Source organism: Streptomyces sp. NPDC052910 (genome assembly GCF_055585605.1).
In genome coordinates this window covers 57672-113287 of the sequence record NZ_JBVJJR010000013.1, presented here as the reverse complement: position 1 = coordinate 113287, position 55616 = coordinate 57672, and the positions used below count along the sequence as shown (strand labels likewise).

General features: G+C 73.6%; 49 protein-coding genes and 1 pseudogene (1 of these 50 only partly in view). 21 read left to right on the top strand and 29 right to left on the bottom strand.

Annotated elements, in window-relative coordinates; genetic code table 11:
* Positions 1–291 precede the first annotated feature (291 nt).
* The 4 genes from ACZ6X9_RS31350 (at position 292) to ACZ6X9_RS31335 (ending at position 4441) form a co-directional block, all read left to right on the top strand.
* Positions 292–1251 carry a serine/threonine-protein kinase gene (locus ACZ6X9_RS31350; RefSeq protein ID WP_469781435.1) on the top strand — a complete coding sequence of 320 codons (960 nt, stop codon included), beginning with the start codon at positions 292–294 and terminating at the stop codon, positions 1249–1251.
* A gap of 173 nt (positions 1252–1424) precedes the next feature.
* The gene (locus tag ACZ6X9_RS31345) at positions 1425–2876 is read left to right on the top strand and encodes an amino acid permease (RefSeq protein ID WP_469781434.1); all 1452 of its coding nucleotides are present in this window, start codon (positions 1425–1427) and stop codon (positions 2874–2876) included.
* A gap of 106 nt (positions 2877–2982) precedes the next feature.
* Positions 2983–3843 (top strand): GNAT family N-acetyltransferase, encoded by an 861-nt coding sequence (locus ACZ6X9_RS31340; protein ID WP_469781405.1) that lies wholly within the window; start codon positions 2983–2985, stop codon positions 3841–3843.
* Between the two features lie 133 nt (positions 3844–3976).
* Entirely contained in the window at positions 3977–4441 is a 465-nt protein-coding gene (locus tag ACZ6X9_RS31335; RefSeq protein WP_469781404.1) for a MazG-like family protein, read from the top strand.
* Here ACZ6X9_RS31335 and ACZ6X9_RS31330 read toward each other — a convergent pair.
* From ACZ6X9_RS31330 to ACZ6X9_RS31300, 7 genes are all read right to left on the bottom strand, one after another.
* On the bottom strand, positions 4395–4682 hold the full coding sequence (locus ACZ6X9_RS31330; RefSeq protein ID WP_469781403.1) for a hypothetical protein: 288 nt from the start codon (positions 4680–4682) through the stop codon (positions 4395–4397). The genes ACZ6X9_RS31335 and ACZ6X9_RS31330 overlap by 47 nt on opposite strands.
* Before the next feature lie 76 nt (positions 4683–4758).
* Entirely contained in the window at positions 4759–5904 is a 1146-nt protein-coding gene (locus tag ACZ6X9_RS31325; protein ID WP_469781402.1) for an RNA polymerase sigma factor, read from the bottom strand.
* 7 nt (positions 5905–5911) lie between these two features.
* Positions 5912–6319, bottom strand: coding sequence for a YciI family protein (locus tag ACZ6X9_RS31320; protein ID WP_469781401.1), 408 nt, complete (start codon positions 6317–6319; stop codon positions 5912–5914).
* A 210-nt stretch (positions 6320–6529) separates the two neighbouring features.
* A complete protein-coding gene (locus ACZ6X9_RS31315; RefSeq protein ID WP_469781400.1) occupies positions 6530–8824 on the bottom strand; it encodes an ATP-binding cassette domain-containing protein in 2295 nt (764 codons plus the stop codon).
* 168 nt (positions 8825–8992) lie between these two features.
* On the bottom strand, positions 8993–9937 hold the full coding sequence (locus tag ACZ6X9_RS31310; RefSeq protein ID WP_469781399.1) for a Gfo/Idh/MocA family protein: 945 nt from the start codon (positions 9935–9937) through the stop codon (positions 8993–8995).
* An 86-nt stretch (positions 9938–10023) separates the two neighbouring features.
* Positions 10024–10854, bottom strand: a complete 831-nt coding sequence (locus ACZ6X9_RS31305) for a VOC family protein (RefSeq protein WP_469781398.1) — start codon at positions 10852–10854, stop codon at positions 10024–10026.
* Positions 10855–10995: 141 nt separating this feature from the next.
* Positions 10996–12504 (bottom strand): MFS transporter, encoded by a 1509-nt coding sequence (locus ACZ6X9_RS31300; RefSeq protein WP_469781397.1) that lies wholly within the window; start codon positions 12502–12504, stop codon positions 10996–10998.
* A gap of 61 nt (positions 12505–12565) precedes the next feature.
* Here ACZ6X9_RS31300 and ACZ6X9_RS31295 point away from each other — a divergent pair, with 61 nt between their 5' ends.
* Complete coding sequence (locus ACZ6X9_RS31295) at positions 12566–13576, top strand: helix-turn-helix transcriptional regulator (protein WP_469781396.1); 1011 nt, start codon at positions 12566–12568, stop codon at positions 13574–13576.
* A 23-nt stretch (positions 13577–13599) separates the two neighbouring features.
* Here the strand turns inward: ACZ6X9_RS31295 and ACZ6X9_RS31290 are convergent, their stop codons facing one another.
* Complete coding sequence (locus ACZ6X9_RS31290) at positions 13600–14904, bottom strand: alpha/beta hydrolase family protein (protein WP_469781395.1); 1305 nt, start codon at positions 14902–14904, stop codon at positions 13600–13602.
* Between the two features lie 176 nt (positions 14905–15080).
* Between ACZ6X9_RS31290 and ACZ6X9_RS31285 the strand changes: the two genes are divergently transcribed.
* Positions 15081–15785, top strand: coding sequence for an HAD family hydrolase (locus tag ACZ6X9_RS31285; protein ID WP_469781394.1), 705 nt, complete (start codon positions 15081–15083; stop codon positions 15783–15785).
* A 132-nt stretch (positions 15786–15917) separates the two neighbouring features.
* On the opposite strand, the gene ACZ6X9_RS31280 is transcribed toward ACZ6X9_RS31285, so the two are convergent.
* Positions 15918–16484 (bottom strand): glycoside hydrolase family 25 protein, encoded by a 567-nt coding sequence (locus ACZ6X9_RS31280; protein ID WP_469781393.1) that lies wholly within the window; start codon positions 16482–16484, stop codon positions 15918–15920.
* A gap of 146 nt (positions 16485–16630) precedes the next feature.
* Positions 16631–18100 (bottom strand): rifampin monooxygenase, encoded by a 1470-nt coding sequence (gene rox / locus ACZ6X9_RS31275; RefSeq protein ID WP_469781392.1) that lies wholly within the window; start codon positions 18098–18100, stop codon positions 16631–16633.
* A gap of 540 nt (positions 18101–18640) precedes the next feature.
* Here rox and ACZ6X9_RS31270 point away from each other — a divergent pair.
* On the top strand, positions 18641–18889 hold the full coding sequence (locus ACZ6X9_RS31270) for a DUF397 domain-containing protein (RefSeq protein WP_469781391.1): 249 nt from the start codon (positions 18641–18643) through the stop codon (positions 18887–18889).
* A gap of 7 nt (positions 18890–18896) precedes the next feature.
* Here ACZ6X9_RS31270 and ACZ6X9_RS31265 read toward each other — a convergent pair whose 3' ends face one another.
* Positions 18897–19613: an NAD(P)H-dependent oxidoreductase gene (locus tag ACZ6X9_RS31265; RefSeq protein ID WP_469781390.1), complete on the bottom strand. Its 717-nt coding sequence runs from the start codon at positions 19611–19613 to the stop codon at positions 18897–18899.
* Positions 19614–19675: 62 nt separating this feature from the next.
* The gene (locus ACZ6X9_RS31260; protein WP_469781433.1) at positions 19676–19975 is read right to left on the bottom strand and encodes an ArsR/SmtB family transcription factor; all 300 of its coding nucleotides are present in this window, start codon (positions 19973–19975) and stop codon (positions 19676–19678) included.
* A 226-nt stretch (positions 19976–20201) separates the two neighbouring features.
* Here ACZ6X9_RS31260 and ACZ6X9_RS31255 point away from each other — a divergent pair, with 226 nt between their 5' ends.
* Positions 20202–20516, top strand: coding sequence for a TetR-like C-terminal domain-containing protein (locus ACZ6X9_RS31255; RefSeq protein ID WP_469781389.1), 315 nt, complete (start codon positions 20202–20204; stop codon positions 20514–20516).
* On the opposite strand, the gene meaB is transcribed toward ACZ6X9_RS31255, so the two are convergent.
* From meaB to ACZ6X9_RS31230, 5 genes are all read right to left on the bottom strand, one after another.
* Positions 20476–21504: a methylmalonyl Co-A mutase-associated GTPase MeaB gene (gene meaB / locus ACZ6X9_RS31250; RefSeq protein WP_469781388.1), complete on the bottom strand. Its 1029-nt coding sequence runs from the start codon at positions 21502–21504 to the stop codon at positions 20476–20478. The genes ACZ6X9_RS31255 and meaB overlap by 41 nt on opposite strands.
* A gap of 16 nt (positions 21505–21520) precedes the next feature.
* Positions 21521–23713, bottom strand: a complete 2193-nt coding sequence (gene scpA / locus ACZ6X9_RS31245) for a methylmalonyl-CoA mutase (protein WP_469781387.1) — start codon at positions 23711–23713, stop codon at positions 21521–21523.
* Positions 23710–25581, bottom strand: a complete 1872-nt coding sequence (gene mutA / locus ACZ6X9_RS31240; protein ID WP_469781386.1) for a methylmalonyl-CoA mutase small subunit — start codon at positions 25579–25581, stop codon at positions 23710–23712. Before mutA ends, scpA begins: the two co-directional genes overlap by 4 nt.
* Before the next feature lie 379 nt (positions 25582–25960).
* Complete coding sequence (locus tag ACZ6X9_RS31235; RefSeq protein ID WP_469781385.1) at positions 25961–26677, bottom strand: TetR/AcrR family transcriptional regulator; 717 nt, start codon at positions 26675–26677, stop codon at positions 25961–25963.
* 9 nt (positions 26678–26686) lie between these two features.
* Positions 26687–28828, bottom strand: coding sequence for a SpoIIE family protein phosphatase (locus ACZ6X9_RS31230; RefSeq protein ID WP_469781384.1), 2142 nt, complete (start codon positions 28826–28828; stop codon positions 26687–26689).
* An 88-nt stretch (positions 28829–28916) separates the two neighbouring features.
* On the opposite strand from ACZ6X9_RS31230, the gene ACZ6X9_RS31225 reads away from it, so the two are divergent.
* Positions 28917–30347, top strand: coding sequence for a lipase maturation factor family protein (locus ACZ6X9_RS31225; RefSeq protein ID WP_469781432.1), 1431 nt, complete (start codon positions 28917–28919; stop codon positions 30345–30347).
* Between the two features lie 29 nt (positions 30348–30376).
* A complete protein-coding gene (locus ACZ6X9_RS31220; protein ID WP_469781383.1) occupies positions 30377–31387 on the top strand; it encodes a PHP domain-containing protein in 1011 nt (336 codons plus the stop codon).
* A 187-nt stretch (positions 31388–31574) separates the two neighbouring features.
* On the opposite strand, the gene ligD is transcribed toward ACZ6X9_RS31220, so the two are convergent.
* The 3 genes from ligD to ACZ6X9_RS31205 form a co-directional block, all read right to left on the bottom strand.
* Positions 31575–32480, bottom strand: a complete 906-nt coding sequence (gene ligD / locus ACZ6X9_RS31215) for a non-homologous end-joining DNA ligase (RefSeq protein WP_469781382.1) — start codon at positions 32478–32480, stop codon at positions 31575–31577.
* A gap of 16 nt (positions 32481–32496) precedes the next feature.
* On the bottom strand, positions 32497–33666 hold the full coding sequence (gene ku, locus ACZ6X9_RS31210; RefSeq protein WP_469781381.1) for a non-homologous end joining protein Ku: 1170 nt from the start codon (positions 33664–33666) through the stop codon (positions 32497–32499).
* A 212-nt stretch (positions 33667–33878) separates the two neighbouring features.
* Positions 33879–36566: an ATP-binding protein gene (locus ACZ6X9_RS31205; protein WP_469781380.1), complete on the bottom strand. Its 2688-nt coding sequence runs from the start codon at positions 36564–36566 to the stop codon at positions 33879–33881.
* A 484-nt stretch (positions 36567–37050) separates the two neighbouring features.
* Between ACZ6X9_RS31205 and ACZ6X9_RS31200 the strand changes: the two genes are divergently transcribed.
* The 5 genes from ACZ6X9_RS31200 to ACZ6X9_RS31180 are packed head-to-tail and all read left to right on the top strand — an operon-like array spanning position 37051 to position 41424.
* Positions 37051–38538 carry a sensor histidine kinase gene (locus ACZ6X9_RS31200; RefSeq protein ID WP_469781379.1) on the top strand — a complete coding sequence of 496 codons (1488 nt, stop codon included), beginning with the start codon at positions 37051–37053 and terminating at the stop codon, positions 38536–38538.
* Between the two features lie 4 nt (positions 38539–38542).
* Positions 38543–38950: a roadblock/LC7 domain-containing protein gene (locus ACZ6X9_RS31195; protein ID WP_004954301.1), complete on the top strand. Its 408-nt coding sequence runs from the start codon at positions 38543–38545 to the stop codon at positions 38948–38950.
* Complete coding sequence (locus tag ACZ6X9_RS31190; protein WP_223769043.1) at positions 38947–39309, top strand: DUF742 domain-containing protein; 363 nt, start codon at positions 38947–38949, stop codon at positions 39307–39309. The genes ACZ6X9_RS31195 and ACZ6X9_RS31190 overlap by 4 nt, the downstream gene beginning before the upstream one ends.
* Positions 39290–39913, top strand: a complete 624-nt coding sequence (locus ACZ6X9_RS31185; RefSeq protein ID WP_469781378.1) for a GTP-binding protein — start codon at positions 39290–39292, stop codon at positions 39911–39913. Before ACZ6X9_RS31190 ends, ACZ6X9_RS31185 begins: the two co-directional genes overlap by 20 nt.
* A complete protein-coding gene (locus ACZ6X9_RS31180) occupies positions 39910–41424 on the top strand; it encodes a cytochrome P450 (protein WP_469781377.1) in 1515 nt (504 codons plus the stop codon). Before ACZ6X9_RS31185 ends, ACZ6X9_RS31180 begins: the two co-directional genes overlap by 4 nt.
* 293 nt (positions 41425–41717) lie before the next feature.
* On the opposite strand, the pseudogene ACZ6X9_RS31175 reads toward ACZ6X9_RS31180, so the two are convergent.
* Positions 41718–42338: pseudogene (locus tag ACZ6X9_RS31175) on the bottom strand (terpene synthase family protein); the annotation flags it as partial.
* A gap of 212 nt (positions 42339–42550) precedes the next feature.
* Positions 42551–43462 carry a class I SAM-dependent methyltransferase gene (locus ACZ6X9_RS31170; RefSeq protein WP_469781376.1) on the bottom strand — a complete coding sequence of 304 codons (912 nt, stop codon included), beginning with the start codon at positions 43460–43462 and terminating at the stop codon, positions 42551–42553.
* 562 nt (positions 43463–44024) lie between these two features.
* On the opposite strand from ACZ6X9_RS31170, the gene lnt reads away from it, so the two are divergent.
* Entirely contained in the window at positions 44025–45614 is a 1590-nt protein-coding gene (gene lnt, locus ACZ6X9_RS31165) for an apolipoprotein N-acyltransferase (RefSeq protein ID WP_469781375.1), read from the top strand.
* Here the strand turns inward: lnt and ACZ6X9_RS31160 are convergent.
* Entirely contained in the window at positions 45586–46491 is a 906-nt protein-coding gene (locus tag ACZ6X9_RS31160) for a Gfo/Idh/MocA family protein (RefSeq protein ID WP_469781374.1), read from the bottom strand. The two genes, lnt and ACZ6X9_RS31160, sit on opposite strands and share 29 nt — an antisense overlap.
* A 129-nt stretch (positions 46492–46620) precedes the next feature.
* Here ACZ6X9_RS31160 and ACZ6X9_RS31155 point away from each other — a divergent pair, with 129 nt between their 5' ends.
* Both ACZ6X9_RS31155 and ACZ6X9_RS31150 read left to right on the top strand, forming a co-directional pair.
* Positions 46621–47136 (top strand): DinB family protein, encoded by a 516-nt coding sequence (locus tag ACZ6X9_RS31155; RefSeq protein WP_469781373.1) that lies wholly within the window; start codon positions 46621–46623, stop codon positions 47134–47136.
* A gap of 92 nt (positions 47137–47228) precedes the next feature.
* Positions 47229–48059, top strand: coding sequence for a hypothetical protein (locus tag ACZ6X9_RS31150; protein WP_469781372.1), 831 nt, complete (start codon positions 47229–47231; stop codon positions 48057–48059).
* A 552-nt stretch (positions 48060–48611) separates the two neighbouring features.
* Here ACZ6X9_RS31150 and ACZ6X9_RS31145 read toward each other — a convergent pair.
* Positions 48612–49583 (bottom strand): helix-turn-helix transcriptional regulator, encoded by a 972-nt coding sequence (locus ACZ6X9_RS31145; RefSeq protein WP_469781371.1) that lies wholly within the window; start codon positions 49581–49583, stop codon positions 48612–48614.
* A 117-nt stretch (positions 49584–49700) separates the two neighbouring features.
* On the opposite strand from ACZ6X9_RS31145, the gene ACZ6X9_RS31140 reads away from it, so the two are divergent.
* Positions 49701–50108, top strand: a complete 408-nt coding sequence (locus ACZ6X9_RS31140; RefSeq protein WP_469781370.1) for a DUF3224 domain-containing protein — start codon at positions 49701–49703, stop codon at positions 50106–50108.
* 145 nt (positions 50109–50253) lie between these two features.
* Here the strand turns inward: ACZ6X9_RS31140 and ACZ6X9_RS31135 are convergent, their stop codons facing one another.
* The 5 genes from ACZ6X9_RS31135 to ACZ6X9_RS31115 form a co-directional block, all read right to left on the bottom strand.
* Positions 50254–50940 (bottom strand): uracil-DNA glycosylase, encoded by a 687-nt coding sequence (locus tag ACZ6X9_RS31135; RefSeq protein ID WP_469781369.1) that lies wholly within the window; start codon positions 50938–50940, stop codon positions 50254–50256.
* A gap of 240 nt (positions 50941–51180) precedes the next feature.
* Positions 51181–51948: an SDR family oxidoreductase gene (locus tag ACZ6X9_RS31130; protein ID WP_469781368.1), complete on the bottom strand. Its 768-nt coding sequence runs from the start codon at positions 51946–51948 to the stop codon at positions 51181–51183.
* Positions 51949–51964: 16 nt separating this feature from the next.
* Positions 51965–52726, bottom strand: a complete 762-nt coding sequence (fabG, locus tag ACZ6X9_RS31125; protein WP_469781367.1) for a 3-oxoacyl-ACP reductase FabG — start codon at positions 52724–52726, stop codon at positions 51965–51967.
* A gap of 156 nt (positions 52727–52882) precedes the next feature.
* Positions 52883–53275 carry a DUF3037 domain-containing protein gene (locus ACZ6X9_RS31120; protein WP_469781431.1) on the bottom strand — a complete coding sequence of 131 codons (393 nt, stop codon included), beginning with the start codon at positions 53273–53275 and terminating at the stop codon, positions 52883–52885.
* Between the two features lie 8 nt (positions 53276–53283).
* Entirely contained in the window at positions 53284–54114 is an 831-nt protein-coding gene (locus ACZ6X9_RS31115) for a HipA family kinase (RefSeq protein WP_469781366.1), read from the bottom strand.
* Between the two features lie 811 nt (positions 54115–54925).
* Between ACZ6X9_RS31115 and ACZ6X9_RS31110 the strand changes: the two genes are divergently transcribed.
* Positions 54926–55144: an MbtH family protein gene (locus ACZ6X9_RS31110; RefSeq protein WP_469781365.1), complete on the top strand. Its 219-nt coding sequence runs from the start codon at positions 54926–54928 to the stop codon at positions 55142–55144.
* A gap of 122 nt (positions 55145–55266) precedes the next feature.
* Positions 55267–55616, top strand: partial view of a lysine N(6)-hydroxylase/L-ornithine N(5)-oxygenase family protein gene (locus tag ACZ6X9_RS31105; protein ID WP_469781364.1) — the 5' end (the start) only. Its footprint extends 943 nt past the window's final position; 350 of the gene's 1293 nt are visible here — the first part of the coding sequence; it begins with the start codon at positions 55267–55269; its stop codon lies beyond the right edge, outside the window.

Here is a 55616-nt window from a genome sequence, read left to right as displayed (position 1 = left end):
TCGCCGGGGGTGATTCGTGCATCGGACCAACGTAAAGTCTTACGGAAGGTTTCGTTCCGGTCACCCTCGGCCAGGGGGGCGAGGTGACGAAAATCGAAAGTATGCGGGATTAGATCGTCCGGATGGCTCTCGGGACGCGGTGATCCTGAGTAGGGTGGGGTTCACGGCCGGTGAGCGTCCGACCACGCGCGGATCCGGACGCCGCCCGGCACGGGCGAGTTGCGCGATTCCGATGTGGCGTGCCCCGGACGGGGCGGTTCCCGATGTGTTGCGACAGGGTGGCAGGTGAGCATGGTCGCTGGCTCGTTCGAAGGTCGGTACGTGTGGCATCCGGCCGCCGACGACCACGAGTTGGCCCAGGCCTGCGTCGAGGTGCAGGCGGGCCGCTACCACAGCGCGCACGCGATCCTGCACGACGTGCGGGACGACTTCGCCACCCGGGCCCACCGGTCCCTCGTCCTCGCCTCGATGGCGGCCGACTCGGACCTCGCGGAGCGCTGGCTGGCCGAGGAACCCGGCCCGGACGCCGCCCTGTTGTGGGCGCGGGTCGCGATGTTACGGGCGCTGCGGATGGCGGACAGCCGGGACCGCAGGACCGCGTCCCTGCTCCGCATCGCCGAGGCCGCCTGCGACCAGGCCGCGCAGATGGCGCCCAAGGACCCCACCCCCTGGGTGGCCCGGCTGGCGCTGGCCCGGACCGGGCGGGTCCGCGACCCCGCTCCCCCGGGAATGCTCACCGCGCCGTCCGGCCCGTGGTCGCTGTTCTCCCGGGCGCTGACGCTGGACCCGTGGAACCGGGAGGCCCACCACCGCTTCCTGTCCTTCTACTTCGCCCGGCACGGCGGTTCGGCGAGCGCCCGCTGGGACGTGGCCGAGTTCCTGGCCAACCGCGCCCCCGCCAACTCGCCGCTGCGGCTGCTGCCGCTGGTGACGCTGGTGGAGGACTACGACCCCCGCGCCGACCCCTTCGCGGACCGCGCCTGGGGCCAGCGGCGCTGGCGGACGCTCGCGCTGGAGGTCTACGCGCGGTGGCTCCCCGAGGTGCCCGGGTACCGGTTCACTCCGGTCCTGGACCTCGCCTACCTGGCGCACGCGCTCTACATGGCCGGCTGCCTCGACGAGGCCCGTACGGTCTTCACCACCATGGGGCCCTACGCGTCCCGCATGCCGTGGAGCACCTTCGGCAGCCCGGAGGAACAGCTCAGCAAGGCCCGCCGGCGGTGTGGACTGCCGGCACCCGGCTCGCCCTGACGGCCGCCGGGCCGCACCACCGGACGCCGCGTGAGCCCGCCCGGCGTCCGGCCCGTCCCCTGTCCCCTCGCAGAAAGCCGCTGTCCGTGTCGGAGTCCTTCTCCCCCGCTCACGCCCGAGCCCACCGGCAGGCCGCCCACGTCGCGATGGACGACGACGCGACGCTGCACGCCATGGGCTATCCGCGCAAACTCACGCGCAGATTCCGGGCGTTCGACAACTTCGCCATCTCCTTCACCATCATCAACATCCTGTCCGGGATCTTCTCCTCCTTCGGCTTCGGCATGAACGCCGGCGGCCCCCGGATCCTGATCTTCGGCTGGATCGGCGTCTCGGTCATGGTGCTGTTCGTCGGCGCCTCGATGGCCGAGATCGCGTCCGCCTACCCGACCAGCGGTGCGCTCTACTTCTCCGCGGGCAAGCTCGCCAAGCGGCATCAGGGCGCCTGGTCCTGGTACACCGGCTGGCTCAACTTCATCGGGCAGGTGGGCGGCACGGCCGCCACCGACTACGCCGCCGCGACCTTCATCCAGTCGTTCGTCGCCCTGCAGTGGCCGTCGTACGAACCGACGGCCCAGCAGACCGTCGGCATCACCGCCGTCATCCTGCTGATCCAGGCCCTGGCCAACACCTACACCGTCCGGCTGGTCGCCATCGTCAACCGGATCTCGGTGTGGTGGCTGCTGATCGGCCTGGTGGTCATCGTCACCTGTCTGATCACCGTGCCCTCCGAGCACCAGTCCGCCTCCTTCGCCACCCACTTCGTCAACAACACGGGCTTCTCGAACGCGGTCTACGCGGGCATGCTCGGCCTGCTGGTGACGAGCTGGACGTTCACGGGCTTCGACGGCAGCTTCCACATGTCGGAGGAGACCGTCCGGGCCACGGTGAACGCGCCCCGCGGCATCATCCGGGCCATCGGCTGCTCCGCCCTCACCGGCCTGGTCCTGATGCTCGCCCTCGTCTACGCGATCCGCGACTACGCCGCCGAGGCCGCCGCCTCCGCCCCGCCGGTGCAGATCCTCATCGACGCGCTCGGGCTGACCACGGCCAAGCTGCTCCTGCTGCTCGTCATCGGCGCGATGCTGTTCTGCGGGCTGGCCAACATGACCAGCAACACCCGGCAGATCTTCGCCTTCTCGCGCGACGGCGCCATGCCCGGCTCGCGGCTGTGGCACTCGGTCTCCGAGCGCACCCGCACCCCCGTCAAGGCCGTGTGGCTGGCGGCGGCCTGCGCCCTGGTGCTCGTCATCCCCGGCTGGTGGTCGCACGTCGCGTTCACGGCCGTCGTCAGCGTCAACGTCGTCGGCCTCTTCCTCGCCTACGGCGTGCCCATCTTCCTGCGGCTGCGGCTGAAGGACTTCGAGCCCGGGCCGTGGAACCTCGGCCGGTTCGGGCGGCCGGTGGCCTTCGTCGCCGTCGCCTGGATCGTCATCAGCAACCTGCTGTTCATGCTCCCGCAGGCGTCCCCGATCACCGCCGAGTCCTTCAACTACGCGCCGATCGCCCTGGGCGCGGTCCTGCTGATCGCCACGGTGTGGTGGTTCGCGTCCGCGCGGCGGCGCTTCAAGGGGCCGGTCAGCTACGGCAGTCCGGACGAGGTCGCGGCCATGGACCTCATCTGACAATGGACCTCATCTGACACCCGAGCCCCCCTGCCTGGGCCCCCTTCGGGCAGCCCCTCTCCTTCGGCACCACCCGACGTACACACCGGAAGGAACCTTCAGCACCATGCACCACATCGACGTAGCCGACCTCGCCGTCACCACCGCCTCGGTCGAGGACTGGCGGCAGGTCGTGGCGTGGGCCACCGAGGAGGGCTGGAACCCAGGCCGCGGTGACGCGGACCGCTTCCTCCCCACCGACCCGGACGGCTTCTTCACCGGCCGGTTCGACGGGCGGATCGCCACCGCGATATCGGTCGTCAACCACGGGCCGGAATACGCCTTCCTGGGCTACTACCTGGTCGCCCCGGGCCTGCGCGGACACGGCCTCGGCCTGGCCACCTGGCGCGCGGCCTTCCCGCACGCCGGCACCCGGACGGTCGGCCTGGACGCCGTCCCTGAGCAGGAGGAGACGTACAAGCGCTCCGGCTTCGTCCCGGCGCACCACACCCTGCGCTGGACCGGCCGCCCGCTCCGCTCCGGCGGCACACCGGCCGGCGTCCACCCCCTGACCGCGGACCGCCTGGACGCCGTCGCCGCCTACGACCGCAGGTGCTTCCCCGCCGAGCGCCGCGCCTTCCTCACCCGCTGGCTCGACGGCCCGGAGCGCACCGCCCGGGTGCTGGTGCGGGACGGGCGCGTCGCCGGTTACGGCCTGATCCGCCCCGCGCACGAGGGCCACCGCGTCGGCCCGCTCTTCGCCGACACCCGCGAGGGCGCCGAGGCCCTGTTCGACGCCCTCACCGCGCACCTCGGCCCCGACGAGCAGGTCTCCCTGGACATGCCCGAGCCCAACGCGGCGGCCTCCGCCCTCGCCGAGGGCCGCGGCCTGACATCGGACTGGCACTCCGTCCGGATGTACGCGGGCCCGGTTCCGGAGACGTCGGCGGAGCGGGTGTTCGCGGTGACGAGTCTCGAGCTGGGGTGACGCTTCAGGGCCGGCGGCCCTACGGTTCCGTCCGAGGCTCCGCTGCGGGAAAATCCACTCGGCGAGCGCGCCGGGCCGGACCGGTCCCGGTGGGGCGCCCGCAGTCGTCCCGACGAACCGAGAGGGGCCGCCCGTGCCGTCCGGCCACGACAGCGAATCCGCCCTGTGGGCCACGGCCCGCCGCTCCGCCGACGCGCTGGACGCCGTCAACGGCACCAGCGCCCACGAGACCGCGCTGCGGCTGCTGAAGCTCGGCGAGGAGGCCGGCGAAGTCATGCGGGCGTACATCGGCATGACGGGCCAGAACCCGCGCAAGGGCGTCACCCACGGCCCGTCGGACGTGGCCGCGGAGCTCTGCGACGTCATCCTCACCGCCGCCACCGCCCTCCACCTCTTCACCGACGACCCACCCGCCACCCTGACCGCACACGCTCTGCGGGTGGGGCGACGGGTGGAACGGTGGCCGGGGGCGGCGGCGCAGCCGGCCCCTCCTCAGGATGAGGTCCCTCCTCAGGATGAGGTCCCGCCTCCGGAACGGGAACGGGAACGGCCTATTTCGCCGGCCGCCCGGAATCCTCCACCAGCTCCGCCACCGTGAACCGGGCGCCGTGGGACTGCCACGACCCGTCGACGACCGTCAAAAAGCCGTCACCCGTACGGAAAAAGCGACGACGCTTGTGGTTGAGCGGGTGTTCCGGCCGAAAATCCCGCGCGATCTTCTCGAACCGGGCCAGTGCGTCCGCCCGTTCGCCCCTCACCTGCGCCAGTACACGGGTCTCGAGGTGCTTGCGCTCCCCCATGCCCACGGTCGATTCGACGATCAGTCCCCATATCGCCATGCCCCGCCCCTCCCGTCGTCAACGGGACCTTACTCGCGGCGGCCCGGGCCGTGCCGCCCGCTCCGGGCCGCCCGGCTCACCGGCCCCGGCGGGCGTTGAGCCGGGCGGACTGGCGGGTCAGGTGGGCGCGTTCGGCGAGGTTGAGGGCCTTGTGGGCCGCCTCGGTGTACAGGCGTGCGGCCGTCGGCAGGTCGCCGGCGCGTTCGTGGAGGTAGGCGGCCGCGGCGGTGTGGCGGGGCAGGGAGGGGTCCAGCGCGGCGAGGGCCGCCAGGCCCGCGCCGGGTCCGTCGGCCTCGCCGACGGCCACCGCGCGGTTGAGCCGGACGACCGGGCTGTCGGTCAGCCGCGTGAGTTCGTCGTACCACTCGACGATCTGCACCCAGTCGGTCTCCTCGGTGGTCGGCGCGTCGGCGTGCAGGGCCGCGATGGCGGCCTGGGCCTGGAATTCGCCCAGTCGGTCGCGGGCCAGGGCCGCCTGGAGGATCGCGACGCCCTCCGCGATCAGGCGGGTGTCCCACCGGCTCCGGTCCTGTTCGGCGAGGGGGACCAGGCTGCCGTCGGCCGCGGTCCGGGCGGCGCGCCGGGCGTGGTGCAGCAGCATGAGGGCGAGCAGCCCCGCCGCTTCCGGGTGGTCGACCCGGGGCGCGAGCTGCCGGGTGAGCCGGATGGCCTCGGCGGCGAGGTCGACGTCGCCGGAGTAGCCCTCGTTGAAGACCAGGTAGAGGACGCGGAGCACGGTGGCGACGTCGCCGGGCCGGTCGAACCGCACGTCGGACACGGTGCGTTTGGCCCGGCTGATGCGCTGCGCCATCGTCGCCTCGGGGACCAGGTACGCCTGGGCGATCTGGCGGGTCGTCAGTCCGCCGACCGCGCGCAGGGTGAGCGCGACGGCGGAGGACGGCGTCAGCGACGGGTGTGCGCACAGGAAGTAGAGCTGGAGGGTGTCGTCCACCGCGGGCGCGGGCCCGGGCGGCGGCTCCTCCTCGAAGCGGTCCTCCCGCCGGCGGCGGGAGGCGTCCGCCCGTGTCGCGTCGAGGAACTTGCGCCAGGCCACGGTGACGAGCCAGCCCTTCGGGTCCCGCGGCATGTCGGCGGGCCAGACGCGGACCGCCTCGACCAGAGCCTCCTGCACGGCGTCCTCGGCCGCCGCGAAGTCGGCTCCGCGGCGGACGAGGATGCCCAGCACCCCGGGTGTGAGGCTGCGGAGCAGGGCCTCGTCCATGGCGGGGTCAGTCCGTGACGGTGGGCGACTCGGTCAGGAGCGGTCGCAGCTCCAGCCACTCGTGGATCGGCTTGCCGCCCGCCCCCGGCGCGGCCGACAGCTCTCCGGCCAGTTGGACGGCGCGCTCCTGGCTGTCGACGTCGATCAGCATCCAGCCGGCGATGAGGTCCTTGGTCTCGGCGAAGGGGCCGTCGGTGACCGGCGGGCGCCCTTCGCCGTCGTAGCGGACCCACATCCCCTCGGGGGCGAGCGCGGTGCCGTCGACGAACTCGCCGGTCTCCCGCAGCCGGTCCGCGAAGTCGTGCATGAACCGCACGTGCGCCGTGACCTCCTCCGGCGTCCACTGGTCCATGGGCGCGTCGTTCACCGGAGCCGGAGCGCCGCGGTAGTGCTTCAGCAACAGGTACTTGGCCATCGTTGATCTCCTCGGTGCCGGTCGCGACCCATTGTGGTCGCGTTCACTGCGGGGACGGACCCGGTTGCCGGTTCTCGACATCGCCGTCCGGATTTTTTTCCGCCCTGTCGCGGTCGTGGACGGGCGCACGGGTTCCGGCCTCGCCGTCCCATGGTCCGTCGCGACGGGTCCCCGCCCCCGGAGCCGCGGGCCGTGGCGCGGGGCGGGGTCTCAGGCCGCGGGGCCGGCGAGGTCGTCCCGGAGGGCCCGGGCGGTGTGGGAGGCGGGGTGGTCGAGGAGCCGGGCGGGGGTGCCGGTGAAGAGGAGCCGGCCGCCGTGGCGTCCGCCGTCGGGGCCCAGGTCGACGACGTGGTCGGCGTGCTCGATGACGTCCAGGTCGTGCTCGATCACCAGCAGGGTGTTGCCGGCGTCCACCAAACGGTCCATGAGGTCCAGCAGTGCCCGGGTGTCGGACATGTGCAGGCCGGTGGTGGGCTCGTCCAGGATGAGGATCCCGCCGGTCTTGTGGAGTTCGCCGGCGAGCTTGAGGCGCTGCCGTTCCCCGCCGGAGAGGGTGGACAGCGGCTGCCCGAGGGTGAGGTAGCCCAGGCCGACGTCCTTCAGGAGGCCGATCTTGCGGATGACGGCGCGCTCGGTGAAGAAGGCCACCGCCTCCTCGGCGGTCAGGGCCAGGACCTGCACGATGTTCTTGCCGTCCACGGTGTGCCGGAGGACCTCGGGGGCGTAGCGGGTGCCGGCGCAGGTTTCGCAGGTGGTGGTGACGGGGTCCATGTAGGCCATGTCCGCCGTGGTCTCGCCGCGGCCGTTGCAGGCGGGGCAGGCTCCGGTGGAGTTGAAGCTGAACAGTCCGGGGTGGACGCCGTTGGCGTCGGCGAAGATCTTGCGGAGGGTGTCCATGACGCCGAGGTGGCCGGCCGGGGTGGAGCGGGCGGAGGCGGCGATGCCGGCCTGGCCGACCACGATCGCTTCGGGGTACCGGCGGGTGAGGACGTCGGTGACGAGGGTGGATTTGCCGGAGCCGGCGACGCCGGTGAAGACCGTCAGCACGCCGGTGGGTATGCGGAGGCTGAGGTTCTTCAGGTTGTTCGCGTGCGCGTCGGTGAGGGTCAGGTGGCCGGTGGGCGTGCGGACGGAGTCCTTCAGGGCGGGCCGGCGGCGCAGGGCGCGGCCGGTGGTGGTGTCGGCCCGGCGCAGCCCTTCGGGCGTGCCCTGGTAGACGACCCGCCCGCCGTGGGCGCCCGCGCCGGGGCCGAGGTCGACGACGTGGTCGGCGGCGGCGATGACGTCGCGGTCGTGTTCGACCACCAGGACGGTGTTGCCGCGGTCGCGCAGCCGGCGCAGCAGGGTGATCATGCGGCCGACGTCACGGGGGTGGAGGCCGGTGGAGGGCTCGTCGAAGATGTACGTCATGCCGGTCAGGGCGGAGCCGAGGAAGCGCACCATTTTCAGGCGCTGGCTCTCGCCGCCCGAGAGGGTGGAGGTTTCCCGGCCGAGGCTGAGGTAGCCCAGGCCGATGTCGTCCAGGCGGCGCAGGCCGGCGACGGCCTGCCGGGCCAGGGGCGTGCCGAGGGGGTGGTCGATCCCGCCGAGGACGTCGATCAGCTCGGTGACCTCCATCGCCATGTGGTCGGTGATGGTGCGGCCGTCCACCTCGGTCTTCAGCGCCTCCCGGTTGAGCCGTGCGCCGTGGCAGGCGGGGCAGACGCCCTGGGTGGTGAACTCCTCCACGGCCGTGCGGGTGCGGGCCGACAGGCCGGAGAGGTCACGCCCGAGGTAGAGCCGTTCGAACCGGGGGATCAGCCCTTCGTCCCCGGCCGCCGACGCACCCGGCTCGCCGTGCAGCAGCCGGTCCCACTCGGCGTCGCCGTAGTCCTTCAGCGGTTTGTCGAGGTCGAAGCGGCCGGTGCGGGTGAACAGGTTCCACTGCACACCGCCCACGCTGAACATCGGGAACAGCAGCGCCCCCTCGTTCAGCGACCGGGAGGTGTCGAAGAAGCGGTCCAGGTCGGGCCGGACGGTGCGGCCGAGCCCGGCACACGTCGGGCAGGCCCCCTCGGGGGTGTTGAACGAGTACGCCGTCGCCATCCCGGCCGAGGGCTCTCCGCAGCGGGAGAACAGCAGCCGGATGACCGGCGCGATGTCGGTGGCGGTGCCGACGGTGGAACGGGCGTTGGCCCCGATCGGCCGCTGGTCGACGACCACCGCGGTCGACAGGTGGTCGATCACGTCGGCGTCCGGTCGCTGGTGCCGTGGCAGCCGGTTGCGCACGAAGGCGGGGAACGTCTCGTTCAACTGGCGCTGCGCCTCGACCGCGAGGGTCGCGAAGGCCAGGGAGGACTTGCCTGACCCCGACACCCCGGTGAACACGGTGATCCGGTTCTTGGGGATGCGCAGCGAGACGTCGCGCAGGTTGTGCTCGCGCGCGCCCTTGATGACGATCTCCTCGCTCGCGCTTGCGCTCGCGCCCGCGGTCGGAGGCGCGGTCGCGGTGGTGCCGGTGGTCATCGTGCTCCTTCGGGGGTGGGGACGTCGGGCGCGGGCGGCCGGGGTGGTGGGCGCGTGGGGTGGGTCGGGGGCGGCCCGGCGGGACCCGCAACGGGCGGCCGAGGGTTTCCCGTACGAGCGGGTGGGCCGGCCGGGCCGCCGTTCGTTCCCCCGCCGGGGCCTGCGGGGTCAGCGCGGGCCGTTGACCTGCCGGTCGAGGTCGAGGGTGAGCCGCAGGGCGTCCAGCACGCCGTCCGGGGCGATCCGGTTCTCGGCCTCGCCGCGCAGGACGTCCATGACGTGGCCGATCATGGCGGTGTACTGGTCGGCGGGCGGCAGGTCGAGCTCGAAGGCGCCGTCGGCGGTGTAGGCGGTGACGGTGCCGGTCGGCTTGCCGTCGAAGCCCATCGTGGAGGAGGCGTCCAGCACGCCGTGTTCGAAGATGGCGGTGTAGCCGCCGCGGGCTCCCCACGCCTTGGGCAGCAGGGAGGAGACCGAACTGCGGGCCGTCGCGCCGTCGAAGCGGAAGCCGGCGTCGACGGCCCCGGAGTCCTCGTCGCGGGCCACGGCCGTCACGGACGTCTCCCGCGGCAGACCGAGCGTGCGCGTGATGATGTCCATGTCGCTGTGCATCGCATCCAGCGGCAGCGTCTTCAGCCCGAGGGAGGCACCCGGCCAGAGGTGCGCGGTCAGGTTCCACAGCGTGAGTTGCTCCAGCCGCCCGTGAGTGCCCTCGCGGACGGCGTCGAACAGGACCTGGTTGCCCGGGATGAACCGCTCGAACATGTTCACGAACGCGTGCTTGTCGCTGCGCGCGGCGGCCGCGACGACCCGCTCGGCGTCGTCCAGGCTGTCCGCCAGCGGGAGTTCGACCAGGACGTGCTTGTCGGCCTCCAGGGCCCGCAGCACGTACGCGGCGTGCAGCGGGGTCGGCAGGCAGACGTCCACCAGGTCGAACGACGCGTCCTCGAACGCGGCGTCCGTGTCGGTGGAGGAAGCGAAACCGAACCGGCCGGCCACCTTGGCGGTCTTCTCCGCGTCGCGGCCGAACATCACCACCTCCACGTCGCCGCGAGCGGCGTAGACGGCGGCGTGGGCCTGCCCGAAACCGGTTCCCAGCAGTGCGATCTTCATGGCTTCTCCTCGGATGTGTGACGAGTGACGTGTATCGAGTGACGGCGTCGGTGTTTCGGCAGGGCTCCGCCTCCACCGCCTCGGGTTCAGCCGCCCGCCGGCCCGGCGGGCGGGCAGAAGAGGCCGAACCGGTTGCCGCGGGGGTCCGTCAGGCGGACGCTCACCGTGCCGTCCGGGTGGGACTCGGGGCCGTGTTCCACCCGGGCGCCCAGCCTCCGCGCCGCGGTGGTGGTGGCCGCCACGTCGGTGACCAGGAAGCAGGGCATCACGTAGTCGGCCTTCTCCGCGCCGCCCTCGCTGTGCTCCACCAGGCCGCCGGACGGCCACCGCGCGCCGGGGCCGAACACGTCGACGTACGGCTTGCCGCCCGCGGTGTCGCCCTTCTCGAACCGCCAGCCGAAGGCGGCGGCGTAGAAGTCCGTCGTCGCCTTGGTGTCGGTGGTGCCGATCTCGAACCGGCCCATCGACCCGGGCTTCGGGGTGAAGGCCGTCTGCCGCAGGTACTCCTCCGTCCCGGTCATCCGCTCCTCGAACCGCTGCGAGGTGGACTGGGAGAAGAGGGAGAACACGTTGCCGAGCGGGTCGGCCAGGCGGGCGAAGACGGTCACGTCCGCCACCTGCGTGGCCGGTACCACGACCGTGGCACCGAGTCCGGTGAGCTTCTCCACGTCCGCGTGGACGTCGGCGGACAGGATCGACAGGTTGATCACCTCGCCGGTGTCGCCCTGCTGGACCGCGCCCATCGGCCACGGCGCCCCGGGCGCGATGACCCGGGTGTAGGTGCGGCCGTCGACGGACGAGTCGGGGTCGACCTCGAAGGACCAGCCCAGCAGCGGGCCGTAGAAGCCGGTGACGGCGTCGGGATCGGTGGTGCCGATCTCGAACCAGACGACCTGGCCGGGAGACATGAGACTCATCAGAAGTCCTTCCTTTCCAAGGGATGGGGTGGGTGGCTTTCGGTGGCTTTCGGTGGCTTCGAGCCGGGCGGGGGCCGGTGGCCCGGGCGGGGGCCGGTGGCCCGGCCGCGCGCCCGGGGCCGGCCGTCCGGACGCGGCCGGTCAGGCCGCCGCGACCGGTTCCCGCTGCCGCTCGGCTTCTCGACGCGCTCCGGCGGCCGGCTTCTTGCCCGCGGCGCGGGGCAGGGCGAACAGCAGGACGAAGGCCGCGGCGAACACGGCGGCGACGTACCAGAGGGAGCCGGCGAAGGCGTGCGGCATCCGCTGCGTTTGGTCGGCGGGGCTGCCGTGGCCCAGGCGGTCGAAGAAGACCACCGAGGACAGTGCGACGCCGACGGCCTGGCCGAGCTGGGCGGTGGTGTTGGTGAACCCCGAGGCGGAGCCCGCGTGCTCGTGGGGGACCTCGGAGAGGATCAGGTCGGTCAGCGGGGCGACGATCAGTCCCATGCCCAGGCCCATCGGGACCAGCGGCACGATCGCCTGCCACTGCGCGATGTCCGCGCCGTGGTGCCGGGCCCAGTACAGGAACAGCAGCATGCCCGCGGTGGCCAGCACCGCGCCGGCCTGGAGCACGACACGGCCGAAGCGGGGCACCAGCACCTGCATCGACAGCCCGGCGCCCGCCATCATCGCCGCGGACAGCGGCAGTCCCGACATTCCGGCCTTCAGCGGTGACCAGCCCAGTCCCAGTTGGAGGTAGAGGGTCCAGGCCAGGAAGAACACCCCGGAAGCGAGGCCGAACATCAGTTGCACGCCCTGGCCGGCGGCAAAGCTGCGCCGGGAGAACAGCGAGGGCACCACCAGCGGCGAACCGCCCCGCCGCGCCAGACGCCGCTCCCAGAGGGCGAAGACGGCCAGCAAGGGCACGGAGGCGGCCATCGAGACGTACGTCCACACCGGCCACCCCAGCTCACGGCCCTGGGTGAGCGGCAGCACGAGCGCCAGCAGCCCGGCCGTCGCCAGTACCACGCCCACGACGTCGAGCCGTGCGGCGCGCTCCGCCTTCGATTCCACGATCACCAGCGCGCCGGCGATCAGCCCGGCGATGCCCAGGGGGAGGTTGACCAGGAAGATCGGCCGCCAGCCCCAGCCCGCGACGTCGCTCTCGACCAGCAGCGCGCCGATCAGCGGGCCCGTGACGGTGCCCAGTGCCATGACGCCGCCGTAGACGCCGAAGACCTTGCCGCGCTCCCGCTCGGGAAAGGTGACGTGGATGATGGCGAGCACCTGCGGCACCATCAGCGCCGCCATCGCGCCCTGCGCCACCCGCCCCCCGAGCAGCAGTTCGGGACTGCCGGAGACGCCGCAGACCAGCGAGGTGACGGTGAACCCCGCCACGCCCAGCAGGAAGGTCCGCTTGCGGCCGAACAGGTCGCCCAGGCGCCCGCCGGTGATCAGTCCGAGCGCGAAGGCCAGCGCGTACCCGCCGGTGATCCACTGCAACTGCGACGTCGAGGCGCCGACGTCCCCTTCGACGCTGGGCAGGGCCATGTTCACGACGGTGACGTCGACCGCGTCCATGAAGGAGGCGATCAGCACCACGGCCAGCGCCGCCCACCGGCGCGGGTCCGCCGCGTTCAGGGGGTTTCGAGGGGTTTTGTTCTCGGACATGCCTCCACGTTAGGGTCCTTTTAGGACACACCTTGTCCGTAAAGCACGGCAATCTGGAGGTATGACCAGCGACCTTCCCGCCCGGATGCTCCGTCTGCTGTCGCTGTTGCAGACGCGGCGTGAATGGTCCGGCACCGAGCTCGCCGAACGCCTCGGCGTCACCACCCGCACCGTCCGCCGCGACATCGACCGCCTCCGCGAGCTGGGCTACCCCGTCGAAGGCACCACCGGTCACGCCGGCGGCTACCGCCTGGCCTCCGGCACCGCCATGCCGCCCCTCCTCCTCGACGACGAGGAGGCCACCGCCACCGCCGTCGCCCTGCGCACCGCCGCCGGTCAGCTCACCGGCATGGAGGAGACCTCACTGCGGGCCCTGGCCAAACTGGAACAGGTCCTCCCCGGCCGGCTGCGCGCCCGGGTCGCCGCCTTGCAGCAGACGACGGCCGCCATCGACTGGGAGAGCCGTGCTCCGCGCGTCGACGCCGAGCTGCTCGCCACCCTCGCCGTCGCCTGCCGCGACCACGAGACCGTCACCTTCGACTACACCACCCGCCAGGGCGCCGCGGCCCCCCGCCGCGTCGAACCCCACCACCTCGTCTCCTCGGGCGGCCTCTGGTACCTGCTCGCCCACGACACCGGCAAGGACGCCTGGCGCATCTACCGCCTCGACCGCATCGGCCGCCCCTCCCCCACCCGCCATCGCTTCACTCCCCGCCCCGTCCCCGGCGACGACCCGGCCGCCTACGTCGCCACCAAGATCGCCACCGCACCCGCCCGCCACCGCGCCGTCGTCACCGTGCACGCCCCCGCCGAGACCGTCCGCCGCCGCACCGGAGCCCTGCCCGACCGCGTCCGGCCCCTCGACGCGCACTCCTGCACCGTCGACTGCTCCGACGACTACCTGCCCGGCATCGCGCGGACCCTCGCCGCGCTCGACGCGGACTACACCCTGGACGCCGACCCGCGGGTCATGACCTACCTCCGTCACGCCGCCGAGCGGCTCCACCGCGCGGTCACACCGCGGGCGGACCAGGAGACGACAACGCCCCCGCCGCTTCACCGGGACCCCTGACGAGGGGCGGCCCACCCCCGCTGTCAGCCCGTCCGCGCCCGGAACGGCGAGCACCCGTCCGCCGCCGGCCCGCCGTGCGTCGCGAGGAAGGCGAGGACGTCGCAGAACGACCGGCCCAGGACATCGTCGTGTCCGCTCCCGGGATAGGTCCGCTCGGTGACCGAGGGCGAACCGAGGGCGCGGAGGTTGCGGGCCACCTGGGCCGTCCAGGCGGGCGGTACGTCCTGGTCGGCGCCGCCCTGGACGATCAGCACGGGAGCGTGGACGGCGGCCCGGTCGGGGTTGCCGTACGCGGCCATCTCGCCGCCGAGGGACGCCAGCCGGGCGCGGTCGAGGGGCAGGGCCTGTTCGGTCGTGGTGTTCCGGAGGGCCGGGTGGGGGGCGGTCAGGCACTCCTCGAAGACCTGGCGCGCGGTCCGGGTGGCCGCCGGGCCGAGCAGCCGGGGCAGGTCGACGGAGGGGTCGGTGGCGCTCAGTCCGGCCAGCGAGTAAAGGGCGAAGGTCAGGCTGCCGGGCTGGTGGGCGGCGATGACGCCGGGCAGCATCGCGTCCAGGTGGCTGGCGGGAGCCACGGCGACGGCGCCCCCGAACCGCGTCCCGGGCGCCCGGCCGGCCGCCCGGGCGGCGAAGAGGGCGGCCTGGCCGCCCTGCGAGTGACCGACGGTGAACCAGTCGGGCGCGAGGTCCGGGAGCAGCCGGTGCGCGGCGGTGACGCTGTCGACGACGGCGTTGCCCTCGTCCGGGCCGACCAGGTAGGTGTGCGTGCCGGGGGTGCCGAGGCCGGGGTAGTCGGTGGCCGCCACCACGTAACCGGCCCGCAGGAAGGCGCCCGTCTCCTGGGCGTACACGGCGTAGCCGAGGTCCGGCGCCCGCGACGGCGCGCACGCGTCCGCGATGCCGGTGGTGCCGTGCGCCCAGGCGAGTACGGGCCGGCCGCCCGGCGGCGGGGCGCCTTCGGGGACGAGGACGGTGGTGCTCACCGCGATGTCCTTGCCGTGGGCGTCGGCGGAGTGGTGGAGGACGGTCCAGCGCTCCGCGGCTCCGGTCCGGGGGTCGGGGCCGTGCCGGGTGGCGGCGATCGGGGTGCCGGGCGGGGCCGGGGGCAGGGGCCGCGGCACCCGGTAGGTCTGCCCGTCGAGCCGGACCGCGGTCAGGGTCTTGCCGGCGCCTCCGCCGGTGTCCGCGCCGTGCGGCGAATCCGCGGCGCCGGCCGAGCAGGCCGCGGCGGCGAGCGCGGCGGCGGCCGCCGCCGCCAGCGGCCAGGAGGGCCGGCGCCGCCGCGTACGGCCGCCGCGACCAGATATGTGCCCGGGGCTGGTTGTCCTCACGGCGCGCGTTCCCTTCGCCTGGGCGACGACCCCGGTGCCCAGCGTCCCATCCGCCCCGGCGCCCCGCAGGGGGCGTCGTCCGGACGGGTGACGGGCCGGAATCCGTGCGCTCGCCCGGGGCGCACGGTGCGAATCCGGGGTTCCGGGACCACCGTCCGCCTGGCAGGCTGCCGTTTATGACAGTGACGGGTGTGCTGTTCGACTTCTCGGGAACCCTCTTCCGCATCGAGTCCCCCACGGCCTGGTTACGTCACGCGGCGGACCGCCGCGGGCTGGCGCTGGGCGACGGCGAACTCACCGCGCTGGCCGCCGCCCTGGCCGCGGCCGGCGCCCAGCCCGGCGGTCCGCGGCCGCGGGCCGTTCCGCCGCGCCTGGCCGGCGCGTGGGCCCACCGCGACCGCTCCGCCGCCGAGCACCGCGCCGCCTACCTGGGCCTCGCCCGGGAAGTGCCGGTGCCGGACGAGGGGTTGTACGAGGCGCTGTACGCGCGCCATATGGAGCCCGGCGCGTGGCTGCCGTACCCCGACGCGGCCGGCGTCCTCACCGGCCTGCGGGAGCGCGGTATCCCGGTCGCGGTGGTGAGCAACATCGGCTGGGACCCGCGTCCGGTGTTCCGGGCGCACGGCCTGGACGCGCTGGTGGACGCGTACGTCCTCTCCTACGAGCACGGCGTGCAGAAGCCGGACGCGCGCCTCTTCCGCGCCGCCTGCCGGGCGATCGGGCGCCGGCCCGAGGACGTCCTGATGGTCGGGGACAGCGCCGCGGCCGACGGCGGCGCGGCGGCGATCGGCTGTACGGTACGGCTCGTCGAGGCCCGGCCGGTGGCCGAACGCCCGGACGCCCTGCGGCGGGCGCTGGACCAGGCGTGGGCCGTGACCTGACTGACGGCCCGTGGTCCGTGACCTGACGGCCCGCGGTGTGCGGCCGTCCTCGGCGCACGGCCGCACACGCCGCACAGCGCGAGCCCCCCGGCACACGACCGCCTGCGGCACACGGCCCGTCAGGCCCCGCGCTCAGGGAGTGTCCGGCTCCTCCCGCCGGGCCCAGGCCCGCAGCTCCGCGCGGTCGGCGAACCGGCCGACGTTGCGGTCCAGCCCGCCGGACGTGCCGTACTGGTGGAACGTCCACGGGTACTGCACGGCGGGCCGGCCCGCCGAGTGGTCCGGGTCGGCGATCCACAGCCCGTCCCCGGCGCCGCTGGTGGTGTCGCGGTGGAACCAGAAGTCCCGGTTGCAGTAGAGGACGACCCGGTGCCCGGGCGCCTTCGCGCCCACCCGGGCCAGCCAGCGGTCCTTGTCGCCGCAGGAGACGCCGGTCTCCTCCCAGTCGAGGGCGAGGACGTCCCCCGCTCTCAGCGCGATCTTCCCCAGGAACCGGTCCGCCTGCGCGGACATCGATCCCGGCGTGACGTAGTGGTAGTAGCCCACCACGAGCCCGGCCTTGCGGGCCCGCTCGCGCTGCGCCACCCACTTGGGGTTGGTGTACGACATGCCTTCGGTGACCTTGACGAAGGCGAAGTCCTGTCCGGCGACGGAGTAGTTCTCGCTCTGGTAGCTGCTGACGTCGACACCATGGATCATGACGGGCTCCTAGCGGCGTGACACGTACACGCCACGTGCATGCCCGGTCACGGGCCGTGTCAACAGCACGGACCGGCCACGAACCGATACCGATTGCGCCGCTGCGGAACCGCCGGACCGTCCCTGCGGTTCCGCGGCGGCCGGTCTCAGCCCGTGACGGCCGGGGCGGCGCCGGTGTCGGCAGTGGAGTCGCCGAACCACCGGGCCAGCCGGCCGGCCAGCTCCCGCTGGTCGTCCCCGACCCAGACGACGTGCCCGTCGGGGCGCAGCAGCACCGCCGGCACGTCCGAGTCCGCCAGGTCCTCGCTGACGTCGACGACGTGGTCGACGCGGTCCGCCCAGCCCTCCACCGAGAGCCGGCCGGTCTGGTCGAGGAGCAGCCCGCGGCCGGCGCGCATCAGTTCGTAGAGGCGGCCGTTCTCCTTCAGGGGGACGTCACGCAGCCGCCGGCCGAGCAGGTCGTGCCCCTCCCCGAGGTCGTAGCGGACCTCCACCGCGGTGATCATCCCGGTGATGTACCGGTTGACCTCCTCGAAGTTCATCAGTTCCGAGAACAGCTCCCGCAGCGCGGTCGCTCCCGCGCCGGTCCCGAGCAGGGTGATCTGGGCGCGGGTGTTGGCCACGACGCGGGCGCCGACCGGGTGCCGTTCGCTGTGGTAACTGTCCAGGAGGCCCTCCGGCGCCCAGCCCTTGACCTCGGCGGCCAGCTTCCAGCCGAGGTTGAACGCGTCCTGCACCCCGAGGTTGAGTCCCTGGCCGCCGGTCGGCGGGTGGATGTGCGCGGCGTCGCCGGCGAGCAGCACCCGGCCGGCCCGGTAGCGCTCGGCCTGCCGGGTGGCGTCGCCGAAACGGGAGAGCCAGCGCGGCGAGTGCACGCCGAAGTCGGTCCCCGCGACCTCCCGCAGCCGCGCCTTGAACTCGTCCAGCGTCGGCGGCTTGATCCGCTCCTCCGACACGTCGGCGGCGGGCACGATGACGCGGAACGTCCCGTCGCCGTTGGGGACGGTCCCGAACCGCAACTGCCTCTTCTGGACCTCCGCGACGACGGCGGCGACCGCCTCGGGGTCGTCGGCGATCTCCATGTCGCCCAGCAGCGTCTCGACCGTCGCGGGCTCGCCCGGGAAGCCGATGCCGGCCAGCTTGCGCACCGCGCTCCGGCCGCCGTCGCAGCCGACCACGTACCGCGAGCGCAGGCGGGTGCCGTCGGCGAGTTCGACGGTCACGCCGTCGTCGTCCTGGTCCAGCCCGACGACCTCGTGGCCGCGCCGGATGTCGGTGCCCAGTTCGAGCGCGTGCTCCTCCAGGAGCCGCTCGGTGACCGGCTGCAGGGTGGAGAGGCCGTACGGGTGGCCCGTGTCCAGGTGCTTCGGCCAAGGCTTGGCGATGCCGCCGAAGAGGCCACCGACCTGGAACTTCTCGCTGACCGCGAGAAAACGGTCCAGCAGCCCGCGCTGGTCCATCAGCTCGACGCTGCGCGTGTGCAGACCGCGTCCGCGCGACTCCTTGGTCGGCTCGGCCAGCCGCTCCAGCACGACCACGTCCACGCCGTGCAGCCGCAGCTCGCCGGCCAGCATCAGGCCGGTCGGTCCGCTGCCCACCACGATTACGTCGAACATCCCCACGCCCATTCCCACGAGATTGCCGTACACCCGGCCGCGTCACGCGGCCCGGCGGCCCCGGCCGCGGAACGGCGTGGATCGCCGTTTCCGCAGCTCAGTGGCTTAGGCCGCAGATTGTGCAGCATGACCGGGCCCTTGCCGCAAGGCCCCCCGTGCGCTATAAGTTGAGAGTGGCGAGGAGGGCGACTCCTCGCCTTCGTCGTTCCGTGGCCGGGTTCGTGGCCCCTGCGTGGCCTGAGCCGGAGGGGCGAACGGCTGGAGAACGTTCGCCAGGGCCTCCTCACCGGCCGGCGGCGGGACGGGCGTCCCCGGAGCACGCCGTCCCGGGTCGCGGATCGGCTGTGAATCGCCGCGGACCGACCCCGGGCCGGCCGGACGGTGACACGTAGCGTGTCATGTCGGCTGCTCCGGCGGCCGTGGCCCGGCGACGGAACTCCCGGCGGGCTCCCCGCGGGCGGCCTACCCATCGCACGCCTTCTCGGGGACGCTGACGACGGCGCGCACCGAGGCGTCACCGCCGGGCGAAGGAGAGCCACCGTGACCCGCACGTCCCCACTCGCACACGACTCAGCCGCCTGGCGCCGGTCCAGTCACAGCGGCCCCGGCCGGGGCGAGCGCGTCGAGGCGTCCGACCGGTTCGCCGACAGGGTGCTCATCCGGGACAGCAAGAACCCCGGCCGGGCGATCCTGATCTTCCCGCTGGCCGCGTGGCGCGCCTTCACCACGGCCCTGTCCCGGCCGGAACGCCTCCGTGACGCGGCCTTCCCGCCGGTCGAAGGCGGTTGACGGCCGCTCAGACGGCCGCGGGCGCGGCGGATGCCACCGGCCGGACACCGTCGGCAAACGAACGGCCGTCGTCGAAGGCCGCGAAGGCCTCCCGCACCGCGTCCAGCGCGGCCGAGCGTCCGGCGTCCGTCAGGTGGGCCGGCCCGTGGGTGACGACGGGCGGCAGCACCTCGTAGCCGACGAACTCCAGCATGCCGCGGCGGATGTGGTACAGGAAGTCGTCCATCGCCCCGAACGAGCCGCCCCGGGCGAACGATTCGGCGGTGCCGCCGGTGGTCAGGAGGAGCATGGCGCGCTTGCCGCGCAGGGCGCCCCGGTCGAAGACGCCGTGGTCGCCGCCGAAGACCGCGCCCATGGCGAAGACCCGGTCGACCCACCCCTTGAGGATCGCCGGCACCGAGAACCACCACAGCGGGAACGACAGCACCAGCAGGTCGGCGTCGAGCACGGCGTCCAGATGAGCACGCACCTCGGCGGGCAGGGTGCCCTCCTTCACGGCCTTCCGCTGCTCGGCCTGCGGCTTGAAGTGCCCTTCGACCGGCCCGAATTCATGCCGGTCGAGGACCGGCGCCCACCCGTCGGCGTAGAGGTCCACGATGCGCACGGAGTGGCCGGAGCGCCGCAACTCCTCGGCGGCGACGCGCATCTGGGACGTGCTGAACGCGCCCGGCTCGGGGTGGGCGTGGACGATGAGGGCGGACTTGCTCGGTGTCGTCGCATCCATGCCACGATCGTATCGCAATATTTCGATGTGTCGATAGGTCGCCGGATGCCGCCCGAGCCCTCTCAGAGCTGCTCGCCGATCGCCTCCGACAACCGCCGCAACCGCCCCTCGTCCCGCCGGTAGTGCGTCCACTTCCCCACCCGCGTGGACCGGACCAGCCCGGCCCGCTCCAGGGCGGCCATGTACGACGAGACGGTGGACTGGGCCAGCCCGCTCTTGGCCTGGATGTGGCTGACGCACACCCCGACGACCTGCCGGTCCGCGATCGGCTCGTACTCCGCGAACTCCCGCTCCGGATCCCTCAGCCACCGCATGATCTGCAACCGCACCGGATTGGCCAGCGCCTTGAACGCCTCCACCATCTCCTCGGACCGCACCGCCGTCCCGTCACCCACGGGCACCCTTCCTTCCTTCGGCCTTCTCCCCCCGCTCCCGCACACCACGCTATCCCGGCGCCCTCCCCCGGCATCGCGTCCGGTGGGGGTGGGCCGGCCGTCCTGGTGGTGGGACACTCGTTCGCCGGCAGGGCCGCCGTGATCGGCGCGACCGGGGAGCCCATGCTCGGCGGACCAGGCGATCCGCGCGCCGATGCTCGCCTGGCGGGACCGGGCGCTGCGCCGCCCGCACCGGTACGCGGTGCTCGTACAGCGCCCCGAGCCCCGGACGGCCGAGGCCGGGGAGCGCCTGCCGGGCAGCGTGTTCGCCGCGCTCCGCGCCTACGGCATGGCGGAGCCGGCGGCCGTGCACGTGACCCGCTGCCTGCGGGCCGCGCTCCACGGTTTCGCCGTACTGGAGGCCGAGGGCGCGTTCGGGCTCCCCGAGCGACTGGAGGAGAGCTTCGACCTGCTGGTCCACATGGCGATCAGCGGGTTGCGGGCTCCTCGCCGGCACCCGGGCCGTTGACGCCCGAGCCCCGGAAGGCCCCCAGGATCCGCTCCGCCGCCAGCGTCGCCGTCAACGTGCCGTCCCGCAGCCCCCGTTCGACGTCCGGAGTCACCGCGCGCACCCCCGGGTGGGCGTGCAGTTCGCCCAGGAGCTGGTCGCGGACCATGCCCCACGCCCATTCCACCTGCTGGTCGCTGCGCCGCCGGGCGAGTTCGCCCGTCGCCTCCAGGACGCGGCGGTGCTGTTCCAGGCGGTCCCACAACTCGTCCAGGCCGGTGTTCTCGCGGGCGCTGCACGTCAGGACGGGAGGGTTCCAGGCGGCGTCGGCGGAGCGCAACAGCCGGAGGGCGCCCGCCAGTTCGCGGGCGGCGGACTTGGCGTCGCGCTCGTGCGGGCCGTCGGCCTTGTTGACGGCGACGAGGTCGGCGAGTTCGAGGACGCCCTTTTTGATGCCCTGGAGCTGGTCGCCGGTGCGGGCGAGGGTGAGCATCAGGAAGGTGTCGACCATGCCGGCGACGGCCGTCTCGGACTGGCCGACGCCGACGGTCTCCACGAGCACCACGTCGTAACCGGCCGCCTCCATCACCACGATCGTCTCGCGGGTCGCCTTGGCGACGCCGCCGAGCGTGCCCGCCGTCGGGGACGGGCGGACGAACGCGGCCGGGTCGACGGCCAGCCGTTCCATGCGCGTCTTGTCGCCGAGGATGCTGCCGCCGGTGCGGGTGGAGGACGGGTCGACGGCGAGCACGGCGACCCGGTGGCCCATTCCCGTGAGCATCGTGCCCAGTGCGTCGATGAACGTCGACTTGCCGACGCCGGGCACGCCCGTGACGCCGATCCGCCGGGCCGCGCCCGCGTGCGGGAGCAACTGCACCAGCATCCGCTGGGCGAGCTCCCGGTGGTCGGCGCGGGTGGACTCGACGAGGGTGACGGCCCGGGCGACGGCCGCCCGCTTCCCGTCGAGCACGCCCTTGACGACCGCGTCCAGATCGATCGCGCGCGCCATCAGCGGGCCGCCCGGCTCACAGCTCGTGGCCGAGGGCCCCGGCGAGGGTCCTCAGCAGGTCGTGGGCGGCGTCGGGGATCACCGTGCCGGGCGGGAAGACGGCGGTGGCGCCCATCTCCAGCAGCGTCGGCACGTCCTGCGGGGGGATCACCCCGCCGACGACGATCATGATGTCGTCGCGTCCCTCCTCGGCCAGGCACTCGCGCAGCGCCGGCACCAGCGTCAGGTGCCCGGCGGCCAGCGACGAGACGCCGACGACGTGCACGTCCGCCTCGACCGCCTGCCGGGCGACCTCCGCCGGGGTCTGGAAGAGCGGGCCGACGTCCACGTCGAAGCCCAGGTCGGCGAAGGCGGTCGCGATCACCTTCTGGCCGCGGTCGTGCCCGTCCTGGCCCATCTTGGCGACCAGGATGCGGGGCCGGCGGCCCTCCTCCCGCTCGAACGCCTCGACGAGCGCGCGGGTGCGCTCCACGCCGGACGACGGTCCGGCCTCCTGCCTGTACACACCGGAGATGGTACGGATGCGGCCGGCGTGGCGTCCGTACACCTTCTCCAGGGCGTCGGAGATCTCACCGACGGTGGCCTTGGCGCGGGCCGCGTCCACGGCGAGCTCCAGCAGGTTGCCGTCGCCGCCGGCGGCCCGGGTGAGGGCGTCCAGCGCGTCCCGGCAGGCGCGTTCGTCGCGTTCCTCCCGCAGTCGCCGCAGCTTCTCGATCTGCTGAGTGCGGACGGAGGAGTTGTCGACCTTGAGGACGTCGATCTGCTCGTCGCTGTCCACCCGGTACTTGTTGACGCCGATGACCGGCTGCCGCCCGGAGTCGATGCGGGCCTGGGTGCGGGCCGCCGCCTCCTCGACGCGCAGCTTGGGGATGCCGGCGTCGATGGCCTGGGCCATGCCGCCGGCCGCCTCGACCTCCTGGATGTGCTGCCAGGCGCGGCGCGCGAGGTCGTGCGTCAGCCGTTCGACGTACGCGCTGCCGCCCCACGGGTCGATCACCCGGCAGGTGCCGGATTCCTGTTGCAGCAGGAGCTGGGTGTTGCGGGCGATGCGCGCGGAGAAGTCCGTCGGCAGGGCGAGGGCCTCGTCCAGGGCGTTGGTGTGCAGCGACTGCGTGTGTCCCTGGGTGGCGGCCATCGCCTCGACGCAGGTGCGGGTGACGTTGTTGAAGACGTCCTGCGCGGTCAGCGACCAGCCGGAGGTCTGCGAATGGGTGCGCAGCGAGAGGGACTTGGGGCTCTTGGGGTCGAACTGCTTCACCAGCTTCGCCCAGAGCAGCCGCGCCGCCCGCATCTTGGCGATCTCCATGAAGAAGTTCATGCCGATCGCCCAGAAGAACGACAGCCGGGGCGCGAACGCGTCCACGTCCAGCCCGGCGCCCATCCCGGCCCGCAGGTACTCGACGCCGTCGGCGAGGGTGTAGGCGAGCTCCAGGTCGGCGGTGGCCCCGGCCTCCTGGATGTGGTAGCCGGAGATGGAGATGGAGTTGTAGCGCGGCATCCGCCGCGAGGTGTACGCGAAGATGTCGGAGATGATCCGCATCGACGGCTTCGGCGGATAGATGTAGGTGTTCCGGACCATGAACTCCTTGAGGATGTCGTTCTGGATGGTCCCGGCCAGCTTCTCGGGCGGTACGCCCTGTTCCTCCGCGGCGACGATGTAGAGCGCGAGGACGGGCAGCACCGCGCCGTTCATCGTCATCGACACGCTCATCTTGTCCAGCGGGATGCCGTCGAACAACTGCCGCATGTCGTAGATGGAGTCGATGGCGACGCCCGCCATGCCGACGTCACCGGTGACGCGCGGGTGGTCGCTGTCGTAGCCGCGGTGGGTGGGCAGGTCGAAGGCGACGGACAGCCCCTTCTGCCCGGCCGCGAGGTTGCGGCGGTAGAAGGCGTTGGACTCCTCGGCGGTGGAGAAGCCCGCGTACTGCCGGATCGTCCACGGCTGGTTGACGTACATCGTCGGGTACGGGCCGCGCAGGTAGGGCGCGATGCCCGGGTACGTGCCGAGGAAGTCGAGTCCGTGCAGGTCCTCGGCGGTGTAGAGGGGTTTGACGCCGATGCCCTCCGGGGTCTCCCAGAGCAGGTCGTCGGCGCTCCGGCCGGTGCTCTCCTTCAGGGCCGCCCGCCACTGCCCGGTGTCGGCGGGGGTCTGCGCCCCCGGTCCGGCCGGGTCGAGGTCGATGCGGGAGAAGTCGGGGATGCTCATCGCGCCACTCCGAGGTGGTCGAGGACGGAGGAGAGGAGGGCGACCGCGTCGTCGCCGGCGGAGACGAAGGCGTCGACGCCCGCGCGCTGCCAGTCGTCGCGCCGGTCCCCCGGGCGCCCGGCGAGGAACACCCGCGTCGCACCGGCGGACTTGAGGGCGCGGGCGACGTCCTCCGCCCGCTCGGCGTAGAGCGCGTCGGAGGAGCAGAGGCAGGCGACGGTGGCGCCGCTGCGGCGGAACGCGTCGGCGGCGGTGTCCGCGTCGACGGTGACGGGGTCGTGGACGGGCTCGATGCCGCCCGCCTGGAAGAGGTTGGCGGCGAAGCCGGCCCGCGCGGTGTGCGCGGCGGCCGGGCCGAGGGCGGCGAGGAAGACGCGGGGACGGGCGCCGGTGGTGGCGGCGTGGGCGTCGGACCGGGCGCGCAGCGCCTCGAACGCCTCGTCGCGGCGGACGCGCGGGAGGCCGCCGGCGGGCGCGGCGGGGGCGGGCCGCCGCTCGACGGGCCGCTCGCCCAGGTGCGGGAACTCGCTGACGCCGGTGACCGGTTCGCGCCGGGTGGCGAGGCGGCGGGAGCGGTCCGCCCAGGTGGCGGCGAGCCGTTCGCCGATCATCCCGGAGCGCAGGGCGGCCTCCTGGCCACCCGCCCGCTCGATCTCCTGGAACCAGGCCCAGGCGGCGTGCGCGAGCTCGTCGGTCAGCCGCTCGACGTACCAGGAGCCGCCCGCCGGGTCGACGACCCGGGCCAGGTGCGACTCCTCCAGCAGGATCGACGAGGTGTTGCGGGCGATCCGGCGGGCGAACGCGTCGGGCAGGCCGAGGGCGCTGTCGAACGGCAGGACGGTGACGGCGTCCGCGCCGCCGACGCCCGCGCCGAGGCAGGCGACGGTGGTGCGCAGCATGTTCACCCACGGGTCGCGACGGGTCATCATCACCGGCGAGGTGACGGCGTGCTGGCGCTGCGCGCGGGCGGCCGGGGACGCGCCGCAGACCTCGGCGACGCGGGCCCAGAGCCGGCGGGCGGCGCGCAGGGCGGCGATGGTGAGGAACTGGTCGGCGGTGGCGGAGAGGCGGAACTCCAGTTGCCCACAGGCCGCGTCCGCGTCCAGGCCGGCGTCGGTGAGGGTACGGAGGTGGGCGACGCCGGTGGCGAGGGCGCAGCCGAGTTCCTGGGCGGTGGAGGCGCCGGCCTCGTGGTACGGCAGGGCGTCGACGACGAGGGCGCGCAGGCCCGGGAACTCCCGTGCGCAGCGCACCGCGAGGTCCGTGCCGGGGTCGGCGGGGACGCCGCCGGTGCGGGCGAGGGTGCCCAGCGGGTCGATGCCGAGGTTGGCGGGGACCGTGCCGGGCCGGACGCCTCGCTCCTCGTACAGCCGCAGCAGGGCGCGGCCCGCGTCCGCCGCGTCGGCGCCGGCGTCCAGGACGACGGGCGCGAGGTCGAGGTAGACGCCGTCCAGGGCGGCGGCGAGGCCGTCGACGGGGATGCCGGTGGGGCCGACGGTGAGCCAGAGGGAGGTGACGCCGTTCTCCAGGTCGGCCAGGACGGCCTCGTTGGCGCGGCGGGGGTCGGGGTCGGCGTGGAGCTGGCGTACGTCCCAGCCGGAGACCGCCGTTCCCTCGGGCCGCCCGCCGCGGACGAAGGGCGGGAAGCCGGGGAGGCCGGGATCGGCGGGCGCGTCGTCGGCGGTGTACAGGGGCCGGGTGCGCAGGCCGTCCTGGAGCGCGGTGGCGAGCGCGTCCTCCGCCGCCGTCCCGCCGGCTTCCGTGCCCGTCTTGCGCAGGACGCCCTCGACGAGGCGCTGCCACTGCTCGCGGGTCGCGGGCGGGAACTCGGCGGCCAGGGAGAAGCCTTCTTCGGGCAGGACCGTCATGGGGGGAAGGCTAGGGGGTCGGGCGCGCTGCGCAGCAGAGGACAAGGCTGTGACCTTGACCTCTTCAGGGCGCGGAAGGCCGGGGATGTTCCGGTCGTACACGGGTGCGTTCTGGGACGCGGGACGGGCCGAGGGGCGGAGGGGGACGGCGGAGGGCCCGGCTCCGCCCTCGGTACGCCCCCCCCGCTCGGCGAACGGGCCACGGCGTCGTCCGCGGTCGTCGCGCCCGCGGTCCCGGGCCGGCCATGACGGGGGGGGCGGAGGGCGGCGGACGGCATCGCGGCAGGCGGCCTCCGGCGGCCGCTCGGTGCCGGCCGGCGCCGTCCCGCCGCCGTCTTCCGGCGGACGGAGCGGGCGGATCAGTCCCCGGCCGGGACGGTCACGGCCGGGGGTCGTCCTCGCCCGTCGGAACGGTCAGCCCGACGCCCTCCGCCGCCACCGCGACGGCGTAGTCGAAGAACGCCGCCTGGTCGTGGACGCTGTCGTGGGTGCGGCTGAAGACCTGGAAGGACAGGAGGCCGATCAGACCGCTCCAGAGCACGATCCCGCGTTCGATCAGGTCCGCGAACGGCTCGCCGGGGGCCTCGCCGAACAGCGCCACCGCCTCCGGCCGGATCAGGGGCGGCCCGGGCACGGCCCGCCGGGGCGGGGTCAGTTCCCCGGCCTCCAGCGCGGCCCGCAGGACGCCGGCCAGCACCGCGGGGGTGCGCGCGGCGGGCGGGACGGTCTCCGGCGGGGCGTGGTAGCCGGGTACGGGCGAACCGTAGAGGAGGGCGAACTCGGCCGGGTGCGCGAGGGACCAGGCCCGCGCCGCACGGGCGACGGCCAGCAGCCGCGCACCGGCCGGCGCACCGTCCTCGCGAGCCCGCGCGTCCGCTTCCTCCATGGCGGCGGCGGAGTCGTCGTAGGCGTCGATCAGCAGGGTGGTCAGCAGGTCGTCCCGGTGCGGGAAGACGCGCGTGACCTCGGCGGCGGGCAGACCGCTCACGTGGGCCACGGCGTCGGGCGTGAGCCCTGGCGCCCCTGTCTCCGCGAGCAGTTGACGCGCCGTCGGCAGGACGGCCGATCGTAGGGTGTCTCCACCGGAAGTGTTCATGGCGGCACGCTACCCGCCGGCCGTGGACCCGGTTCCGGGGCCCTGCGGACTCCGCCGCCCCGGCGCCTCGGACGCGTCGGATTCCTCCCGCGCCGGTCCCAGGCCGAACTCGCACCACACCGATTTGCCGCTCCCCCGCGACTCCACGCCCCACACGTCCGCGAGCCGGTCGACGAGGAGCAGGCCGCGCCCGGACACGCCCGACTCGCCCGGTTCGCGGCGGCGGGGCAGGGCGCTGGAGCGGTCCTCGACCTCGACGCGCAGCCGGCGTTCGGCGCCGGGGACCATGCGGATGGTCACCACGGCCGCGCCGTCCGTGTGCAGCAGGGCGTTGGTCGCCAACTCGTCGGCGGCCAGCTCGATGTCGTCGGCCCGGTCCCGGATGCCCCAGGCGCGGACCGCCGTGCGGATCATGTGGCGGGCGGCGGAGAGCGCCTCGGGGTCGGCGGGCGCGATGTGCTGCTGGAGCCGCCCGCCCGGGCGGGCCACGCTCCCCTGCCGGCGCAGCAGCAGGATGGCCATGTCGTCCTCGCCCACGCGCTCCTCGACCACGTCGCACAGCCGGTCGGCGAGGTCGTGCAGGTCCTCGGGGCCCTCCTCGACGAGGCCGGCGAGCAGCCGGATGCCCTCGTCGAGGTCGGAGCCCGGCTGTTCCACCAGGCCGTCGGTGAACATCATCAGCGTCTCGCCGGGTTCGAGCTCCACCGTGGTCACCGGGTAGTCGAGCCGGCCGAACTCGGCGGACAGGCCCAGCGGCAGGCCGCCGGCGACGGGCAGCCGGCGGGAGGTGCCGTCGGCGTGCCGGAGCAGCGGGTCTATGTGCCCGGCGCGGACCAGTTGCAGCGTGCCGGTGGCCAGGTCGGCCTCGGCGTAGGCGCAGGTGGCGAAGCGGTCGGTGTCCAGCTCGTGGAGGAAGGCGGAGGCGCGGGCCATGACCGTGCCCGGGGAGTGGCCCTCGGCCGCGTAGGCGCGCAGCACGATGCGGAGCTGGCCCATGACGGCGGAGGCGTGGGTGTCGTGGCCCTGGACGTCGCCGATGACGGCGCCGACCCGGCCCCCGGGGAGTGGGATCACGTCGTACCAGTCGCCGCCGATGTCACGGCCCATCCGGGCCGAGCGGTAGCGGACGGCGATCTGGGCGCCGGGGACCTCGGGGATGCGACGCGGCAGCATGGCCTGCTGGAGGCCCTCGGCCAGGTCGTGTTCCTGGTCGAAGAGCATGGCCCGGGCGATGCTCTGGGCGAGGCTGCTGCTCAGGGCGATGAAGAGGTTGCGTTCCTCGCGGGTGAAGCCGCGGGCCTCGCGGTAGAGGAGGCCGAGCGCGCCGATGGGCCGGGCCTGGGCGATCAACGGCAGGTAGGCGGCGGAGGAGATGCCGATGTCCTTGATCCGCTCCCACAGCCAGGGGTAGCAGCGGGCCCATTCCTCGCGGGACTCGATGAAGCGCGGGGTCAGGGTGCGGATGACCTCGCTCATCGGGAAGTCGTCGTCGATCCGCGTGTAGCGGGTGCCGGGGATGAAGTGCTCGGACGGGCCCTCGGCGACGAGGTGGACGCGCCCGGACTCGACCAGCCCGAGGACGAGGAGGTCGGAGCCGAGGTGTTCGACGGCGCGGGTGTCCTTGAAGAAGTCGATGACGTCCTGGACGGTCCGGGCGTGGGCGAGGGCCGCGGTGATGGTCTCGACGACGGTGGTCGTGTGGCGGCGGTCGCCGTTCTGCTCGCCGGGCCGGTCGGCGAGGCGCAGCTCCTCGTCGGCCTCCCGGAGGATGCCGAGGATCCGGCGGGGCCGGCCTGCCGCGTCGCGCCGGATACGGCCCTGGGTGTAGGCCCAGCGGAGCCCGTCGGGGCAGCGCACCCGGTGGTACGCGCCGTAGCTCTCGCTGCCGTCCTTCAGGGCCCGGGCCACCAGGGCGTCGAGCCGGGCGCCGTCCGCCCGCGGCACCCGGGCGGCGAGGTCGCCGATGTTCCCGTGGAACGCGCCGGGCGGCATGCCGAGGATGTCGAGGGCGACGGGGTCGAGGTGGAGCCGTCCGCTGAGCAGGTCCCAGTCGAAGGTGCCGACGTGGTTGAGGGCGAGGCAGCACTCCGGGCGGGCGGGCCAGTCGTCCGGCAGCGCTCCGGAGGCAGGCGTCGCTCCCCGATCAACCATGGATTCACTCTGCCATCTTTTGTCCGTTTCTTCGATTTCTTCGGTGCGACTGCGCGGCCGGTGGGGGCGGGCGGGGTACTCGGACGGCATGGAGTGGTTCACGGCCTCCGGGTACGGGTGGAGCCGGCTGGTGTTCCAGCGTGGGCTGGCCGTCCTGTACGTGGTCGCCTTCGCCTCGGCGGCGTCGCAGTTCCGGGCGCTGATCGGGGAGCGCGGCATGCTGCCCGTCCCCCGGTTCCTGGCGTACGTCCCCGCGCGCCGGGTCCCCACCCTGTTCCGGTTCCACTACTCGGACCGCTTCTTCGCGGGCTGCGCCTGGGGCGGGGCGCTGCTGGCCGCGGCGGTGGCGGTGGGGGCGGCCGATGCGGTGCCGCTGTGGGCGGCGATGCCGATGTGGCTGGTGCTGTGGGGGCTGTATCTGTCGATCGTCAACGTCGGCCAGACGTGGTACGGCTTCGGGTGGGAGTCACTGCTGCTGGAGACCGGGTTCCTGGCGGTGTTCCTGGGCAACGCGCGGACGGATCCACCGGTGCCGGTGCTGTTCCTGCTGCGCTGGCTCCTCTTCCGCGTGGAGTTCGACGCCGGGCTGATCAAGCTGCGCGGCGACCGCTGCTGGCGCGATCTGACCTGCCTGTACTACCACCACGAGACCCAGCCGATGCCCGGGCCGCTGAGCTGGTTCTTCCACCGGCTCCCCCGGCCGCTGCACCGGGTGGAGACGGCCGCCAACCACGTCGCGCAGTTGGTGGTGCCCTTCGGCCTCTTCGCGCCGCAGCCGGTGGCGAGCGTCGCGGCGGGGCTGGTGATCGTCACCCAACTGTGGCTGGTCGCCTCGGGCAACTTCGCCTGGCTCAACTGGCTGACCATCGTGCTGGCCTTCCCGGCGGTGGACGGCGACGCGATGGCGGACCTGTTCGGCCTGCCCACCCGCCTCCCCGCCTCTCCGGCGCCGGTCTGGTACGAGGTCCTGGTCGTGGCGGTGACCGTGCTCGTCGCCGTGCTGAGCTGGTGGCCGGTGCGCAACCTGCTCTCACGGGGGCAGCGCATGAACATGTCCTTCAACGCCTACCACCTGGTCAACACGTACGGCGCGTTCGGCAGCGTCAACCGGAGCCGGTACGAGGTGGTGGTCGAGGGCACCGCGGACGCCGCCCTGAGGCCGGAGACCGAGTGGCGGGAGTACGGCTTCAAGGGCAAGCCGGGCGACCCGCGCCGGCTGCCCCGGCAGTTCGCGCCCTGGCACCTGCGGCTGGACTGGCTGATGTGGTTCGCGGGCATCTCCCCGGCCTACACCCGGGACTGGTTCGCACCCTTCATCGAACGACTGCTCGAAAACGACCGGGACACGCTACGGCTGCTCCGCCACAACCCGTTCCCCGACACCCCGCCCGCTCACGTCCGCGCCCGGCTCTACCTCTACCGCTTCACCACCTGGCGCGAGCTGCGCGCCACCGGCGCGTGGTGGCACCGCGAGCTGGTACGCGAGTTCCTGCCGCCGGCCGCTCTGCGCCGGCCGTGAGCCGGCTCCCGAGACAGGAGTGACCCCGTATGGACCCCGTGGAGGCACTGGAACGCATCGCCTTCCTGCTGGAGCGCGACGGGGCCCCGACCTACCGGGTCCAGGCGTTCCGCACGGCGGCCGGCGTCGTCGCCGCGATGCCCGCCGAGGAGGTGCGCCGCCGGTCGGAGGCCGGATCGCTCACCGACCGCAAGGGCATCGGCCCCAAGACGGCGGCCGTCGTCGCCGAGGCGCTGCGCGGTGAGGTGCCCGCCTACCTGGCCCGACTGGAGCAGGACGCGGACCGGCCGCTCACGGAGGGCGGCGCGGCACTGCGGGCCGCCCTGCGCGGCGACTGCCACCTGCACTCCGACTGGTCCGACGGCGGCAGCCCGATCGACGTCATGGCCCGCGCGGCCCGCGACCTCGGCCACGAGTGGGCCGTGCTCACCGACCACTCCCCCCGCCTGACCATCGCCCGCGGTCTCTCCGCCGACCGCCTCCGGCAGCAGCTCGACGTCGTCGCCGAGGTCAACGAGCGCCTCGGGGACGGCTTCCGGCTGCTCACCGGCATCGAGTGCGACATCCTCCCCGACGGCTCCCTCGACCAGGAGGACGAGCTCCTCGACCGGCTCGACATCGTCGTCGCCTCCGTCCACTCCAAGCTGCGCATGGACGCCGAGAGCATGACCCGCCGCCTCGTCGCCGCCGTCGCCAACCCCCTCGTCGACGTCCTCGGCCACTGCACCGGCCGGCTCGTCGGCGGCAAGCGGCCCGAGTCCGTCTTCGACGCCGAGCTCGTCTTCACCGCCTGTGCCCGGTTCGGCACCGCCGTCGAGATCAACAGCCGGCCGGACCGGCTGGACCCGCCGCGGCGGCTCATCCGGCTGGCACTGGAGACGGGGGTGCTGTTCTCGATCGACAGCGACGCGCATGCGCCGGGGCAACTGGACTGGCAAGTGCTGGGGTGCGCTCGGGCGGAGGAGTGCGGGGTGCCGGCGGAACGGGTGATCACGGCTTGGGGACGGGAGGAGTTGCTGGAGTGGGCGCGGGAGAAGTGAGCCCCGGTCCCTCCCCCAGCGGGGGCACCCCTTACTCACCGTTTCTTCAGGGGCTACGCCCCCCGTACCACCAGGACGGGCTGGTTCAGCCCGTCCGGCGCTTGAGGACAAGCGGCGGAGCCGCGAAAAGGGGGGGCTGGGGCGCAGCCCCGGGAAACGGCGAAAGGGAGGGACCGGGGCACACACCTCACGGCAAGGAACCCCGCACCGCGTCCCCCGCCACCGGCCCCAGCAGATCCCCGAACCGCCCCACCCGTTCCACCACCCCCTCCAGCCCGAACGCCACATCACCGGGCTCCCGACAGGAGCCCACCTCATCCCACGTCACCGGCGCCGCCACCCCGGCCCGTTCCCCCCGCACCCGCACCGTGTACGGCGCGGCCGTCGTCTTCGCGCTCGCGTTCTGGGACCAGTCGATGAGCACCTTCCCCCGGCGCTCCAGCTTGGCCATGGAGACGACGACCAGCCCGGGGTGCTCGTTCATCAGCCGGGTGGCGAGCCCCTTCGCGTAGGCACTGACGGCGCGGCCGGGGGCGGGGTGGATGGGGGCGTACAGGTGCAGCCCCTTGGAGCCGGAGACGACCGGGAAGGCCGTGAGGCCGTCCTCGTCGAGGAGCTGGCGCAGCCGTTCGGCGACGCGGCAGCAGACGACGAGGTCGGTGCCGGGGCCGGGGTCCAGGTCGAGGACGACGCGGTCGTGGGCGTCGCGCCCGGCCGCGGCCGTCCACTGGGGGACGTGGACCTCGTACGCGCCGAGGTTGACCATGGCGACCAGTGCGGCGACCGAGTCGATCACCACCTGCCGGCTGGTGCCGTCCCGGTGCCGGACCGTGGCCCGGGGGACCCAGTCCGGCGCGCCGGGCGGCGGGTTCTTGGCGACCCAGCTCTCGCCCGCCGCGCCCTCCGGGGCCCGGACGAAGGACGCGGGGCGCCCGCTGATGTGCGGCAGCATCGCCGGGGCGATGTGCGCGTAGTAGTGCAGGACGTGGGCCTTGGTGTGGCCGGTGGCGGGGAAAAGGACGCGTTCGAGGTGCGAGAGGGAGAGCCGGTGGCCCTCGATCTCCACCATCTGACGGCCGGGGGCGGCGGGCACGGGGAGGCCCGTCCTCTCAGGACGCCCGCTTCTTGCGCCGGCCGCCGCCGGACGACTCCGCCGCGTGTGCCGCCAGTGCCTTCACCAGCTCCTCGCGGCTCATCGTGGAGCGGCCGGGGATGCCGGCGTCGGTCGCCCGCTGGTAGAGCTCCGACTTGCTCAGCTCCTCCAGCCCGGCGGCGGCGGGCTGCCCGGCCGTCTTGCCCGTGGTCGCCTTGCCCGCGGTCGCCTTGCCGCCGGCCGTCCCGCCTCCGGACGCCTTGCCGCCTTCGGCCCGCCCGCCCGCCGCCCGGCCGCCCGCTTCCCCGGCCGCCCGCCGGGTGCGCCGCTTCTCCGCCGCGTCCTTCAGCCGGACGGGTGGCGCGAGCTCGGCGGCCTCTCCCGCCGGCTCCTCCGCAGCATCCCCGCCGGTCTTCGCCTTCTCGATGCTCGCCTGAAGCGCGCCCATGAGGTCGATGACATTGGTCGAGCGCGGCGCCGGCTCGCTCTTCTCCACCGTGCCGCCGGCCCGTTTCGCCTGGACGAGTTCCAGCACCTTCTCCTGGAAGGTGTCGTGGTACGTCTCCGGGTCCCAGTCCACGCTCAGCGCCTCCACCAACTGGACGGCGGTGGCGAGTTCGCGTTCGGCGACCTTCTCCCGCTCGGGGAGGGCGCCGATCTCGGTGCGCGGGTCGCGGATCTCGTCGGCCCAGTGGAGGGTGTGCAGGGTGAGGATGTCACCCTCGGCCTTCACCGCCACCAGGTACTCGCGGTTGCGCATCACGAACGTGGCGATCCCGGCCCGGTGCGACCGGCTCAGCGCCTCGTGGAGCAGGGCGTAGACCTTCGCGTACTCCTTGCTCTTGGGGCCCAGGTAGTACGTCTTGTCGAAGTAGATGGGGTCGATGGCGTCGAGGTCCACGAAGCCGCTGATCTCCAGGGACTTGGAGCGGCCGGGGGCGATCTCCTCCAGCTCGCCGGGTTCGACGACGACGTAGTCGTCCCCCATGTCGTAGCCCTTGACGATCTCGGTGAGGGGGACCTCCTCGCCGGTGCGCTCGTTGACCCGCTTGTTGCGGACGCGGTCGGAGGTGCCGCGCTGGAGCTGGTTGAAGCGGATGGTGTGGCTTTCGGTGGCCGAGAACATCTGGACCGGGAGGGCCACCAGTCCGAAGGTGAGGGCTCCGCTCCAGACCGCATGCGCCATGACGTCCTCCGCCTTGAGGGTTTCCTCCATGGCAGCGCGGGGCGGCGGTGATCGCATCCTGGCGGACGGGTGGCGGCCCGCCGATTCCGCCGTACGGGCTGGGGGGTCAGCCCGTACGGCGTCGAGGACAACCGCGCGGAGCGCGGTTTCCGGGGGGTATGGGCCCCGCGGGAAACGGCGAAAGGGCGCGGAGGGGACTCAGCGGACGGGGCTCAGCCGACGCGACTCCCCGCGAGCTCCGCGAGAGCCGTCGCCGCCACCCCCTCCGCGCCGCACTCCTCCGCCAGGGCGAGCCCCTCCCGGAGCGGCTTCGCCGCCTCCTCCCCGCGCCCGGCGCCGCGCAGGGCCGTGCCCAGCTCCACCAGCGCGCAGGCCCGCTCGTAGCGGCACGGGGACTCACTCAGATGCCGGACCGCCTGCTCCAGACGGGGCACGGCCTCCTCCGGGCCGACGAGCCGCGCCGTCCGGCGCAGCGCCTCCCCGATGGCCGTCTCGGTGCCGAACCGGTTGGCGTACTTCAGGGAGCGTTCCGCGAGCTCCCGCGCCCGCTCGGGCTGTTCCGCGGCGACCGCCGTGGCGAGGTCGAGCGACCAGGGGGCCCAGAGGACGTTGTTCCTGCCGCGCTCCTCCAGGCGGCGGCCCGCCGTCTCCAGCTCGATGACGGCCTCCGAGGAACGGCCGAGGGCGAGCAGCAGCCTGCCGAGGACGCAGGCGGCGTCGGGCATGACCATGGCGGGCGGGTAGGGCGGGCCGAAGGAGTACTTCTCGGCCACGGCCTGGGCCTCCGCCACATCGCCCTTGGCGAGCAGGGTGTCGATCAGCAGGCAGCTACCGTCCCACTGGATGGAGACGCCGGGGCCCAGCCGGTCGGCGAGGCGCAGCCAGTCGCGGAGGAAGCTCTCGGCCTTCCGCAGGTCGCCGCGCCGGCGGTGGACGAGGCCCAGGAATTCGTGGGCGAAGGCGAGGTGGCCGCCGCGCCAGCCGGAGATCTCGAACTCCCGGACGGCTTCGGTGAAGAGTTCCTCGGCCTTGTCGAGCCGGTCGCAGAAGGCGTAGGTGATGCCGATGATGCTGGGGAGTTCGAAGCCCCACTCGGTGTTGGTCCAGCCCATGCCGTCGGCGAGCCGCCCGTCGACCAGGGCGCGGTCGGCGAGTTCGACGACCTGGAGCACGTCCTCGCCCTGGATCATGGCGTCGAAGGCCCGCAGGGCGAGCAGGGCCCGTTCGGCGTTGTCCCGGCCGCTGAGCCGGTCGGTGAGGCCGGCGATCTCCCGGGACCGGGCGTGGGCGTCCTCTTCCTCCAGTTGGATGCCCTTCCAGAGGTAGTGGGCGGCCTGGAGGCGCATCCTGCCGGGGCCGTCGGGCGTCCGGCCGGCGTGCTCGGCGACCACTTCGGCGGCCTCGGCGAGCTGGCTGTTGTGGGCGTAGGCCTGGGAGAGCCGGTAGGTGGCGTCGACGCGCAGGTCCTTGGGCAGCCCGGACAGGGCGAGGGCCGAGCGGAGGTGGTTGATGGTGGTGGGCGGCGAGGTCAGCAGGGCGGAGCAGCCCAGTTCGTACAGGACCTCGGCGCGGTCCTCCTCCGGCGGCGGCTCGGCCAGGGCGCGTTCCAGACAGCGCTGGGCCGCCTCGGGGGCGCCGACGGCCAGGTGTTCGCGGGCGGCCTCGCGCAGTTGCCGGACGAGGTCGGGGTCGCCGTCGGGGTGCACTTCCAGCAGGTGCCGGGAGGCGGCGGCCGGGCCGTGGCCCGCGTTGGTGACCGCCCAGGCGGCGAGGCCGTGCATGGCCGTGCGGGCGGCGGGCGGGATGGCCCGGTAGACGGCGGTGGCGATCAGCGGGTGGACGAACTCCAGCTCCGACGCGCCGGTGAGGATGCGGGCCTCGCGCAGCCGGTCGGCGCAGACGGCGCCCTCGGCGGGGCTCATGCCGGCCAGCATGGCCGCCACCCGTACGGGGATCTCGGTGCCGAGCACCGAGGCGCCCCAGGCGAACCGGGTGGTCGCGTTGCCCAGCCGCTCGAGCCGGGCGACCAGGCCGCTGCCGCGGGCGGCGGCGCCGAGTTCGCGCAGCAGGGCGGCGGACTCCTCCATGGGCCGCAGGTTGCGGTCCCGTGCCTTGGCGACGAGTTCGACGGCCTCGTAGGGGTTGCCGCCGGTGACGGCCCAGACCTCGCGGCAGAACGGATCGTCGGCCTCCCGGCCCATGGCGGTGCGCACCAGCTCGGCGACCGCGCCCGGGGTGAGCGGGTGCAGGGTGACCGGCCGGTTGCCCCGGCCGTGCACCAGGTCGGTGAAGGCCGGTGAGTGGGTGGGGAGTTCGTCCGGGCGGTAGGCGACGGCCAGCAGGATGGGCAGCTCCGTCAGCCGGACGGTGAAGGACGTCAGCCAGGCGAGCGACGCCGCGTCCGCCCAGTGCGCGTCGTCGACGATGAGGACGAGCCGTTCCTTGGCGTACGCGAACTGCGTGACGAGCCAGTCGAGTCCGTCGCGCACGCCCTGGGGGTCGGCTTGCGGGCCGACCGGTGGTGCGATGCCGAGGGCCGGGCCCGCGATGTCGTACCAGTCGCCCAGGATGTCCCGCCGCTGCCGCTCCTCCATGGGCGCCAGGGCGGGTTGGAGCAACTGCCGTACGACATGGAAGGGGACCGACTGGGCCTGCTCGCCGCCGCGGGCGGTGAGCACCGTGCAGTTGCCCCGCTCGGCGGCCAGCCGCCGCATCTCCCCGAGCAGGGCCGTCTTGCCCACGCCCGCCTCGCCGCTGAAGAGGAGGAGTCCGCCGGACGCCCGGCCGCTCCCGTCGGCGCCACCGCAGAGGGCCTCCACGGCCCGCTCGGCGGCGGCCACCTCCTGTTCGCGCTCGAACAGGGCGGTGTACGGGCGCCGTTCGTGCTCTTGCCGCGTCATGACGTGTCTCCCGTATGAGTGTGGTGGAGCGAGCCTAGCCGGACGTCCGGAGGCCGGGGGGAGGTTCGCCGGACCCATCCCCCGGGGGCATGATCCGTCGATCTTCCGAACGCATTTTCAGGCCACTCAAAAACATTTTCGAGAATCCACCCCCGGGGCCATTGTGATGCCTTTCGAATTCCCCCGTCAGCCCTTTCCGCGAATATGACAACTTCGCGCCGCACGACCGCGCGACAGGCTACGCTCCATTCCCGCAGCGGTCGTGGCGACTACGGCACGCTGCCGCCGACCGCCGCGCCGACGCGACCGGAGAACCCCGGGGAACCCGGGGGGATCCCAGGGAATCCGGGAACCTCGGCCCCTGTCCGCATCCGTTCGGGTCCGTTCATGTCCGTCCGCGATCCCGTGCCGGGCACCGGCGGCGACGCCTCCCCCGTGGTCCCACGTCGCCCCCGACTCATTCCCCAAGCCCCCGAGGAACTCGATGGTTGGTACTGGATCGTCACCTCAAGTCAGGCGGCCCGCCTCGTCCCTCATATGGCTGGTCCCCCCTGTGGTGCTGGCGGTCTGCACCGCCATCGCCGCCCTGCTGGCCCCCCCCGAAGTCCGCACCCCGACGGCCTGGTGCGGGACCGCCGCGACCGTGGCGGTCGCCCTGACCTCCTCGGAGGCCGCCCGCCGCGGCCGGGTGATCAACTCCCTGCGCCGCCGCTGCGCCGAGCAGGAGGCCGCCCTCCGCCACCAACTCGCCCAGCAGGACGCGGCCACCGCCCAACTGGCCGACGAACTCCTGCCCAAGGCCGTGGAGATGCTCCAGCACGGCGCCTTCGCCGACGAGGTGATCCGCGCCGTCGCGCCGTCCCCCTCGGACCACTCCACCTACGCGGCCGAGCACCGCAAGGTGATCCGGGTCGTGGTGGAGGCGGTCCAGGCCGAGGAGGGCCTGCGCGACTCGGCCCACCGGGCGTTCGTCAACATCGCGCGCCGCGTCCAGGCGATCGTCCACCAACAGGCCACCGACCTCCGGGAGATGGAGGACCGGCACGGCAACACCCCCGAGGTCTTCAGCGACCTGCTCCACCTCGACCACGGCACCGCGCTGATCGGCCGGCTCGCGGACAGCATCGCCGTCCTCGGCGGCTCCCGCCCCGGCCGCCAGTGGAAGAACCCGATCCCGCTGTACAACGTGCTGCGCGGCGCGATGTCCCGGATCATGGACTACCGCCGGGTCGACCTGCACTCGGTCGCCGACGTCGCCATCACCGGTCCGGGCGTCGAGCCCGTCATCCACGCCATCGCCGAACTGCTCGACAACGCCACCCGGTACTCCCCGCCCGAGACGCGGGTGCACCTGACGGCCGTCGAGGTCCAGTCCGGCGTCGCCATCGAGATCGAGGACGCCGGCGTCGGCCTCACCGACGAACACCGCCGGCGCACCGACCGGGTGCTGGAGATGGCCGACCGCGGCTTCGACCTCGACGACCTCGGGGAGACCCCCCGGCTGGGCCTGGCCGTCGTCAGCCGGCTGGCGAAGAACTACGGCTTCCGGGTGTCGTTGCGCCCCTCGGCGTACGGCGGGGTGCGCGCGGTCCTGATCGTGCCCGCCGAACTGGTCACGGCCAGCGCCACGCCGGGCGGCGAGATCGCCCGCGCCGCCACGCTGCCGCCGCCCAAGGTCCGCAAGAAGCCCGGCCGTCCGCTCCCCGACCCCCCGCCCGCGATGGAGACCCCGGCCGAGGGTGCCCACACCGCCAACGGCCTTCCGCAGCGCCGCCGGCGCGCGCTGGGCATGGCCGCCCGCGCGGCGGCCGTCGCTCCGGCCACGGCCGAGCCCGCGCCGCGGCCGGAGCCGGAGTCCGAGCCCACCCAGCCGGGCCTGTGGCTGGCCGCCTTCACCAGCGCCCTCAAGGGCGACGCTCCGGCGGGCGACCGGGAGCCCACAAGTGATCACCCGTCAGACGAGAAAGAGTAGCCAAGTGACGCAGCAGCGGTTCAACATGGACTGGATGCTCAAGGATCTGGCATCCAGCGTGCCCCAGATCCGGCACGTGATCGTGCTGTCCTCGGACGGCCTGCGCATGGCTCAGCACGGCACCGACACCGACGCGGCGGACCGTCTGGCCGCCGCGTGCGCGGGACTGCAGAGCCTGTCCACGGCGGTGGCCGCCGAATTCCCGCACGGCGACGGGCAGATGCGGCTGGTGGTGATCGAGGTGGACGGCGGCTTCTTCTACCTCATGGCCGCCGGGGCCGGCGCGTTCCTGGCGGTGCTCGCCGACGACGACGTCGACGCCGGGCTGATGGGGCACCGCATGCGCGATCTGGTGGCCCGGATCGGCGAGCACCTCACCAGTCCCCCGCGCGTCACCGGGCCGGTGGCATGAGCAAACCCGAAAGGGCATGGGATCCCGGCAATCCGGACCGGCTGTACATCGTCACCAAGGGCTGCGGCGAGTCGAAGCAGAGTTCCACCGGGCTGGACCTGGTGACCCTGATCGTCGCCCGTACGGAGACCGACCCCGGTCTCCAGCCCGAGCACGAGACGATCGTCCGCATGTGCGACTACCCGCTGTCCGTCGCCGAGATATCCGCTTACCTCACGCTGCCCGTCAGCACGGTGACCGTCCTGCTCAACGACCTGCTCAGCCGCGGTCATGTGGAAGCCAGGCCCCCGGTCCCCGTCGCTGCCCTTCCTGACGTAGGCCTCTTGGAGGCGGTGATGCATGGACTACAAAACCTCTGACCCCCACACCGGGCCCAGAAGGGAGGACATCCTCCCGGCCACCGCCGCGGCGGCGGTGAAGGTCGTGATCGTGGGCGGCTTCGGGGTCGGCAAGACCACCCTCGTCGGCTCGGTGAGCGAGATCAGACCGCTCACCACCGAGGAGACGATGACCCAGGCCGGCGTCGGCGTGGACGACATCGCGGGGATCGAGCAGAAGATCGAGACCACCGTGGCCATGGACTTCGGCCGCATCAGCATCAACGAGCAACTGGTGCTGTACCTGTTCGGCACCCCCGGACAGGAGCGCTTCTGGTTCCTCTGGGACGGCCTCTTCGAGGGCGCCCTGGGCGCGGTGGTACTGCTCGACACCCGGCGGCTGGAGGTCAGTTACGAGGTCGTGGGCATCCTGGAGGAGCGCGGCGTGCCCTTCGTGGTCGCCGTGAACACCTTCCCGGGCGCCCCCGTCCACCCGGTGCCCGAGCTGCGGGCGGCGATGGACCTCCCCGAGTCCGTACCGATCTTCGCGTGCGACGCCCGGGACCGCGCCTCCTGCCGCGACGCCCTGATGACCCTGATGCGGTACCTGTACAGCCTCGCTCACACCACTCCGGAGCCACAGTGACCCCTCCCGACGAGCACTCCCGCGCCGACACCGCGCAGGCGGGCCCCCCGCCGCAGTGCCCGGCCCACGCCTACGGGGACGGCGGCGTGGCGCGCCTGTACGGGCCGACCGCCGAGGACGACCCGATGGGCCTGTACGAGCAACTGCGCGAGCGGCACGGGGCGGTGGCCCCCGTCCTGCTCAGCGGGGACGTCCCGGCCTGGCTGGTCCTCGGCTACCGGGAGAACCTCGACGTGACCCGGACGCCGTCCCGGTTCTCCCGTGACTCGCGGATCTGGCGGGCCATGCGCGAGGGACGGATCGGCCCGGAGCACCCGCTGGCGCCCATCGCCACCTGGCAGCCCATCTGCTCGATGGCGGACGGGCAGGCGCACGAGCGGTGGCGCGGCGCCATCAACGACTCCATCGCCCGGTTCGACCGGCGGGGCGTCCGGCGGCACATCACCCGGTTCGCCAACGAACTCGTGGACGAGTTCTGCGCGTCGGGCAGCACCGACCTGGTGCACGCGTTCGCCGAACCGCTGCCCATGATGGTGATGACGCAGCTCCTCGGCATGCACGACGAGTACAGCCCGGAACTGGTGCAGGCCGCCCGGGACATGATCAAGGCGAGCGACACCGCGGTCCGCAGCAACGCGTTCGTCCAGGCGGCACTGCGCCGGACGGTGGAGCGCAAGCAACGGGAGCCGGGCCCGGACTTCACCAGTTGGCTGCTGGAGCACGAGTCCAAGCTGTCGGACGAGGAGGTGCAGCAGCACCTGCGGCTGGTGCTGATCGCCGCCTTCGAGACCACGGCCAACCTCATCGCGAACACCCTGCGCATGGTGCTCACCGACCCCCGGTGCCGGGCCAACCTGGCCGGCGGCCATATGACGCTGCCGGACGCGGTCGAGCAGACGCTGTGGGACGAGCCGCCGTTCATCACCATCCTCGGCCGCTGGGCGACCCAGGACACCGAGCTGGCCGGGCACCGGATCCGGGCCGGGGACGCCCTGGTCCTGGGGCTGGCCGCGGCCAACGTGGACACGGCGATCCGTCCGGACCCCACCACGCCGGTGCACGGCAACCGGTCGCACCTGGCGTTCAGCGGCGGCGCCCACGAGTGCCCCGGCCAGGACATCGGCCGGGCCATCGCGGACACCGGGATCGACGCGCTGATGTCGCGGCTGCCGGACGTCCGGCTCTCGGTGGCCGAGACGGAGCTGAGCTGGTCGTCGTCGCTGATGTCCCGCCACCTGACCGCTCTGCCCGTGAACTTCACGCCGGCGCCGCCGCAGCCGGCCGCCCCTCCCGCTCCGGAGGACGGATCCCCGGAGCGGGAGGGGGCCGACGGTTCCGGCGGCCCGAGTGCCCCCGATGGCACCGGCGGCCCCGGTGGCCCCAGTGGTCAGACCTCGGCCGCCGAGCGGTCGGCGCGCGTCCCGGCCCCGCCCGCCGACGGGTCCTCCTCCGCGCGCGGGTCGCGCGGCGTGTGGTGGAGGTCGCTGGTCCGGTGGTTCCGGGGCGAGTGAGACGGTGCGGGGGCCAGGGCGTCGAGCTCGCCCCACCACCAGGCGGCGGAGGGGATCGGCAGCGGGCCGGTCGCCGGGTCGCTGGGCGTGTCCCGCCAGGTGATGCCGTAGGTGGCTCCCGGCACCGGAAGGTCGTACCGGTTCCGGGGGCTGGCGTAGCGGGGGGCCGCGTTCATCCACCGGATGCAGCCGGCGATGTAGTGGCCCAGCGCCTCCAGATAGCGGCGGAGGTCGGGCCCGGCGTCGCGGGCGATCCGGTCGCGCAGCCGCAGGAACAGGCTCATGGCCCGGTCCCTTATGGCGAGGGCCTCCGTGAGCGCCCGGTCGGCGGAGGTGCCGTTGTGGTGGACCAGGACGTTGACGATGTTCTGGTCGGTGGTCTCGTGGTCGTCCTCCTTGGCGTACGAGAACAGGTCGTTGTCGCAACTGACGACGAACCCCGCGGCCTCGGTGAGCGCCTGGACGGGCGGGGAGGCCAGCTCGGCGGCCGGGACCTCGAAGCCGTTGGCGATCTCGCTCCAGGCGAGCGAGAAGCGGGTGCCGTTGATCGAGGGGCGCAGTGCCACGTAGTCCGAGAGGCTGGGCATCACCCCGCGTTCGATGTTGCTGACCTGCCAGGAGGCGCCGAACAGCCAGTCGCGCATCCCTTCGGCCACCCGGCGGAGCTGGACCGGGGTGGCGACGGCGCGGGTCCTGGCGGCGAGGTCCTCCAGGGCGGCGTCGAACGGGGAGTCGCCGAGCATGGCGGAGCCGGGCGCCTCCAGGCAGCGGGAGATCCGGGCGTTGAGGTCGACGATGTGCGCGGTGTTGACGTCGGCGGCGCCGGTGTCGTGCCAGATGTCGTCGAGGGCGAACGCCCAGTGGTTCCACTCGATGAAGAGGAGCAGGGGTTCGTCGCGGCCGTGGGGGATCATCCGGCAACTGAAGTCGGTGCTGTGGGTGGCGATGCTCCAGGCGCGGTCGGTGGCGTCCCGGAAGATCCCGGTGGCGTCCAGCCAGGCGACGGCCCGTTTCTCGAGCACGTCGCGCCGCGGGTGGACGGCGTCGGGGATCGGACAGTAGAAGGGGGGCAGCCGCCAGCCGATGGCGCTGGCGCGCGGCGGGGGCCCGAAGGGGACGACCATGCTCAGTTGCCCTCCATCCGGAAGAGCAGCAGGCGGGTCTCGACGGCGTGGTCGCGCCAGGCGCGGAAGAGCTTGCCGTGGGTGAGGGCGGATTCGTGCAGGCGCTCCACGGTGATGGGGGACGGTTCGTCCTCCGCCCGTTGCACGCGGTCGAGTTCGGCGGTGGTCCAGGCCATGGACTGGACCCAGAACTCGGCGACCCGGTCGGTGATGTCCTCGTCCTGCTCCAGCTCGAAGCCGGCCGCGCGGGCGGCGGAGATGTACTCGGCGAGGGTGCCGAGACGGGTCTTGTAGTAGCCGTCGATGAAGGTGGTCCACTCGGGCCGGCAGAGGAAGTGCTCCTGGATGCCGAACCAGCCGCCGGGGCGGAGAGCCTTGGCGACGACCCGGAAGAGGCGTTCGCGGTCCATGTAGCCGGAGCTCTCGATGGCGACCGCCGCGTCGTAGCTGGATTCCTCGCAGAGGTCGTGGATGTCGCCGAGGACCGGGGTGACCAGGTCCTCGACGCCGGCCTCGCGGACGAGGTCGGCCATCACCGGGACGTGCTTGGCGGTGACGGTGATCGCGGTGACCGAACTGCCGTACTCCTGAGCCCAGTAGATGGAGCCGCCGCCGATGCCGCAGCCGATGTCGAAGAGCTGGTGCGGCGGGTTCTCGGTGACGCCCCACAGGCGGGCGGCGTGGTCGAGGACCGTTTCCTGCGAGGCGCGCAGCCGGTTGCGCAGGACGCGTTGCGAGACGGTGGTGTTGGGGTGGACGCCGGGCTCGAACATGCCGACGTGAAAGTGGATCCGGGGGCCGGGGCCGTACTTGTGGAGGATCTCGGCGGTCTTCCTGGAGTAGTACGACGGCACCTGGGCCTCATCACACGCCGCATCCGTGGCTGCGGTCACCTCGGCGACAAGGTTGTCCATGGGATCCCTCCGGGACGTCAACGATCGGTGGACGGATGGAAGGGGAGTCAGGCCGCGGGTGGCTCCCGTGCCCGGCGGCGACTGGATTGCCGTTCGATCACATGCGCGAGTCACGCCGCCCCCCAGCAACAAGCGACCAGCATTCCTGTCCAGTTTTGCCCGGTACCTGCCCAGGGCCACTCGGCGATAACCCGTGATACGTACCGGCGTACGCCTTTCTGACGCCGCAGGCCAGGATCATTTCGTTTCGCTTTGGACCGTATACCACTGATTCCGTGATGCGTTGCGATGAGAAAGGCTGAAACTTGCACGCTGTTGTCGGGGTTTTGGCCTCGCCAGGGACCGATATCCGGACGCCCGGCAGATGGCCGGATCCCGTTCGTGCGTATGGTGTGCGGACGACCGTAGGGGGCGCTCCCACTTGTGAAGGTGCGCCCTTTCACGGCGTCCCCCTGTTTCCGGGACGACGCGATGCGTCGCAGCCGCCCCACGGCTCGGGCCGCCGCGCGCCGCGCACACTGGAACTCCGGCCGGGACCCCGGCCCCGACGAGGGAGAACGCGATGAGGGTGAGGTTGCCGGCGCGGACGTCCGGGCCGTCCGCCGGGTCCGGGCCGTCGGCCGGGCGGGAGGGGCCGTCCGCGGGCGGGCGGTGGCGCGCGCCCGCCGCGGTCGGCGCGGGCGCCCTCCCGGCCCTCGCCTTCCCGGCGCCGTCCCTGTGGTGGCTGGCCCATGTGGCCCTCGTCCCCTGGCTGTTGCTGGTCCGCTCGGCCGGCTCACCGCGCCGGGCCGCGCGGGAGGCGTGGCTGGGCGGCGCCGGCTTCCTGCTGGCCGTCCACCATTGGCTGTTGCCCAGTCTTCATGTCTTCATCCTGTTGCTGGCGGCGCTGCTGGGGCTGCTGTGGGTGCCCTGGGGACTGCTGGTCCACCGGCTGCTGGGCGGCCGCCCGGGGCCCGGGCGGGTGGCGGCGGCCCTGGTGCTGGTCCCCGCGGGCTGGCTCCTGGCCGAACTCGTCCGGTCCTGGGAGTACCTGGGCGGCCCCTGGGGGCTGTTGGGCGCCAGCCAGTGGCAGGTCCCGCCGGCGCTGCGGCTGGCGTCGGTGGGGGGCGTCTGGCTCGTCGGGCTCCTGGTGGTGGCCGTCAACACCGGGCTCGCCGCGGTGCTCGCGCTGCCCCGCGCCCGGCTCGCCGGACTGGCCGGGCTGACCGGCTGCGCCGCGGTCACGGCCGGGGTGTGGTGGTGGGCGCCGCAGCCCCGGGCGGCCGGCACGGCGCGGATCGCGCTCGTCCAGCCCGGCGTGATCGACGGTCCCGGCCGGCGCCTGGACCGCGAGGAGGCGCTCACCCGGACCCTGGCCGGCCGTGGCGTGGACCTGGTGGTGTGGGGCGAGAGCAGCGTCGGCACCGACCTCGGCGCCGATCCGGCGCTGCGCGCCCGGCTCGCGGCGCTGTCCCGCACGGTCGGTGCCGACCTGCTGGTCAACGTGGACGCCCGCCGCTCCGACCGGCCCGGGATCTTCAAGAGCTCGGTGCTGGTCGGCCCGGACGGACCCACGGGCGACCGCTACGACAAGATGCGGCTGGTGCCCTTCGGCGAGTACGTGCCCGCCCGGTCGCTGCTGGGCTGGGCCACGTCGGTGGGCAAGGCGGCGACCGAGGACCGGCGGCGCGGGGACCGGCAGGTGGTGACGCGCCTGCCGTCCGGCCGCGGCGCGGGCCTGCGGATCGGCCCGCTGGTGTGCTTCGAGTCGGCGTTCCCCGACATGAGCCGGCATCTGGCCGCCGACGGCGCCCAGGTGCTCGTCGCCCAGTCCTCGACCTCGTCGTTCCAGCACGGCTGGGCGCCGGCGCAGCACGCCTCGCTGGCCGCCCTGCGGGCCGCCGAGACCTGGCGGCCGATGGCGCACGCCACGCTGACCGGGGTGAGCGCGGTGTACGACGCGCGGGGCCGCGCGGTCGGCGGCCGGCTGGGGACGGACCGCAGCACGGCCGCCGTGTACGACGTGCCCCTGGCGAGCGGCACCAGCCCCTATGCGCGGGCCGGGGACTGGGCGGTGTACGCGGCGCTGGCCGCGCTGGCGGTCTACGGCGGCGCCGAGGGCCTCCGGTTCGCGCGGGGCCGGGTCAGGCGCCCCGCGTCTCCACGGCGTTGACGATCCGCTCGCACAACTCGTGGGTGCGCAGGGCGTCCTCGGCGTCGAGGGTCCTGCCCTCCCGCACCGCGTCGAGGAACGCGGTGACGCACTGCTCGATGCCGCGCTGCCGGGCGACCGGGGTCCAGTCGCCGCGCCGGCGGACGGTCCGTGCGCCGTGGTGGTCGACGACCTCGGCGAGGTCGCGGACCTCCCGCTTCCGGTCCTGCCCGGAGACCTCCAGGATCTCCTCGGTGGAGCCGCCGCGGCGGTTCATCACGCCGAGCGCGGTGAACCCGTCCCCCGCGAGCCGGAGGACGACGTGCTCCAGAAGGCCGTCGGCGACCCTGGCCCGGACGTCCACGTCCGTCACCGCGCCGGGCGCCAGGAAGCGGAGCGTGTCGACGACGTGGATGAAGTCGTCGTAGATCAGCGACCGGGCGCCCTCGGCGAGGTCCACCCGGTCCTTCCGCAGCACGATCAGGTCGCGGGGGTGGTCGAGGCAGGCCGCGTAGTCGGGGGCGTACCGGCGGTTGAAGCCGACGGCGAGGGAGACCCCGCGGTCCCGGGCCAGGCCGGTCAGCCGCTCGCAGTCGGCGAGTTCGCGGCCCAGCGGCTTGTCGACGAAGACCGGGACGTCCGCCGCCAGCAGTCGGCCGACGATCTCGGGGTGGACGGCGGTGGGAGCGTGCACGAGGGCGGCGTCGAGGCCGGTGGCGAGCAGCGCGTCCAGGTCGGCGTGGCGGTGCGCCTCCGGTATCCGGTACTCGTCCCCGACGCGGGCCAGCGTGGCGGGCGTCCTGGTCTGGAGGTGCAGCTCCAGGCCGGGCAGGGCGCCGAGCACCGGCAGGTACGCCTTCCGCGCGATGTCACCGAGTCCGATACAGCCGACCTTCACGGAGCCTCCTCGTTGCGTGGGTCCGTGCAGCATACGGGGGGAATTCCGAACGCCCCCGACGGCTCCCGGAACCGCGGCCTCCATGAAATTCGGGTGCCGGGGGCCGTGTCCGGGGGCAGGATGACCGCCATGACCGGACCCGAGCGGCGGAAGCCGCCCCACATCGCCGACGAGACCACGTCCCTGGAGGCGTTCCTCGACTTCCAGCGGGCGACCCTGGAGCACAAGTGCGCGGGCCTGGACGACGAGGGGCTGCGCACGGCCTCCGTACCGCCGTCCCCGCTGACGCTGCTGGGACTCGTGCGGCACATGGCCGACGTCGAACGCCACTGGTACCGCCGGACGTTCGCGGGGGAGGACGCCCCGCCGCGTTTCCACAGCGACGAGAACGAGGACGGCGACTTCGAGTTCCCCGCCGAGGCCACCTGGCAGGAGGCCCTCACCGCTTGGCGCGAGGAGGTGGCGGCGGCCCGCGCGGCGGTGCGCGGGCGCTCCCTGGAGGAGACGAGCGCGGGCCGGCACTACAAGACCGGGAAACCGATCGGTCTGCGGTGGATCCATCTGCACATGATCGAGGAGTACGCGCGGCACAACGGCCACGCGGACCTCATCCGGGAGCGCATCGACGGGGCGACCGGCTCGTGACGTCCGCCGGGGGCGCGCGGGCCTGGTGACGGCCCCCGTGTCACCCCTGCGGGGAATCCCCAACGGGAGGCCGCTCGGGCATGGTTGGGCGGATGTCCAGGTTCCCCATGACCGCCGTCCTGGTGGTGGCGCTGTCGGCCACCTCCGGCTGCGTCTCCCTGTCCGGCCACCCGTCCCGGCCCGGCCCCGCCCACGCCGACTGGGAGGTGCGGCAGGAACGTGACCGCGAGTCCCTGGCCCGGATCGGGCCGGAGTCCGGGGGTACGGGGGGTACAGGGGGTCCCGGAGTGCCGGGGTCGCCGGCGGCGGGGGCCCCAGGGCTGCCGGGACTGCCGCCGCTGCCGGGGCTGCCGGGGCTGCCGGGTCTGCCGGGGGGCGGCCTCCCGAGCTCCGGCGCGCCGGGCACGCCGTTCGCACCGCCCGGGCCGGTGCTCCCCTTCCACCCCGCCGGCCCACCGTCGTTGCTGCCGTCCTTCCCGCCGTCCTTCGCCGCGCCCGGCACCGGTCCGTCCCGGCACGGCGGCCCGACGGCGTCCCGCCCGGGCGGTGCGGACGGCCGGGGTTCCGCCACGTCCCCCGGCCCGGGGCACGGTTCGGGCCCGGTCCCCGCCCCGGAGCGGCGACGCTCCTCGCCGGCCGCGGGCGACCGGGCGGACGAGCGGCACTCCGAGGCACCGCCCCCGGCCGCCCCGCCGTCCCCCGAGCGGCACGCGCCGCCCCCACCCCGCTCCGACCCGCCTCCGGAGCGCCCGCGGCACGACCCCGAGCCGGAGCGGCCCCGCCCGGCCCCCGCCCCCGAGCGGGAGCGCCCCGCGCCACCGCCCAGGGCGCGGATGGGCACGTGCGCGATGGGCGAGCAGTACGGGCGCTGGCAGCCGGGCAGCGACGCGTCGCGCATCTGCCGCCAGGTGTACGGCGGGTGACACGGACGACCGCCGAGCCCCGAAGCCGCGCGGCCCGGCGCGCCGCCCGGGCCGCGCCGTACGGCCGACGCCCCCGGCCTTGGCGCCGGTTGTCAGGCGCCAAGGCGGTGCGCGGCCCGGCGGACACCGCACCTCGGCGCCCGCGCTCGGCGACCGCGTGCCCGGCCGCTCCCCGGCTCGGCCTGTGACCGCCGGGCTCACCTCCCCGGCGCCGTAGCGGGCGGCCGGCGCCGACGCCGACGCGGCGACGGCAGCGCGCGGTTCGGGCGGTTCGGGCGGCTCGGGCGGTCGGAGCACCTCGGCCTCCACACCTCGGCGCCCGCGCTCGGCGACCGCATGCCCCGGCCACTCCCCGACACGGCCCGTGACCACCGGGCTCACCCCCGACGCCGTAGCGGGCGGCCAGCGCCGACGCGGCGACGGCGGCGCACGGTTCGGGCGGTTCGGGCGGTTCGGGCGGTTGGAGCACCTCGGCCTCCGCGCCTCGGCGCCCACGCTCGGTGACCGCATGCCCGGCCACTCCCCGGCTCAGCCCGTGACCACCGGGCGGGCTCACCCCCCGACGCCGTAGCGGGCGGCCAGCGCCGACGCCAACGCGGCGACGGCGGCGCGCAGGTCGGGCGGCCCCAGCACCTCGGCCTCCGCGCCGAGGCCGAGCAGGTCGCAGACCGCGACCGGCAGGGACTCGACGGGAAGCGTGACCTCCGTCCAGCCCTCCGCGTCCGGGGGCCCGGCCGCCGCCGCGGCCCGCGCCCCGGCCGCGCCGAACTTCGCGGGCAGCAGCCGGAGCACGGCGGGTGAGACCCGCAGCCTCGCCTCGCCCTGGTGACGCATCCCCTCCAGCCGGCGGGAGGTCTCCGCCCAGGTGGCCGCCAGGTCGAAGCCGGCCGGGCGCTCGAAGCGGCCGGGCAGGGGCTCGACGGCGAGGACGCGGGAGACCCGGTAGGTGCGGACGTCCGGGTCCGCGCGGGCGACGAGATACCAGATGCCGCCCTTGAGGACGAGCCCCAACGGGTGCAGCTCCCGGCGCACTTCGCCCTTCCAGCGGCGGTAGTGCACGCGCAGGGGGCGCTGCCGCCACACGGCGTCGGCGACCGCCGCGAGGTGCGGCACCGGTTCGGCGTCCCGGAACCAGCCCGGAGCGTCCAGGTGGAAGCGTTCCGCGACGCGCCGCGCCCGCTCCCCCGCGCCGGCCGGGAGGGCCGCCTCCAGCTTGAGCCGTGCCGCGGCGAGGTCGGCGCCCAGGCCGAGTTCGGCGGCGGCGCCGGGCACGGTGGCGAGGGCCAGGGAGCCGGCCTCGTCCTCGGTGAGGCCCGTGAGACGCGTGCGGTAGCCGTCCAGGAGCCGGTAGCCGCCCGCCGGGCCGCGGTCGGCGAGCACCGGGACTCCGGAGGCGCTCAGCGCCTCGACGTCCCGGTAGACCGTGCGCACCGACACCTCCAGCTCCGCCGCCAGCTCGGGGGCGGTCATCCGGCCCCGGTTCTGGAGCAGCAGGAGCAGCGAGAGGAGGCGGTCGGCGCGCATCCCCGCATCGTGTCACCACGGGTTTCCATACCTGACAGGAGGTGTCAGGTACGGGCGGAAGGCTGTGCGTGAGCCGCCCGGACCGCACGGGCGGCCCGATCCGGGAGGAACCACCCCATGACCACGCACGCCGACTCCACGTTCACCTTCCTCGACTGGGAGGAGCACGAGCTCGGCCGGACGGAGGGCGGCACCCGCCTCGCCCGGGCGACCGTCCGCAACACGTACACCGGCGTCATCGAGGCGGCCGGCACCCACTGCGCCTACACCATCACCTACGCCCCGGACGGGACCGGCGCCTTCTCCGGCTACCAGTTGTTCGACGGCGCGGTCGCGGGCCGCTCCGGCGGCTTCGCGGTGCGCGAGTGGGGCACCTTCGGTGAAGGGGGCGCGGTGCGCTGCTCGTTCGAGGTCGTGGGGGGCTCGGGGAGCGGCGACCTGGCCGGCCTGACCGGCAGCGGCTCGTACACGGCGGAGCCCGGCGCCAAGGCCGTGCCCTACCGGTTCACGTACTCCCTCGACTGAGCCGGTGAACGGCGCGGTCCGGCCCGCCGCCGGGGGCCGGTCAGGCCTGAGGCCCGGTCAGCCTCAGGGCCGACCGGACCTCCGGATCCGCTCAGGCCTCCGGATCCGCTCAGGCCTACGGCCCCGCTCAGACAGCCGGCCCCGCTCAGACCTCCAGGTCCGGGATGCGCCAGTCGATCGGCTCGTGCCCCTGTGCCGCGACCGCCTCGTTGATCCGGGTGAAGGGGCGGCTGCCGAAGAACCGCTTCGCCGACAGCGGCGACGGGTGGGCGCCCTTGACGACGGCGTGCCGCGACTCGTCGATCAACGGGAGCTTCTTCTGCGCGTAGTTGCCCCACAGCACGAAGACCGCCGGGTCGGGGCGGGCGACGACGGCACGGATCACGGCGTCGGTGAACTTCTCCCAGCCCTTGCCCTTGTGGGAGTTGGGCTCCCCGCCGCGGACCGTCAGCACCGCGTTGAGCAGCAGGACGCCCTGCTCGGCCCAGGGCATCAGGTAGCCGTTGTCGGGGACGTCGTAGCCCAGCTCGTCCCGCATCTCCTTGTAGATGTTGCGCAGGGAGGGCGGCGTCTTGACGCCGGGGCGCACGGAGAAGCAGAGGCCGTGACCCTGCCCGGCGCCGTGGTAGGGGTCCTGGCCCAGGATGAGGACCTTGACGCGGTCGTACGGGGTGGCCTCCAGGGCGGCGAAGACCTCGCCACGCGGCGGGTACACCGGCGCCTTCGCCCGCTCCTCCTCGACGAAGTCGGTCAGCTCCTTGAAGTAGGGCTTCTCCGTCTCCTCGCCGAGGACTGCGCGCCAGGACTCGGGCAGTACGTCGGTGACCGTCACTTCAGCAACCTCCGGGGTCGGTTCTCGATGGGGTCCGGGCACTCCTGGACCTCGCCCGAGAACTTACCGGTGCCCACTGACAACGGCCGCCGCCCGGGTGCCGGGGCCCCGCGCGGACCCCGGCTCGACGGCCACTCGAACCGCGCCGTTCACCCGCCGTCGAGGCGTCCGCCGGCCGTCGAGGCGCCCGGACCGCGGTGCTCGCCGGAAAACGGCATGTGCCCGGACCACGGCGCCCGCTCAGACCGCGGCGTTGAGGAAACGGCCGCCGTCGAGGACGAGCGTCTGCCCGGTGATCCAGGCCGCCGCGTCGGACAGCAGGAACGCCACCGCGCCCGCCACGTCCTCGGGGGCGCCGAGCCGGCCGAGCGGGTAGGGCGCCGTGGCCTCCTCCTCGCGTCCCTCGTAGAGGGCGGCGGCGAACTTCGTCTTCACCACGGCGGGCGCGACGGTGTTGACGCGGACGCCGGGGGCCATCTCGTGGGCGAGCTGGAGCGTGAGGTTGGCCATGGCGGCCTTGCTCATGCCGTAGGCGCCGACGAAGGGCGACGCGGAGAGCCCGGCGATGGAGCCGATGTTGACGATCGCCCCGCCGTTCTCCTTCTGCCACGCCCGCCAGGTCTGCTGGGCGAAGCCGAGGGCGGAGACGACGTTGGTCTCGAAGACCTTGCGGGCGACGCCGAGGCCGGTCTCGGTGATCGGCCCGAACACCGGGTTGGTCCCGGCGTTGTTGACGAGGTGGTCGATCCGGCCGAAGGTCTCCATGGCCCGTTCGACGACGGCGGCCTGGTGGGCCTCGTCGTGCGCCTTGCCGGGCACGCCGAGCGCCCGGTCCGCGCCCAGACGTCCGACGGCCTGCGCGAGGGCGGTGGCGTCGCGGCCGGTGATGACGACGCGGTCGCCCCGGGCGACCAGGGCCTCGGCGATGGCGTAGCCGATGCCGCGGCTCGCCCCGGTGACCAGGGTCACCTTCCCGTCGGCGGAACCGCGGGTGTCCTGGGTGGTCATGGCTGCGCGTCCCCGTTCAGTCGAGCGGCCCGCCGGCCACGTAGAGCACCTGGCCGGAGACGAAGCCGGTGTTCTCGCCGGCGAAGAAGGCGATGGCGTGGGCGACGTCCTCCGGCTGTCCCACCCGCCCCACGGGGATCTCGCCGGCCGCCGCGGCCTGGAGGTCCTCGAACCCGATGCCGATCCGGGCGGCGGTGGCGGCCGTCATGTCGGTGGCGATGAAGCCGGGGGCGACGGCGTTGACGGTGACGCCGAACTTGCCGAGCTCCTTGGCGAGGGTCTTGGTGAGCCCCTGGAGACCGGCCTTGGCGGCGGAGTAGTTGGCCTGGCCGCGGTTGCCGAGGGCCGAGCTGCTGGAGAGGTTGACGATACGGCCCCAGCCGGCGTCGACCATGTGCTTCTGGCAGGCGCGGGACATCAGGAACGCGCCCCGGAGGTGCACGTTCATGACGGTGTCCCAGTCGGCTTCGCTCATCTTGAACAGCAGGTTGTCGCGGAGCACCCCGGCGTTGTTGACGAGCACGGTGGGCGCGCCCAGCTCGGCGGCCACCCGCGCGACGGCGGCCGAGACCCGCTCCGCGTCGGAGACGTCGCAGCCCACGGCGAGGGCCTCGCCGCCGGCCCGGCGGATCCGCTCGACGGTGTCCGCGCAGGCCGCCTCGTCGAGGTCGAGGACGGCGACGGCGCGGCCCTCCGCCGCGAGGCGCAGGGCCGTCGCGGCGCCGATGCCGCGGGCCGCGCCCGTGACGACGGCCACCCGCCGTTCGGTGGTCAACATGGGGACTCTCCTCACCTCGGGCGGCGCACCCGGCCGGCGGGAGCGGGCCGGGCGGCCCCTCGGACGGTGGGTGAGCAACCGCTCAGTAGCTTCGGCCGATCAGACGCTAGAAGCCCCGCCACCCGCTGTCAACGCCCCGCCGCCCGGCCCCGCCGCTCACCGGACGAGCAGGTCGAGCAGGCGTTCCGGCTCCCCGTGCGGGTCGAGCGTCAGTCCGGTGTGCACCGGCCCCGGCTGGACGACGGTGCTGCGCGGGGCGATCAGCCAGCGGAAGCGGCGTCCGGCGTCGTCGCAGGCGGCCTGTCCGGCCCGGTCGCCGCCGGCGCAGACGCCCTCGACGGCGCGGAGCGCGGCCCGCACCCCGGCGACGTCCGCGGCGGGGTCGAGCGCGAGCAACCGGTCCTCGTCCAGGTGGACGCGGGCCTCCACGAACGACCGCGCCTGGCAGTAGACGACGACGCCGGCGTTGATCCGCTCTCCGCGCTCGACGCGGGGGACGACCCGCAGCAGCGCGTACTCGAAGACGTCCCGCTCCTTGGCGTCCTTCATACGGTCCGTCACTTCCCGGCCTTCCTGCCGTGGTCCAGCCTGACCCGCACCCACTCGGGCGCCTGCGAGGGCTTGTCGGCGCTGCGTTCGCCGAGGGTGATCCGGTCACCGACGCCGGCCGCCCGGGCAAGCAGCACCTCGACGTAGGCGCGGCGCACCGCGTCCGGCCCGTCGAAGCCCGGCTCGTCCGCCAGCCAGGCGTCGGGGACGTCGGCGACGACCCGTGTCAGCAGTTCCTCGGTGACGAGCGGGGCGAGGTCGGCCGCGGCGGCGGCGACGTCGGGGGCGAAGGTGGCCAGGACGTGGTCCGAGGCGTCGTACCCCTTGTCCGCGGCGGCGCCGGCGGACGGCCAGTTGTGGTGCCAGATCATGGTGGCGCCGTGGTCGATCAGCCACAGGGCGCCGTGCCAGACCAGCAGGTTGGGGTTGCGCCAGGAGCGGTCGACGTTGCCCACCAGGGCGTCGAACCACACCACCCGCCCGGCCTCGGCGGCGTCCGCCTCGAAGGCGAGCGGGTCGAAGCCCAGCGCACCGGGGAGGTAGTCCATTCCCAGGTTGAGCCCGCCGCTCGACCGCAGCAGCGCCTGCACCTCCTGGTCCGGCTCGCCCCGGCCGATCACCGGGTCGACCAGGACACCCACCAGGTCGGGGACCCGCAGGCCGAGCGCACGGGCCAACTGCCCGCAGATCACCTCGGCCACCAGGGTCTTGCGGCCCTGGCCCGCCCCGGTGAACTTGACGACATAGGTCCCGAGGTCGTCGGCCTCGATGATCCCGGGCAGCGACCCGCCCTCCCGCAGGGGGGTGACGTAGCGGGTGGCGATGACTTCGGGGAGCATTGTCACAGGCTCCGCAACTTTTCCGCCATGCGATCCATGGTCCACTCCAGTGCTCTTCCACCGAGGGGTCCACGGACGGCGGCGGCGCTCCCCCGCGTCCGGCCTCACGGCGCGACGCCAGCATAGTAACCGAGCGTGACAGAAGACGCCGGACCGCCCCCCCTGACGACCGGACCGCCGCCCGGTCCGGTCCGTCCATCCGCACCCCGGGGAGCGACGAAGCCGACAGTAGCGACGTACCCCGCAATGCCGGACGCCCGCCACCATCCGGCGCCGAATCGGCGCGTTGCAGAACTCATGGGAATTCCGGTGCGGTTCGGGAAATTCCCCGGCAACAGCCTTCCGTTCCACACCGGTACACCGGACGGGAACGAAACGGCGACGAAGCGTCCGACACCGGAGTTTTCAGGGGATCGACACCGCATACCGCCCGGAATGGTGGGGTGTTGACGCCGGATGGGAAACCCTTGACACAAACCGAGGTTGGCTTGGTTCTGTTGATCGGGTAGGTTCGAGAACGATCTTGCTCTGGCGGCCGTTTACGCCCGGAGAGCAGTGCGGCCTCCCCCTGGGCGGCCGAACGACGGATGTACCTATCGGGGGGTAGGCCTTGAGACTTCGACCGAGATCATGACGGTCACCGGCCGCGCGTGACCTGACGCGCCGGCCCGTCGGGCCCGCCCTGTGCAGAACGAAGCGGTGATGACCGCGCGGTCGGCGGAGAAAGAGACGCCGGGTGTCCGCGCGTCCGCTTACGTCCCACCCTGACACCCCGCCTTTGCGAACTTTTTCCCGAGAAGGTGAGGAGAACATGAGCAATCCCTTCGACGCCGAAGACGGCGGTTTCCTCGTGCTCACGAACGACGAGGGACAGCACTCCCTCTGGCCGGACTTCGCCGAGGTCCCGGCCGGTTGGTCGGTGGTCTTCGGTCCCGCCGACCGGACGGCGTGCGTGGAGTACGTCGACACGAACTGGACCGATCTGCGCCCCGCATCGCTCGTCGCGGCGGCGGGCGACGGGGACGCATAAGACGTCTCTCGCGACCAGGGCGTCTCCCGCGACACGCGGGGGGCCGGAGCGCCCGTCCCCGCCCCGGTGAATTCCGCGTGACGGCTGCACGACGCAAGCGAAATCGGAAGGCAATTCAAGCTATGACGGCACGGCCAGACTCATCTGTGACAGACGTTGTTGGGATCGGGTTCGGCCCTTCCAATCTCGCGCTGGCGATCGCTCTCGAAGACGTCACCGGAACCCGGCCGGGATCACCGGATGTCGGCATGGCGTTCTACGAGCGGCAGCCCCGGTTCGGCTGGCACCGCGGCATGCTGATGGAAGACGCGACGATGCAGGTCTCGTTTCTCAAGGACCTGGCGACCATGCGCGATCCGCGGAGCCGCTACACCTTCGTGTCCTACCTCCGGGAAAAGGGCAGGATCGCGGAGTTCATCAACAGCAAGACGCTCTACCCGCTGCGTGTCGAATTCCACGACTACCTCGAATG

Bases quoted from the DNA above. Each gene is read 5' to 3' on its own strand.
- ACZ6X9_RS31350 (WP_469781435.1), top strand. From the start codon at position 292: ATGGTCGCTGGCTCGTTCGAAGGTCGGTACGTGTGGCATCCGGCCGCC.
- ACZ6X9_RS31345 (WP_469781434.1), top strand. From the start codon at position 1,425: ATGGGCTATCCGCGCAAACTCACGCGCAGATTCCGGGCGTTCGACAAC.
- ACZ6X9_RS31340 (WP_469781405.1), top strand. From the start codon at position 2,983: ATGCACCACATCGACGTAGCCGACCTCGCCGTCACCACCGCCTCGGTC.
- ACZ6X9_RS31330 (WP_469781403.1), bottom strand. From the start codon at position 4,682: ATGGCGATATGGGGACTGATCGTCGAATCGACCGTGGGCATGGGGGAG.
- ACZ6X9_RS31325 (WP_469781402.1), bottom strand. From the start codon at position 5,904: ATGGACGAGGCCCTGCTCCGCAGCCTCACACCCGGGGTGCTGGGCATC.
- ACZ6X9_RS31320 (WP_469781401.1), bottom strand. From the start codon at position 6,319: ATGGCCAAGTACCTGTTGCTGAAGCACTACCGCGGCGCTCCGGCTCCG.
- ACZ6X9_RS31315 (WP_469781400.1), bottom strand. From the start codon at position 8,824: ATGACCACCGGCACCACCGCGACCGCGCCTCCGACCGCGGGCGCGAGC.
- ACZ6X9_RS31310 (WP_469781399.1), bottom strand. From the start codon at position 9,937: ATGAAGATCGCACTGCTGGGAACCGGTTTCGGGCAGGCCCACGCCGCC.
- ACZ6X9_RS31305 (WP_469781398.1), bottom strand. From the start codon at position 10,854: ATGAGTCTCATGTCTCCCGGCCAGGTCGTCTGGTTCGAGATCGGCACC.
- ACZ6X9_RS31300 (WP_469781397.1), bottom strand. From the start codon at position 12,504: ATGTCCGAGAACAAAACCCCTCGAAACCCCCTGAACGCGGCGGACCCG.
- ACZ6X9_RS31295 (WP_469781396.1), top strand. From the start codon at position 12,566: ATGACCAGCGACCTTCCCGCCCGGATGCTCCGTCTGCTGTCGCTGTTG.
- ACZ6X9_RS31285 (WP_469781394.1), top strand. From the start codon at position 15,081: ATGACAGTGACGGGTGTGCTGTTCGACTTCTCGGGAACCCTCTTCCGC.
- ACZ6X9_RS31280 (WP_469781393.1), bottom strand. From the start codon at position 16,484: ATGATCCATGGTGTCGACGTCAGCAGCTACCAGAGCGAGAACTACTCC.
- rox (WP_469781392.1), bottom strand. From the start codon at position 18,100: ATGTTCGACGTAATCGTGGTGGGCAGCGGACCGACCGGCCTGATGCTG.
- ACZ6X9_RS31265 (WP_469781390.1), bottom strand. From the start codon at position 19,613: ATGGATGCGACGACACCGAGCAAGTCCGCCCTCATCGTCCACGCCCAC.
- ACZ6X9_RS31260 (WP_469781433.1), bottom strand. From the start codon at position 19,975: ATGGTGGAGGCGTTCAAGGCGCTGGCCAATCCGGTGCGGTTGCAGATC.
- ACZ6X9_RS31255 (WP_469781389.1), top strand. From the start codon at position 20,202: ATGCTCGCCTGGCGGGACCGGGCGCTGCGCCGCCCGCACCGGTACGCG.
- meaB (WP_469781388.1), bottom strand. From the start codon at position 21,504: ATGGCGCGCGCGATCGATCTGGACGCGGTCGTCAAGGGCGTGCTCGAC.
- scpA (WP_469781387.1), bottom strand. From the start codon at position 23,713: ATGAGCATCCCCGACTTCTCCCGCATCGACCTCGACCCGGCCGGACCG.
- mutA (WP_469781386.1), bottom strand. From the start codon at position 25,581: ATGACGGTCCTGCCCGAAGAAGGCTTCTCCCTGGCCGCCGAGTTCCCG.
- ACZ6X9_RS31235 (WP_469781385.1), bottom strand. From the start codon at position 26,677: ATGAACACTTCCGGTGGAGACACCCTACGATCGGCCGTCCTGCCGACG.
- ACZ6X9_RS31230 (WP_469781384.1), bottom strand. From the start codon at position 28,828: ATGGTTGATCGGGGAGCGACGCCTGCCTCCGGAGCGCTGCCGGACGAC.
- ACZ6X9_RS31225 (WP_469781432.1), top strand. From the start codon at position 28,917: ATGGAGTGGTTCACGGCCTCCGGGTACGGGTGGAGCCGGCTGGTGTTC.
- ACZ6X9_RS31220 (WP_469781383.1), top strand. From the start codon at position 30,377: ATGGACCCCGTGGAGGCACTGGAACGCATCGCCTTCCTGCTGGAGCGC.
- ku (WP_469781381.1), bottom strand. From the start codon at position 33,666: ATGGCGCATGCGGTCTGGAGCGGAGCCCTCACCTTCGGACTGGTGGCC.
- ACZ6X9_RS31205 (WP_469781380.1), bottom strand. From the start codon at position 36,566: ATGACGCGGCAAGAGCACGAACGGCGCCCGTACACCGCCCTGTTCGAG.
- ACZ6X9_RS31200 (WP_469781379.1), top strand. From the start codon at position 37,051: ATGGTTGGTACTGGATCGTCACCTCAAGTCAGGCGGCCCGCCTCGTCC.
- ACZ6X9_RS31190 (WP_223769043.1), top strand. From the start codon at position 38,947: ATGAGCAAACCCGAAAGGGCATGGGATCCCGGCAATCCGGACCGGCTG.
- ACZ6X9_RS31185 (WP_469781378.1), top strand. From the start codon at position 39,290: ATGGACTACAAAACCTCTGACCCCCACACCGGGCCCAGAAGGGAGGAC.
- ACZ6X9_RS31170 (WP_469781376.1), bottom strand. From the start codon at position 43,462: ATGGACAACCTTGTCGCCGAGGTGACCGCAGCCACGGATGCGGCGTGT.
- lnt (WP_469781375.1), top strand. From the start codon at position 44,025: ATGAGGGTGAGGTTGCCGGCGCGGACGTCCGGGCCGTCCGCCGGGTCC.
- ACZ6X9_RS31155 (WP_469781373.1), top strand. From the start codon at position 46,621: ATGACCGGACCCGAGCGGCGGAAGCCGCCCCACATCGCCGACGAGACC.
- ACZ6X9_RS31150 (WP_469781372.1), top strand. From the start codon at position 47,229: ATGTCCAGGTTCCCCATGACCGCCGTCCTGGTGGTGGCGCTGTCGGCC.
- ACZ6X9_RS31145 (WP_469781371.1), bottom strand. From the start codon at position 49,583: ATGCGCGCCGACCGCCTCCTCTCGCTGCTCCTGCTGCTCCAGAACCGG.
- ACZ6X9_RS31140 (WP_469781370.1), top strand. From the start codon at position 49,701: ATGACCACGCACGCCGACTCCACGTTCACCTTCCTCGACTGGGAGGAG.
- ACZ6X9_RS31130 (WP_469781368.1), bottom strand. From the start codon at position 51,948: ATGACCACCCAGGACACCCGCGGTTCCGCCGACGGGAAGGTGACCCTG.
- fabG (WP_469781367.1), bottom strand. From the start codon at position 52,726: ATGTTGACCACCGAACGGCGGGTGGCCGTCGTCACGGGCGCGGCCCGC.
- ACZ6X9_RS31120 (WP_469781431.1), bottom strand. From the start codon at position 53,275: ATGAAGGACGCCAAGGAGCGGGACGTCTTCGAGTACGCGCTGCTGCGG.
- ACZ6X9_RS31115 (WP_469781366.1), bottom strand. From the start codon at position 54,114: ATGCTCCCCGAAGTCATCGCCACCCGCTACGTCACCCCCCTGCGGGAG.
- ACZ6X9_RS31110 (WP_469781365.1), top strand. From the start codon at position 54,926: ATGAGCAATCCCTTCGACGCCGAAGACGGCGGTTTCCTCGTGCTCACG.